We start from the raw sequence: 57,671 nt of genomic DNA, 5'->3' as shown, positions 1-57,671 counted from the left end.
GGTCCAACGGGTGCTGGCAAAACCACAATTGTAAATTTATTAACTCGCTTCTATGATGTGACAAGTGGAAATATTTATTTAGATGGTAAGGATATTCGTGAGTATACAAGGGATAGCTTACGGAAATGCTTTGGTATTGTCCTACAAGACACCTATTTGTTTTCAGGAACTATTAAGGACAATATCAAATATGGAAAACCAAATGCGACGGATGCTGAGGTTCAAGAAGCAGCAAAAATGGCAAATGCAGATGTGTTTATTCGTAGATTGCCAAAAGGTTATGACACCATGCTTTCCGAAAATGGTGGTAACTTGAGTCAAGGACAACGGCAGCTACTTGCGATTGCCCGTGTTATTCTAGCTAAACCAGCATTACTTATTTTGGATGAGGCAACAAGTAGCATAGATACTCGAACTGAGCTACATATTCAAGATGCATTATTAAAAGTGATGGACGGAAGAACAAGCTTCATCATCGCCCATCGTTTGAATACAATTCGTGAAGCTGATACGATTATGGTAGTTGATCATGGGGAAATTGTTGAAAAAGGAAGTCATGATGAGTTAATCGATAAGCAAGGGATATACTATCGTATGTTTTTTAATCAGTTTAAAAATATTGAAGGTGTATAGAATCGAGGGGTAAACCATGTATTTAACGATAAAGGAAACATCTGAATATTTATCACTGCCAGAGACCTCTATTGAAAAATTAATTATGCAGGGTAAGATTCGTTTTGTTCATGATGGTGAACAATATCTATTATATAAAGACCAATTTAAAACCCATATAGAGCAAATGGAAAAATATAAGAAAAGGGTCGAAGAATGGTACAATGATCCCATTCCTGAAGATCCCGATGTAAAGGATGAGGATTAATCAATGAAAAAAATTTATCCACATATAACCATTGAGAATTGCAAAGAAGCAATTGAATTTTATGCTGAAGTACTGGATGGTCAAATTAAGAATACTAAACTTGCTGATGGAATTGAAATGTTTAAGGGTCATGAAGGTAAATATATACATGCAGAATTACATTTCCCTAATGGATTTGTTATTTACTTTAATGATGTATTTGGCCATACACCGATCAAAGGAAACAACATTGAGATTGGTTTAGATCTTGAAAGTGAAAACGAAATCAATAAAATTTACGGTGCCCTTTCAAAAGATGGAAAAGTAGGCATGGAGCTTCAGACTACATTTTGGAACGCCACTTATGGGAAGGTAACAGATAAATTTGGGATTACGTGGGAATTGAATTACCAAAAGGAATAAAGAGTGGGGTCTCCTCCACCCTTTACCCTTTTTGAATTACTTATGGTACTAATCCGATACAATGGATATTTAAAATAAAATGGTATGATTCCCTAAAAATTCTATGCAAAAATCAATTATTTCCACTCAATAACTACATTCCTAAAACATACTCTACTCTTATTATTCTTACCATTCACTTTTTTGTAACAAAAGTATAATTCGTAAATTTTAGAATAAAAGCTTACATTTCAAAAATGTTAAAACTGTTACTTAAGCCACTGTTTCTGTATCGAAAATGAAAGTAAAATGAAATTCATTGTAAATATTCATTTGTTAGAATACTAGAATACAGTAAGTATACATATTCAAAAGGTTTTCATAGTTTAGTAAAAGGGTAGTATATTTTAAGGACTATTCGCATTAAATGATTATGTAAATATGTCATATCGGGGGATTTATAAAATGACCTTAGAAGAGGTATTAATTGAAAAACAATATTATAAATATACATTCATGAAGGAGGGAGTAATCGATCCTCCTGTACGAGTATTAGGAGAGGCTTATGTTATAGAGAACCAGAAGGAATTTTCTGATCTGTCCTTTATTCGTTATGCACAAGGTGAGGTTTACTTTCACAATAAAGATTTTGAATCAGCAATTTTTAAATGGGAAAATATTAATAATGAATTAGAGCCATGGGCGAAAAAAAATATGGCAGATGCCTACTTTGAACTTGGGCTATTTTCTGCTGCTGAAGATTTATACCATTCAATTACTTCAGACTCCCAAGTCCTCACTACAGAGTTATCTCTCAAACTTTTTAACGTATATAATGTTCAAGGAAAAATGGATAAAGCTGTTGAAACAATTAAGGAAGCAGTTGCTTATAATCCAGATCATTTAGATGTTGCAACGATTGCACGAGAGTTTTTTGAAGAAAACGAGGATTGGAACAATGCAGTAGAATTAGCAGTAAATTCTGCAAGTAGCACAGTATCAATGGATTGGTTTGAGATATTAAAGAGATATAGTGATGAAGGCAAAACAAAACAATTTCCACCAAGTTATTTCAGTAAAGTGTTAACAGTCCTATATATAGAAAATCAATATCTATTTGAGAAATTAGTTTCCTCTTTATGGAGAAGTTATCAGACAGAAGCAAAGGATGTCTATATAGATTGGATCAAAGAGATCAATTTGCTTCTTATCAATATGGAAGATAGTAGTTCAAATGTATGGAGCGAACTATCCCAACTGTACTTTGACACGTATTCTGGTTTATTAAATGGGGAGCTCCTTGTTAAAGAACTGAGTACAATTATTCCGTATCATTTAGAAAATTGGCTGAAAATAGCGGATTCTTCAAAACAATTAGTGGCTTCGGCATCAGTATTAGCGTGGGAAGAAATATTTCCATCAACCTTTAATCAAGATGTTATACGTAACGCCGAAACTTTAATTATTCAATCAACAGGGGACATCGATGTATTAGAGGAAAGTTTAAAACTATTCCAGTCCATTTTACATTGGGCAGAATTGCAAGATATGCAGGTGGATTATTCTTTAAAATGGATGGTCCGTGAGCTATTAGATTTGGGAGTCCATCACCTTCTTGTCACCGGTTCTACAGAAAGTGGAAAAACGGATTGGGTTAATTCAATACTAGGAGGTCAAATCCTAGGTACACCTTCTGCTTCAGTCATCATGTATAAAGATTATGATGATTTGGAGATTGCGGAAATAACAGAAAATGGCATGAACTCTATCGACAGTATATCTGAATTTCATGATGCAATTTCAAAGCGAATGTTAATTGAGTGTAAACGGCCGGCTGATATTCTTAATAAAAATCAAATTACGATTATAGAAGCACCAAGTGTGAAAGAAGAAAGGTCTGTTAAGGAGTTTTTATTAGCTGATACTATAGTAGCGGTACTAAATCCAGATGAATATAATTGGGATGAAATAACGGAGCTGCAAAATCAAAGCGAAAATGTACCCATTCATTTTGTGATTAGCCAGTCAGAGAATCTTTATAATGAGCAAAAGATAACACTCCTAAAGGAGGAACTCCATTCTAGATATCCATATGCAAAGGTGTTTATCAATAAAAATAGTAATCAGCAGTATGAATTGGATCAATTTATACAAAATATTACTAAAGAGATTTATGTGGAAGAAGCACGAACATTAAAAATTCTAGGTTCTATTCGATTATTGATGTCAACTATTTTAGGAAAACGTGTGGAAATGGAGAATGCTTTAAATGATTCTATAAAATGGGACGAAGATATGATAGCAAAATTAGGTGGCGCTATTCATCAACTCCAAGATTTAGAAAGTGAAAAAATTAAAAGCATTACTGGTTCCTATCAATTTATTAAAAATGAAATTAAACAAGAATTATCTGAATCCATTCCTAAAATACTTAAAGGCTGTTCAAGTCTTATTAATGAGAGCAGTGATTTCCGAAAGCTTCATTTAGAGTTAAATGAAGAAATGAACTCTCGAATTCAAGGTCACTTATACAGTAAGGTAATGCCATATTTCTATACATCCATCCGAAGCTGGATTGCAAATGCAGAAGAAGAATTTTATCAAAGTAGAATTTTTCTAGAAGAGATGCGAAATGGCTTTAATACCTTATATGGAAAAGACCAATTACAGTTACACACAGATAGCAAAATCATTGATGATTGGCGACGTGATGCAGAGAGAATGAAGAATGGGATACGAATGGAAAAGGTTAATATTCTATTAAGACATACGCCTAGCCAAGTTTTGTTGAAAAGTGCGGGTAAATTATTAGGCTCCCTTACACAAAATAAATCTATGCTAAGTAGCCGATATAAAAAGTTTATAGAAAACGAGGACTATCAAGCGATAGTGGATTTAGTAACTGAGAAGTTCCTCGTACAATTTGAATTATTTGAAACAGCAATAGAAAGAGATGTTAGTATGTTTTTCCAAGAACCTCTGTCAGAGCTTGAAAAAACAGTCCAGCAAACATTAATTTCTCGAAAAGAAAATGAAAATAGATTAAATAAAATGAAGTCTAACCCTGAATTTTTCCAAGACCCACTAACTTTATTTAAAGTGAAATTAAGACAATATGAATGGATTGTAGATGTGAACAAGGAAATAAGTTTAGTAAGATAAACAATTTTTACTGTAGCTAGGATGTATAAATCCTAGCTTTTTTTAAGCTCTTTTCTTAAGTCATTGAGAAAAGAGCTACGAACTGTAAAAGGCCACAGAACTATTTATTAGGAGTAAAAGCCATCAGTAAGGCTTTTACAAAACAATGAAAATAGCTATTTAGACAATAGATATATGAAATAAGAGCAGTTTCCTCATTTTAATAGTTGTGATCACTATATAGGAGTTCACTGTATAGAGACATTTGTATTCCCTGAGTAGAAAAACTCTTGCTAATTTCTCTAGAAAGAGGGATAATAAAAACTAAAATTTATCAGAAAATTTACTACAACGGGAGATGTGGATATGAAGGTTGTTAAGTTTGGAGGATCATCTTTAGCGACAGGTGAACAAGTAAAGAAGGTTTTTGATATTGTCATGTCAGATCCAATGAGAAAAATAGTTGTTGTTTCTGCCCCGGGAAAAAGGTATCCAGAGGATGAAAAAATTACGGATTTGTTAATCTCTTGTGGAAAGTACTATTTAAAAAATAGAACATTAGGTCATGCTTTCAAAAAAATAGTTGAGAGATATACAATCATTGCAAATGACTTGAATCTCTCAAGAGAATTAATCGACCAAATTAAGGAAGAGTTTGTTCGCGTGTTAAATCAGGATTTTAGTAATCCTATCATATATTTGGAAGCTGTAAAGGCTAGTGGAGAAGATGTTAATGCGAAGCTTGTGGCTGCCTATTTCCAACAATGTGGTGTTGAAGCTTCATATATGAATCCCAGGGATGCAGGGCTTTTGGTTAGCAATGAACCAGGGAATGCACAGGTTTTACCTGAGAGCTATAATAATCTAGCTAACTTAAGAAATCATCCAGGTATTATAATTTTTCCAGGATTTTTTGGGTTTAACAAAAATGGAGAGGCACTAACTTTTTCAAGAAGTGGTTCCGATATAACAGGATCTGTATTAGCAAATGGGGTTAAATCAACTATTTATGAGAACTTTACTGATGTTGATGCTGTGTATTCAGTCAACCCAATGATTATAGAACACCCAAAAGAAATTCGGGAGATTACTTATCGAGAAATGCGGGAACTATCCTATGCTGGATTTTGTGTTCTTCATGATGAAGCGTTAATTCCTGCATATCGGGCAGGAATCCCCGTACATATTAAAAATACGAATAATCCATCTGCACCAGGTACAAAAATTGTATTCGAAAGGGTACAAAAAAATGGACCTGTTGTAGGAATTGCAAGTGATAATGGATTTTGTAGTATATATGTAAGTAAATATTTAATGAATAGGGAAGTTGGATTTGGAAGAAGGCTTCTTCATATTTTAGAAAAATTTAACCTTTCCTACGAGCATTCTCCTTCTGGAATTGATGATATTTCAATTATTTTACGAGAAAGCCAATTAAATAAGGAAATGGAAAAGGAGATAATCAATTATATAAAATATGATTTGGATGCTGATGAAGTTAAGATGGAGCATGGCCTTGCATTAATTATGATTGTGGGTGAAGGCATGCGAAGGTTTGTAGGAACAGCAGCAAGAGCATCTAAAGCTTTAGCAGAAAACAATATTAATATTGAAATGATTAATCAAGGATCATCGGAAGTTAGTATGATGTTTGGTGTAAAGGAAATGGACGAAGTAAAAGCAGTTCAAGCATTATATCAGGAATTCTTTGCGAAAGTTCTTATTTAAAGTTGTGACCTTTTCGAGAAAAAACCTCAGTCCTAGAAATATGGTAAAATAATACTAGTATGTATGTTTTTTTTAATGAGGGGATCGAATTGGGGCAAAATATATGAAAGAGTTAAATCAACTATCTAATCTTAAATGGTATAAGATCATTGTATTATTTATTATTTGTATGATGGCTTCAGGTATAATCATTTCACCAGCACCGATCTTTAGCATCAAGAAAATGATCCAGCTTTTATTTACAGTGACGATTTCAATTGTCTTTTTTATCTATCCAAAAAAAGAGACATTTATGTTTAAGGGAATATTAATTTATTTAATCGCTGGATATTTTTATAGTTTATTTTTGCTTTATCCTGAAACAACGTTAAATTTTGTATTTATTACAGTATTGCCATGCATTGCTATTGCCTTTTTTCATAAAAAAATTTATTACTCGATTGGAACTGTAAATCTTATCGGCGGGTATGGAATATTTGCTTATATATATTTTATTGATCAAGGGGAAAGATTTCCTTACTTTTTAGAAGATTATTGGGGGAACATTATCAACTTTACTGCATGTCAATTTATTTTCTTTTTTGTCTTTTTTATCACTAACAGTAGAACTGAAAAATTAAAGCTTTATTATGAGCAAATTCAAAGAACAGAAAGATTAAAAAATACAGGACAATTAGCAGCAGCTGTTGCCCATGAAATTCGCAACCCAATCACTGTGGTTAAAGGATTTTTACAGTTCTATGAAGAAGATCAATTAATACCAATGAAATCAAAACAGCATTTTCAATTAATGTTGGATGAGCTAGACTTAGCCGAAAAAGTAATTTCGGATTTTCTATCACTTGCAAAGCCAAATACTGAGAAAACCCCTGTTTCCAATGTAAATGATACAGTACATAGTGTAGTTGAGTTGTTGTCGTCTTACGCTTCAGCGAATAATATTATTTTTTCATTATCCATTCATGACAACATAAATGTTCATTGCAGTAAAGTAGAAATGAAGCAATTACTTGTAAATTTCATTAAAAACGCAATAGAAGCAACGGATAAGAAAGATGGAATCATTAAAATTTCTACTGAACTTCATGAATCTAAACTACATTTACTCATCGAGGATAATGGGATTGGAATGGATAATGAAGAAATGGAAAAAATAGGAACTCCATTTTATTCTTTAAAAAGCAATGGGACTGGATTGGGACTAATGATTTGTTATAACATTATAGAGAATTATAACGGTTCCATTAAATTTAGTAGTGAGAAGGGAAAGGGAACAAAAGTAACTATCCAATTTCAAATTGCTAGGTAATGGAATGCATTGAAAAAAATAAACTGCACTGAGTGCTAATTAAGCTTAAATATATATATAAATCTGATGATTCTAATAGAATCATCAGATTTTTTAATGATACGTATTAATGAAAGCTAATTTAGTTTATGATAAATTCCTCTTGGAAATCAGTAATTATTTTTGAAATTAAATGAACCAATTCTTCACTATATTTTTTTCTTAGTGTGAATGAAATCTCCATTTGAAAGGTTTGAAAAAGATCTTTGTATCCCTCATATTCTTGTCCGTCACCTAAACGATGATAGGCGATTGATCGGTCTCCAATAAATTTCCTATCGAAGATTACATTTACTTCAGGTAAATACTCCTTTAATCCATTCGTGATGGAACGCTCGAACCAATGCTTCATTTCTTTTGAACAGGATTTTCCGTTGAGTGTGCCAATCTCTATAGCAAAAGGACCATAATGAGCATCCTTCATCCCGTGGATAGATAGATGAAGGTAGGGCTTTACTATTTGACCACTGCTAATATCCAATATAGTTAAATATTCGAGAATATCTTTAATGGTTTCCCGATATTCAATGATGGCTTCAATATTTTCAACAGAAGGACTACGATTTAAATCAGCATATTTTCTTGATACTGTACTAATTATGCCTGCACATCCGATTTTTTCTACTATATTTTCAACTAATTTATCAGGGGTATTGAGCAAGATGTGGAAAAAATGACATGTATAATTATATTAGAAGGGGCGACGGTCAGTGGAGAATTGGTCCATTCCGATGAACATAAAGGAGTTGAATACTTTTCGCTTGATGAAGCTCTTAACAAAATGGAAATACAAAAATATAAGGAAAGGCTTAAACATTGTGTAATGGAGGAGAATATTCCTTTTATCCTTTGACAAAAGTAAAAATAGTTTTTTAATTGAAGTAAATGTATAGGTAATATGAATGTTTGTATATAGTCGGTATAGGTTGCATGAGAAACGTCACTTAGAACATATTGTAGAATACAAAAAAACTGGTGTTACCTGAAAAAAGGATCTGTACATAAGGCAGAATGCCATTGTACAGATCCTTTTTTTATTCTTAGTGAAATGACTGTTTAATATCCTTTCTCATAATTAACTAAATTTGTATTTGGAACACCCTTTTGTAAATAATGTTTTAAGTTGGGGATAAATATATCCTCAATCACTCTGGATTCATAATGCTCGGTTGAACCTGCAGTATGTGGTGTAATAATGACATTTTCGAAATTCCAAAGTGGACTATTTTCTAATAAAGGCTCTTTTTCGAAAACATCTAATCCTGCTCCAGCAATTTGTTTTGTTTCAAGTGCGTGAATGAGATCATCTTCGTTTACAATTTCTCCTCGCCCAATATTAATAAAAATGGCGGTGTCTTTCATTAATTGAAACTGATCCTTACTAAACATATAATAAGTTTCACTCGTTAGAGGAGCTGTCACCACGATATAATCACAAAGTGGAAGAACAGAATTAATATGCATCATATTATATACTTTATCAAAATCCTCTTCTGATTTGTCTGACTGACGAATCCCAATCACTTTCATATTAAATGCTTTAGCAATCTTCGCTGTTTCCTTCCCTATTGCTCCAACTCCCACAATACCTATTGTTTTCCCATGTATTTCTAAACTTAAATTTTCATGATGCCATTTTTTAATTTGTTGGTTTTTAATATATGTATGGATTTTCCTCGTTAGTGCTAACATGAGGGAAAAGATTGTTTCAGAAATTGGATAAGCATGGACGCCGCTTGCAGTCGTTAATAGAATGTCTCTTTCTTTCATATGATGCAATGGAAGGCTATCTACGCCTGCACTCCAGCTTTGTAGCCAACGAAGCGAAGAATTCTGTTCTAGGCAATTTTCTTTTATTTCCTTTTTCCAACCAACAATAACTTCTGCATGATTTAAATGTTCCTTCCAAGTCTCTGGGTCTTTCCCTGAAATAATTTCCCACTCTGGAATAAGAGCCTTTATCTTTGCTTGTAGCTCTTGATGGATATTCTGTGTAATCACCAATTTTCTCTTTGACACGTTTCTCCCTCTTTTCTATTGTTCGAATACTTTAATTATACATAAAAAAAATGGGCATTTAGAAAGTAAGAACTTGATTATTCTTTTATAGTAGATAACAGTTTTCGTTTCGTCGTTTACAGTTAAGCAAGAAGCTTAGAAAGCTTACAAAAAAAACATCAAGCGCTTTTTAACACTTGATGTTTTATAAATTATTTTAGGATTTTAACTTTTACGCTTTTTCGTCCCCATTGAATGGCTTTTTGTTTTGAAGAAAAGAAGACATCAATTTTTTTACCTTTCATAGCTCCACCAGTATCGCCAGCAATTGCATTTCCATATCCTTCAACATAAACTTTTGTTCCAAGTGGAATCACTTTAGGATCAACAGAAATTACTTTCATATTAGGATTCTTTTTTAAATTTATGCCAGTTGCTGTAATTCCACTGCAACCCTTACAGCTTCCTGTATATGCAGTAGCTGTAACAGTGAATTCCTTAACTACTTTACTACTAGTAGAAGCAGCAGTCGTAGCTATCTCCTTCGTATTACTAGGAGCAATTACTAATTTTTGATTGGGAAGAATTTTATCTGATTTGAGATGATTCCATTGCTTTAATTGGTTAACCGTTACTTTATTTTGTTGAGCAATTTTCCACAATGAATCTCCGCTTTTTACTGTATATGTATTTGTGCTTGCAAATCCCGCACTTGATATTCCGACACTTAAGCATAGTGCTGTACTGATAGATATAATAAACTTTTTCAAAGAAGTCGACCCCTTTACTCTGTTTGTCATGTTAAAACAATAACATGGAAATATAACAGTTATGTTTCAGAGGTGTACTAATTCTATTACATCTTTTTTCAGATGCTATTTTCAGAGTTACATGTATAGAAGGATCCATTAATAGTTAAGTATTTTTTAAGATTTCATCTATATTCTAAAATCACTGAAGATAAATGGAGGAGGGAAAAAGTTGATTAAACATGCAAAGGGCAGAAGTGAATTAAAATATGCTGTTACAAAAGCGGACTGTCATTTATTAAGAAGAAATCTTCAATTTGTTATGCAGCCAGATCCACATGTAATGAAGGATGGGAAATATTTAATCCGTAGTGTGTATTTTGATAACCTCGAAAACAAAGCACTCAATCAAAAAAAAGAAGGTTTGAAGCATCGTGATAAGTATCGTGCTAGGCTTTACAATTATAAAACTGATTTTATTCAGCTCGAAAAGAAAAGTAAGCAAAATGACATAACTTATAAGGAAAAATGCCAAATGACGGCAATGGAATATGAGCGAGTCCGGTTAGGTGATATCAAGTGGATGGAAAATAATTCAAGGAAGCTCATTCGAGAATTATATGTCCAGATGACCTTATATCAAATAAAACCAACGACTGTTGTAGATTACGAAAGAGAAGTGTTTACCTATGAATATGGCAATGTAAGAGTTACGTTTGATAGTGAAGTAAGGACAAGCTTAAGAAATATTGATTTTTTAAACCCTGAATTACCGATGGTTCCTGCTTTGGATCCAAATATTGTTATTCTTGAGGTGAAATATGATGAGTTTTTACCTGACATTATCAAACAATTATTACAGATTGGCGATACGATGAGGACATCGTCTTCCAAATACCAACTAAGTAGAAATTATGTTTAAGGAGGACAACATAAATGAATACAACAACAAAAACAACTTTTAATGATATATTCAAATCTAGCTTTTTGGAGAATACAAGTAGCTTCTCTATTATCGATTCTCTTATTGGAATTATTGTCGCTTTTGCAGTAGGTTTATTTATTTATATGGTTTATAAAAAGACATTCTCAGGGGTGTTATACTCCCATAGTTTTAATATTTCACTAATTATTATGACGATGGCAACGGCTCTTATTATTATGGGGATTTCTACGAATATTATTTTATCACTTGGTATGGTTGGTGCTTTATCGATTGTCCGTTTTCGAACACCAATTAAAGATCCAATGGATCTTGTATACCTTTTTTGGGCTGTTGCGTCTGGAATTCTTTGCGGAGCAGGACTAATTCCACTAGCTATTATAGGTGCACTAGCAATTGGATTGGTACTGATATTCTATGTGAACCGATTAACCGTTGAAAATCCTTACCTATTAATTGTGAAGTATACCAATGAAGGCATTGAAAAGAATATTGAAGAAATAGTCTCAAAGCAGGCGAAAAAATATACTGTAAAATCAAAATCAGTAATGGGGCAAGATCTAATAGAAATTACCTATGAAGTAAGATTAAAGAAAGAAAAAGATGCTCAATTTATTAATAGTATTAAGCGATTAGACAGTGTGAATTCAACTGTCATGTTAAGTTATGATGGGAATTTTACTGCATAAAGAACTTTTCGCTATAGAAATAAAAATAAAATAGTGAAAGGAGCAATGCGATTTGAAAAATAAATATATCCTCGGATCGGTTTTATTTTTACTTCTGCTTTTTATTATTATTATGTTCGTACTTCCGAATAGTAAAATCGAAAAAACTGCGATGAATAACGAATTTATGACAAAGGTTTTTGATAAGAGTAAAGTAACAACTGTAGATATAGTTATGAATGATCAGGATTTACAAGACATTTTGGACAATCCACTTGAAGAAGAAATGGTGAAAGCATCCGTAGTTATTAATGGTAAAAAGATGAATAATGTCGGTATTCGTACAAAAGGTAATATGACATTACGATCTGTAGCGAATATAGAAGATTCTAATCGATATAGTTTCAAAATTGATTTTGATAAATATGAAGATCAGAGTCTATATGGTCTTCGGAAGTTAAATTTAAATAATGGGTATTCAGATTCCACGCAAATAAGAGAGTATATGTCCTATGCTCTTATGGAAGAAATGGGAGTCCCTACACCACAATATTCCTATATGTATGTCACTATCAACGGAGAAGAATACGGTTTATATTTAGGGGTTGAAGCTATTGAAGAGCCGTTTTTACAAAATCATTTTGCAAATGGTACAGGTGATTTATATAAGCCGGATGGAGTTGGAAGTGACTTAAATTGGATTAGTGATGACATTGATGATTATTCAGGATTGGATTTAAAGACAAATACCGAGAGCTCTGATCAATCTGCAATGATGAAAATGCTAAAGGAAATAAACACCAATAAAAACATTGAGGGTTCGATAAATATTGATGAAATGCTTAGGTATTTCGCAGCAAGTACAGCTCTTGTAAATTTAGACAGTTATCAAGGAACAATGAAGCATAATTATTACTTATATGAGGAAGATGGTAAATTCTCAATTTTGCCATGGGACTTGAACATGGCTTTTGCTGGCTATCCAGTTGGTAATAGACCTACAGGGCAAAGGGGTAACAATGAAAAAAATATAGATACTGCTCAAAATGCCAATGAAGGGGATCCTGCAAATAATAAGAATCAAGGGCCCGGTAATATGGGAGGTATGGGTACTAATTTAATGAGTGAAGAGAATATTAATTTCAGTATTTCATCTCCAGTCTCAGGAGTGACATTAGAGGATCGTCCATTATTAAATGCCTTACTCTCCAATGATCAAAATCGAAAAACGTTTAATAACTATTTAAAGGAAATAGCTAATGGTTTTTTCTCAGAGAAAAATATGAATGAAATGACGAGTAAACTATCAGCATTATTGAAACCATATATTGAAAAAGACCCTACAAAGTTCTATACTGTTGAACAATTTGAAGAAGGAATATCCGGGGAGAATAGTTTAGTTGCATTCGCAGCAAAACGGGCTGAATCAATACTTGCTCAGATTTCAGGAGAACTAGTTGTAGAGACAAATTCATCGCTAGCTAAGGGGTCAACAAAAATTGAAAATAGCGCCCAAAATTCAAATAAGATTGAAGAGAATCAGCAAAAGGATAATGAAGACCAATCTGTGAAAAATGGTGCCCAACCAAATATGGGAAATGGTAAAGTAAATGGAAACATGCAACCACCGAATATGGAAAATGGCGAAGAAAATGGAAACATACAACCACCAAATATGGGGAATGGAAATATTGGTCCAATTGAAAGAGGGGATAGGAACAATAGGAATCATTCATTAGACACTGCAACTTTTTCGAAGGAAACCATAGCTATATATTTAATCTTCTTTTTGCTACTAATTGGTGGAATGATCTTTGTCTTTAGATTTAAAAGAAGAAAATAATTATCCATTTTATATGTATGAAATCTAGAAGGCCTTTTCCAGCAATCAATATAGTTGGATATTTTATAAAATAGTATTACAATGGGGCTGTCTTACAAATGGGCAGCTCCGTTTGTATTGGACTAATTTATTTTTTTCAGCCATTTGTAAATACTAATATAGTCTGTTAATAGAGTTTATATTGAATAAAAGGAGAATACGTATGAAGGCAATTATTGTAGATGAACTAACGAATCGTATGTCTGTTGGAGAATGGGAAGACCCTAAAGTCGGTACAAATGAATTATTAATCGATATAAAAGCAACGGCTATTAATCGTGCAGATGTTTTACAAAAGTATGGAAAATATCCTGTTCCACCAGGGGTAACACCAATAATGGGCCTTGAAATGTCTGGTATTGTAGAAGAGGTAGGTTCATCAGTAAGAGGTTGGAATAAAGGGGATCGTGTATGTGCATTATTACCTGGTGGGGGATATGCTGAGAAGGTTACCATCCCTGCTGATATGGCAATCAAGATTCCAGATGATTTTTCATTTGAAGAGGCTGCAGCAATTCCAGAAGTGTTTTTAACTGCCTATTTAAATCTTTTTGAGCTTGGTCAACTAGAAAAAAATCAAACAGTATTAATTCATGCAGGAGCTAGTGGTGTTGGAACTGCAGCAATTCAGTTAGCACGCGAAGCTGGTGCTACCATTATTATGGTTTAGAAAACCCCTGGCTATGCCGGGGGTTCCAGAGAGCTTATAGCGTGGTAATAAAAAAACCTCACTTCAGGGTAAGATAAAGTTGGTTTCCCGACCACTTCATCTCACCATAGAAGGAGGTATGCCCTGTGAAGGACATGAATAGTTTAGCACACACAACATGGAATTGTAAGTATCACATAGTTTTTGCCCCAAAGTACAGAAGGCAGATTATTTATGGAAAATATAAAAAGAGCATTGGGCAAATCATACGAGATTTATGTGAACGGAAAGGTGTAATAATTCATGAAGCAAATGCCTGTCCAGATCACATTCATATGTTAGTCAGTATTCCACCTAAATTAAGTGTATCTCAATTCATGGGTTATTTAAAAGGAAAAAGTAGCCTCATGATATTTGATCGACATGCCAATTTGAAGTATCGATACGGAAATCGGAAATTCTGGTGTAGGGGCTTCTATGTTGATACAGTAGGCAGAAATAAGAAACAAATACAAGAATACATTAGAAATCAGCTAAAGGAAGACTATATGGGTGATCAATTAACATTATTCGAGGAATATGACCCATTTACAGGAGAGAAAAATAAGAAGAAATAAAGAAATTCTTTAGAATTAGTGAGTGAATGTGGTGCAGGCGGGAAACCCTCTCAGTGGGCCTTTTAGGCCAAGGCCGGTAACATAGGCTTTCAGCCGCAGAGCAAACCACCAGTTCACACTGGTGGTTTTGATTGTTACAGCAGGAAGTGAGGAGAAGCTTAGCCTTTGTAAAGAACTAGGGGCTCACTATACAATTAATTATAAAAAGGACAATTTTGCAGAAAAAGTAAGTGATATAACAGAAGGAAAAGGTGTGGATTTAATATTAGACTTTATTGGTGCATCATATTTTGAAAAAAATATTGAGTCCTTAAAAATTGAGGGTCGATTAATTTTAATTGGAACATTAGGTGGAAGTCGGCTAGAAATAGATTTAATGTCATTAATGATCAAACGGATAAAAGTATTTGGCAGTACATTACGTTCACAAACACCTGCTCAAAAAGAGAGCTTAACGAAAAAATTTGTTGAATTTGCTATGCCCCTTCTAACAAATAAACGTATCTCACCTGTCATCGATTGTGTATTCCAGCTTCACGAAGTAAATGAAGCCCATGAAAAAATGGAGAGAAACGAAAATAAGGGTAAGATTATATTAAAGATCAATTAATATATATCAGTTCAGAAGGAAAATAAAAGGGGTCTGACCCCATCATACGATATTTATTACGAAAATGATGAAATTCGCTCTAAATACTGTATGTTAAGTGGTGTCAGACTCCTTAATAGACAACCTTTTTATGCTTTTTGAACATTTGTTGCTTGTGGTCCACGTGCGCCTTCTTCGATTTCAAAGGTTACAGTTTGTCCTTCTTCGAGGGTTTTGAACCCTTCCCCTTGAATTGCTGAGAAGTGAACGAATACATCGTCCTGTCCCTCTACCTCGATAAAACCAAATCCTTTTTCTGCATTGAACCACTTAACTTTACCAGTTACCATTTATATACCTCCAAAATTCGGATATTTACTAATCTCGTTCAAACATCAATAGTTTTCATACGTAAAGTGAAATATCCATAAATAAGTAAATACACAATATATTTTTGGCACAAATACTCAAAGTATACATAAAAAAATAAAAAATAATTGCTGAAGGGAAAATAAATGAAATATTAGACAATTGCCAAAGAATATTATATAATCACAAATACGTCTTTGAACTTTCAAAAGGATAGAGAAGTCATGAATTAGTTGAGAATTCATGGCTTTTTCCTGTCTATAATGTGTTAAATGAAGAAAAAAAGGGAGGGAAGGGAATGTCTAAGGCACATCCTGATTATGAAAATGAAACGGAAAGACTCGATTTTACAAAAAAGTATATGAATGTTGTCATCCAAGCGTCAGAATCTAATGAAGAAACATTTAGGGAAAACCTAAAGCAATCATTAGAAGGCATGGATATAAAGGATAGTAGTTTTAGCTATATGACCATGTTGACGAATTCGAATCTCTTGCAACGTACAGGAGACGAGTTAAAAAGGCTAAAAAAGTTTAGAAACAAGCCTTATTTTGCAAGAATCAATTTTCTACAGGAGAATGTGAGCCAGGAAGAACATTTATATCTGGGAAAAGTCTCATTATTCGATAAAGAAACGCAGCAGCCGATTATTGTGGACTGGAGATCACCTATTGCCAACTTATATTATGATGGCCGATTGGGAGAGGTATCGTATGAGTCTGAAGGTGATACGTACCATGGTTTTTTATCATTAAAACGACAATTTATTATCGAAAATGGCGAATTGCAGGAAATTCGAGATATCGATTTAACGACAACAGATGAATTATTGCAAATGTCTCTATCAGAAAGTGCAAGCAATCGTTTAACAGAAATTGTATCGACCATACAAGAAGAACAAAATAATATTATTCGTGCAGATTTAAATAGACCGATAATTGTTCAAGGAGCGGCAGGAAGTGGAAAAACAACGATTGCGCTTCACCGTATTTCTTATTTCATTTATACCTTTGCAGAAAAGTTTACAGCTGATCAATTGATGATCTTAGCACCGAACCGCTTATTTATCGACTACATCTCAGAAGTCCTTCCTGAACTTGGTGTTGAAAATATTTTACAAACAACCTTTGTTGATTATGTACGTTCCTGTATTGGAAAAAAAATCAAACTAGTTCCTCCAGACGATAAGCTACTTCGTTTTATTAACCAAGAAATAGATAATCCCGAATTGGTAAAATGGATGTCGGAATTTAAAGGCTCTTTATTATTTAGAGACATTATTGATCGATATCTAGAAGACATACTTAAAACACTACTTCCAACTGAAGATTTTTATGTATCAAAGTTTCGTCTATATCATGCGATGAATTTAAGACAGTTAATAGAATACGAATATCGGTACCTACCTTTCTATCAAAGAATTGACAAAGTTAAGCGTGTATTACAAAACCATGTCCGCACTGAAAAGAAAAGGATGATTGATAAAGTTATTAAATTTTACGATGGTAAATTAGAAAAAGCACTTTATAGTAAAGTGAACTCTGAAAAGAGAAAAGCATACATATCAAAAGCTTTAGATAAAAAGGAGGAAGCGTTGAATGACATTAAGAAAGAAGCTAGGGTCGCTGTCAATCGATATATAAAAAAGCTACCAAAGCATGATTTGTTTTATTATTTTAAGCAGCTTCTTACCAATAAGGAAATATTCAAAAAATATGCCGATGGTTTACTTGATGAGGATAAAATTGAGTTTTTCATTCATTATCAAATGAAATTAATGTCTAATGGCATGTTTGAAATAGAAGATTTGGCATCCTTGCTATATTTACAGGGAAAAATATTTGGAATTGATCAGCAGTTACGTGTGAAGAACATCGTTATAGATGAAGCGCAAGATTATAGTTATTTTCAATTATTTGCGTTAAAAACTGTATTAGAAACTGATATGTTTACAATTGTTGGGGATCTAGCGCAAGGTATTCATTCGTATCGAGGTATTAAAGATTGGAGCATCGTTCAAAATGAGATTTTTCCAAGAGCGAGCTATAAAACCCTTCAAAAAAGCTATCGGACAACTGTTGAAATTATGGAAGCAGCTAATCAAATTCTAAAGTTACTGAAGTTAGAACTACCAATTGTAGAACCTGTAGTGAGACATGGACAAAAGCCTTCATTCCATACAATTTCAACAAAAATCGATGCCATTCAATTAATGGAACAAGAGATTAATCAATTGTATAAAAGAGGTATGAAAACTGTGGCAATAATAGGAAAAACGAATAAAGAATGTCAGGAATTAGCTAAGCTATTTAAAAAGCACTCGTCCCTTTCGATTCAAGTTTTAAAAGAAAATCAAGAAATCCATAAAGATGAAATTGTCATTGTCAGCTCAAATTTATCAAAAGGTTTAGAGTTTGATGCAGTTCTCATCTGCTCTTTAGATGATTCATTTCTGGATTCTGAAATTGATATAAAATTATTATATGTGTCGATGACTAGGCCACTGCATCATTTGTCTTTATATGGAAAGGATTTAGCTTGCTTCTTACTAGATCAAGTGAATGAAGATGTAATCATCAAATTATGAGGGAAACGTGTTGTTGGAAACCTTCTTTCTAACAGCACGCCTTTAGTATTCTATCTAAAACTCTCCTAAAAATATTTGGCTGTAAAAGTGAAATTATGTCACTTTAAATGAAGGAAAATTGCGAAAATTGTCGTATTACTAACGTTAATATGACAGAATCGGGGAGTAATACTTATATGGAAAAATTGATTTTACATGTGCTTTTTATTTTATTGCCTGTACATATTTATAGTGTTTTTCTTGAGAATAGAAAGGCAGGTCAATCTCCATATATTTTAGGTATAGTAAATAGTTTATGTGCAATTTTAACGATGTCATTTTCAATCTCTGCATTTAGTTTGTATTGGGATTTACGTTATATCCCTTTAGTTATCTCTATTTTTTATTATGGTCCCATTTCTGGCTTTATTGTATTTCTCACCATTTTAATTGAACGAATGATTATAGGTGGTGAGGGTGTCTGGATAGCCTATATATGCCTTATCGTAGCCGTACTATTTCCTATGTATATTAGAAAGAAATTTAACCACAGTTCAAGAAGAAAAAAGATTTTCCTAGCTACAATATCTGGAATCCTAATTGCTATAGGTCAATTAGTCATTACATACACTTACCTTTATTTTCATTATGGACAACAACTAAATGGAATAAAATTATTTTTTATTGTTCTTGTTTATGGTGTAATACAAACCTTTGGGATATTAATTTCTACTTTATTACATGAAAAAATACTAGAAAAGAAGCTGTTGCAACAAGAGATCATTCGAGCGGAAAAACTGAATACTATGGGGGAAATGGCCGCATCCATTGCCCATGAAATTCGTAATCCATTAACAGTAGTAAAGGGATTTCTCCAATTAATGCAAAAACAGGAAAAAAACGATAACCTTCAATACCTTACTCTCATTTTAAGTGAATTAGCTAGGGCAGAGCTAATTATTAATGATTATTTAAATTTTGCTAAACCTCAGTATAAAAAGGTAGAAGAAATTCAGTTGGGGGATACCCTATTTCATGTTGTCACCTTAATTGAATCTCTAGCCCTTAAAAATGGAGTAAAGTTGGAATTTTATGGGGAAAAGAACCCGATAATTCTAGCAGATCGAAACCATCTTATTCAAGCGTTTATCAATCTTATTAAAAATGCAATTGAAGCAACTCCGAATAAAGGGAGTGTTGTTGTAAAAATAGATGAAGACAATGATTATATCTATATTAAGATTTTAGATACTGGTAAAGGGATGTCAAAAGAACAATTATCTAAAATTGGAACCTTATACTATACAACAAAGGACAAGGGGACGGGGATTGGAACAACTGTATCGTTAAAATTTATTGAGGAAATGAAGGGGAAGGTTACCTATCAGAGTACCCCAAATGTAGGAACTGAGGTAACAATCCTTTTTCCACGGATCAAAAAATAGGATTCTATTGTGGGACTTTAAATGTCTGTGCCAGACACTTCTCACCACTTTCAATGACCATATTTTCCGAGTACTCTAGTTGCATTTCTTTGAAAAGAGATTTCCAAAATTGGATGGCATTTTGATTCTTTTCCAATTGAACAACGTAATAGGTTCCTGGATAAGCAGAAATTAGTTTCTTTACGGCTTGTCCAGCAAAACCTCTTTCTCGATATTGGGTGAAAATAAATATATCATTAACGCAATAATCGATAGTCTCGCTTTTTTCTGTCTTAACAAATAGGAGGAAACCGACCACCATTTCATCAAATTTAATAAAATATGGAACAAGATTTGATTTAGTGAAAAAGTAAGTCAAACTGTCGTATTCAAATATTCCTTGATCATTTGTTTTAAGCTGATTCGTATATTTAGACAAATCATCTAAATAAAAATGGAGCATATTTTCCAAAATACTCTTTTCTTCGAGCTTAACCTCAACCAATTCAATTGACATATGTAAAATCTCCTTTCTACGACGATTAAGAAAGTGAAAAAAATGAATACAACTCTTAGTTGTTTCTCCACTGTTCTATCCCTCTGCCACTATTGCTGTCTCAGTTAATTAAGACACCTATGCTTTTCTTATTGTAAAAGAAAATAAACGAAAAGAGAATAGGTGAACCATTCCCAGTCCTAATTTTAAATAATAGACTATTAGGTTATAGTTGAAATTTACAGAAATGGTTGTTTAACGGGTTTCCGAAAAATATAAGACACGTATATATACAATATAAATTACCCTAATAGATAAAGTGATCTATAATCAGCGAGGAACAAAGACTCCAGCTGATTACTAGGTAAACTAATCGGGCAGTACGGACAGTTATTCTACCTGATTTCTACTAGGTTGAAAATCTACTGACGTTTATGCAAGGGAGGAAAATAAGGAGGATAAAAATAGAAAAAAGTAATCTTAATAAGGAAAATTCTGCCCCTATCTCTCTTCCTTATTCATTAAAAGGAAAGAATGTAACCATATATAGAGGTGGGCCAGAGTCTAAGACAGGAAGGCTGATTGATGTACAATCTGATTATATTGCACTAGGTACAGAGAATGGGGTTATTTATTATCAGGCTGAACATATTAAAAGCATTAGTGAGGATCCAATCTTTAATTCAATGCAATCTAATTTAATGCAAAAGGAAAAAATTATATATTATCAGAGCAAGAATTTTGTAGGTATTATGAATAATTTAAAATCCAAACTAGTACAAATTAACCAGGGAGGACCGGAATCAAAAAAAGGTTTATTATTGGATGTCAAGAGTGATTATGCTGTGGTCAGTACTAATGATGATGGAATTGTATATTACAACATTCAACATATAAAGAGTATTATGACTCCTCAAAATAACAATTCACAAATTGGAGATGAAGTAACTAATTTAGCTCGTCAAGAATATATTGGAGCTCCAGAATTTAATCAACTATTTACGCAAATGACACATGGATGGGTTTCGATTAATCGTCATGGACCAGAAGCTCTTGAAGGTATCTTAGTTGAAAATACTGATGGATATTTCACCCTTATAAATAATAAAGAAATATACCGAATTCATCCTCTTCATGTAAGGAGTATTAGTTTTGGTCCAAAAGGATTCTTAAAGAAATTAAACAATAAAGAGGATGATAATGCCGAAAATAGTGATGATAGTCAAATGGAAAAAGGGAAAAATAGCAATAAAACCAATGCAAATAAAGAGGTGGAAGTGGATAGTTCTGGGGAAGAAAATCAACAATTACAAATTAAAGATTTGGTTGAAACATTAAATATTCCTTCCGTTGCAGGATTATTTATACAACAGGTAGTTTTAAAGGGAATGGCTAAAGCTTTAAAGATATTTTAATATATTATTTCACGAGTTGGCAAACCAGGGTGCATTGGTTTTTGACTAGTGCACCAATCTATTGAAAGGAGGATGTAGAGTTGTCAGGAATTAACCAATTAATTAATCAAGAGGTTGAGGTTGAAATTTCAGGAAAGAATCTCATATCAGGCTTATTACTTGATAAGGGACTGGATATAATTGTGATCTATACTGGCAATAAATTTTTATATATTCCACTACTACACATTCAGCACTTAAAGGAAAAAGTAGTAAAAGAAATAGTAAGCGAACCACCAGAATCCTTACTCATGATAAATGAACCGGAACCGATTTCCTATAGAAAAATATTAAATCATGCAAAAGGACAGTTCATAGAATTATTTGTTACGGGGAACAAATCGATTCACGGATATATTACTAGTGTTTTAAATGACTACATTGTTTTTTATTCCCCAGTGTACAAAATTATTTTTATATCGATGCAGCATATAAAATGGTTCACCCCGTATTCAAATCAACTAACACCATATACTTTAGGCAGTAAAGATTTGCCAATTGTTCCTGCAAGTATTCCTTTAGCAAGATCTTTTGATGAACAATTAAAAAAATATGAAGGGCAATTAATAGTCCTGGATTTAGGAGATAATCCAGAGAAAATTGGATTATTAAAAAATGTCTCAAATAACATAATTGAACTTATAACTGCTAATGGCCAAGCTATTTATTGGAAATTTACTCATATTAAAACAGCAAATCTACCATAAGGGGACAGACGTCTTTAATAGATAACCTCAATATGTTGATTAAAAATGCAAGATTGCTTTCCTTATTTGTCATATAAACTTCTAGTAGTGTATGATAAAGTGAACTTTGTGTTGATTTATAAGAAAGGCTGTTTTTATAGTTTGTTGCTTTTGTAAATGTCCAACTGCCGGTTATTACACCAAAAAAGGATGCAACGATTTTCATGGAGCTTACAGCTCTTTTCAGTAAAAAGAAAGGTGTAGCAGTCTTCATCAGCCGATAGTTATTCGTTAAAACTTTAGTTAAATAGCAACAATATTTAAGAAAAGAGCCATAAGAAAAAATGAAAATAGAACTAAAGGAGAGCAATATGACAAGTAATTGGCCATTTTTATCAACTTTAAAACCAAACTTTCAAGATACATGGAAGACTGCAGGATTTGATCAGCCTACAGCCATCCAAAAGGAAACTGCTGAGATAATAATGGAAGGCAAGGATGTTATTGCTAGTTCACCGACTGGAACAGGGAAAACATTAGCCTATGTTCTTCCATTATTAGAAAAGCTAAATACCGATAATAAAAATATACAAACAATTATTCTTGCCCCATCTAGGGAACTAGTGATGCAAATCCTTCAAGAAATTCAAAATTGGGCCTCTGGAAGTGGGATACTGGCAGCATCATTTATTGGTGGTGCAAATGTAAAACGCCAATTAGAGAAGCTAAAAAAGAAGCCGCATATCATTGTAGGAACACCTGGGCGAATTTTTGAATTAATAAAACAAAAAAAAATAAAAATGCATGAAGTAAAGACGATCGTTTTTGATGAAGGCGATCAACTCCTTACTTCAGAAAATATGCAAACAATTACTGGGATTATTAAAGCGACATTAAGTGAAAGGCAACTTCTACTTTTCTCGGCAACACTTCAGGAGCAAACAATCCATTCTGCGCAGATGCTGATGAAAGAACCAGAAATAATAAATATTAAGACTTCCGAAAATAAAGCGAAAGTTGAACATATTTATTTTGTATGTGAAGAAAGAGATAAAATGGAGATATTAGCAAAACTAAATAGAGTAGAATCTATGCAAGCTCTTGTATTTTTTAACGATATTGGAAAGCTAAATGTTATAGCAGAAAAAATGAAATATAAAGGTCACTTGGTTGGAGAATTACATAGTGAATTGAAAAAAGAAGCAAGAGCGAAAGCAATTAGTCAATTACAGTCTGGTGAGTATTCTCTACTTTTTACTACTGAAGTAGCGGCAAGAGGGTTAGATATTGCCAATCTTCCATATGTAATCCATTTTGATTTACCGGACAATACCTCCCAATATACTCATCGTTCAGGTAGAACAGGAAGATTAGGTCAGGAATCAGGAACGGTTATTTCTATTGTTACATTACGAGAAGAACGAACGCTAAAACAGTTTTGTCGAGAACTTGAAGTCCCTGTCAATCAAAAATATTTGTATGCTGGAAACATCGTTGATCAGCGAGGTTAATGGATACATTTGAAATAGGCATCTACACATTTTTTGTCAGTAGATGCTTTTTTATTATTCAGTACCTTGCATTAATCAGTAGTATCGATTATTATATAGTTAATACTAGTGAACAATGTACAGTAGCTGATATTAATTTATAGGAGGTGGATTTTTTGAATGTCCAGTTTAAAAAGGGTGTTTTAGAACTATGTGTTCTAATATTAATTTCTAAAAAGGATCAATATGGCTATGAGTTAGCTCAAAATATATCCAGTAAAATAGAAGTTGCAGAAGGGACTCTGTATCCTTTACTTAGAAGGTTAACAAAGGATGATCTTTTAACCACTTATTTATTAGAATCCACTGAAGGACCACCAAGAAAGTACTATTCAATTACAACAAAAGGCCTTGAATATATGTTTGATTTAATTAGTCAATGGAGGCAATTTTCTGAGGCAGTCAATCAATTTATAACGGAGGGTATGGCGAATGGGGAGAAATGAATTTATAAGAAGTTTAGAAAGCTATCTATCGAAAGTTCCTGAACGTGATCGAAAAGATATGCTTTATGATTTTGAAGAGCATTTTACAATCGGGATTGAAAATGGAAAAACGGAGGAAGAAGTTGTTTCAGAGCTAGGGGATCCACAAATGATTGCCAAGGATTTAATAGCAGAGTATCGGATAAGTGCAGCAGAAAAGGATCGATCTGTTCCAAATATTACACGTGCGATGATTGCAACGATTAGTTTAAGTTTTTTTAATATTGTTTTTTTATTGGGGCCTGTTCTAGGGCTTATTGGGGTGTATATTGGATTGTGTGTGACTGCAATTGTGATGACGGTTGCTCCTTTATTAGTCGTTTCATGGGGGATATTTACAGGATTTGATTTATTTTTACTGCAATTTTTTGCATCGATTGTGTTATGTGCGATCGGGTTACTATTAAGTATTGCAATGATCAATATAGGAAAGTTATTTTATTCCGTTATTCTTCGCTATATAAAATTTAATGTAAAGATAATTAAAGGGGGAAAGGCATAATGAAAAAAATGATTTTAGGGGCAATCATTTTATTGATAATCGGTATTATTGGCACGACAGCAAGTTTATTTGCAAATAAGGATTCTTTGTTTCATCCGAAAGAGTGGAGTGAAAAGAAGTCAATTAGTGGTAAAAACATAAAAGAAATTCAAATTGATTCTGGATCTGTGGATGTCATATTAGAACCGTCAAATAGTGATGATGTTCAAGTTGATTTATTAGGAAAAGAAACGATAAGAAAAAAAGGACAGTATAAATTAAAAGTAGACAATGATGGGGACCGTATTAATATTAAGGTTAAGGAAAAAATTCGATTGGGAGCTACATTTTATAGCAGTATAAAATTATATGTAAAAATTCCTGAGAAGATGTATCAATCATTAGACGTAAAATCTTCATCAGGAGAATTAAATGTAAAGGATTTTTCTGCTGAAAATGCAACTTTTAAAGCAGCATCTGGTGATGTAAATGTTAAAAATGGTAAGGTGAATAATAAACTGGTTATTGAATCAACTAGTGGTACAATCAAAGCAGCAAATAATCAGGCAGAAGATCTATTCTTGAAGGCGACGAGCGGGGATATTACAAATGACGATGTAAAAGTTGCCAATCAATTATCTGTTCAAGTTTCAAGTGGTGAAATTAATGTAAATAACAATGAGGCAAAAAAAGTAAAGCTAAAATCTACTTCTGGGGATATCAATGTGGATCAGCTTTTAGCAAAGGAATCAGAAATCAATGCCACATCTGGAAGCATCGTTGTTGATGATATTAGTGGAACTATTATTGGAAATGCCACTTCTGGTGATATAGAGATTGGACCTAATAAACACGTTGGTAATATGAATTTAGAATCAACAAGTGGTACAGTTGAAGTTAGAACAAAGCAACAGACATATCCTTTTGCCATTGATTTTAATGGCGGATCAGGTAGTGGAAAAATTCAAGTTTCTGGAGCAACTTATACTGAAAAAAACGAACATGAAATAAAAGGCAAAATTGGTGACGGTTCAATTCAATTAAAGGTAAAAACGACATCGGGAGATTTTGTTTTAAAATAAGGATCTTTTCTCAAACATTGTTGCTATTTAAGTAAAGTTATAACTAATAAATATCGACCGAGGACCGCTACACATTTCATTTTCCTAAAATAACAATCAAAATAAGGAGGGAATGAATAATGGAAAATCCATTATTCATTCCCTCCTGTGCTTTATAATTAGTCATTAGTTTTATAGTGTTTACAGATCAAAACACCTTTTTTGGTGTTTCCAGATCAAAACACCTTTTTTTTGTTTACAGATCAAAACACCTTTTTTTGGTGTTTACAGATCAAAACACCTTTTTTTGGTGTTTACAGATCAAAACACCTTTTTTTGGTGTTTACAGATCAAAACACCTTAGTAGTCCAGTTTTCGCAGTTCCATACATCTGTTACGACATCTTGGTAGAATTCCGGTTCATGGCAAATAAGAAGAACACTGCCTTTGTAGTCTTGGAGGGCACGTTTTAATTCATCCTTCGCATCGACATCTAAATGGTTTGTCGGCTCATCAAGTACTAGGATATTTGTTTCTTTGTTAATTAATTTACATAGACGAACCTTTGCCTTTTCCCCGCCACTAAGTACCTCAACTTTGCTTTCAATATGCTTCGTCGTTAATCCACATTTTGCTAATGCAGCTCGAACTTCATATTGTGTAAAGGAAGGGAATTCATTCCACACTTCTTCAATACAAGTATTATAATTTGCCTGTTTAACTTCTTGTTCAAAATATCCTGTTAATTGATAATCCCCACGCTCAACTAAACCAGATAGAGGTTTAATTTCTCCTAGTATACTTTTCAACAATGTTGTTTTTCCAATACCATTAGCACCAACTAGAGCAATCTTTTGGCCACGTTCCATTTGAAGGTTCAATGGTCTTGAAAGTGGTTCATCATAACCAATAACTAAGTCCTTTGCTTCAAAAATCATTTTTCCGGATGTACGTCCCTCTTTAAAGCGGAACTCTGGCTTTGGCTTTTCTGCAGCCAATTCAATAACTTCCATTTTATCTAGCTTTTTCTGACGTGACATTGCCATATTTCTGGTTGAAACTCTCGCCTTATTTCTTGCTACAAAATCTTTTAGTTCAGAAATTTCTTGTTGCTGCTTTTTATAGGCAGATTCTAATTGTTGTTTCTTCATTTCATATACTTTCATGAAATCATCATAGTCACCAACATATCGATTTAATTCTTGATTTTCCATATGGTAAATTAAATTAATAACACTATTTAAGAATGGAATATCATGTGAAATTAAAATAAAAGCATTTTCATAGTTTTGTAAATAGCGCTTTAGCCATTCAATATGTTGCTCATCTAGATAGTTAGTAGGCTCATCAAGAAGCAAGATATCTGGTTTTTCAAGAAGTAGTTTTGCGAGAAGCACTTTTGTCCGTTGTCCACCACTCAAATCCTGAACATCTCGATCAAGTCCGATGTCATCAAGTCCAAGCCCTCTTGCAATTTCTTCAATTTTGGCATCAATAATATAGAAATCATTGTTAGTTAAAATATCCTGAATGGTTCCCACTTCTTCTAGCATTTTCTCTAATTCTTCCGGTGTGGCTTCACCCATCTTTTCATAGAGTCCATTCATTTCTGTTTCAAGGTCGAATAAATATTGAAATGCACCTTTTAAAGCATCTTTCATGGTCATTCCTTTTTTTAGGACCGCATGCTGGTCTAAGTAACCGACACGGACTTTTTTCGCCCACTCAACCTTTCCTTCATCGGGCTGTAGCTTTCTTGTAATGATATTCATAAACGTAGATTTACCTTCACCGTTGGCTCCAACTAACCCGATATGTTCCCCTTTTAACAAACGAAATGACACATTATTAAAAATAGCACGATCACCAAAACCGTGACTCAAATCTTTTACTGTTAAAATACTCATCTATATACACCTTTTTCAATCAGTTTCTTATTGCACATATAAAAATTATAACTAATAAAGGAGTAGGATTGAAAGCTATTTTTTTAGGGATGGACCTAGAAAATATTGTCGCATCGATAGAGTGTTAATAAGAGTTAAAGGAAGAATTATTTGAGTTCGTTGCAGATGGTTAAAGGTGTCTATGCCTTTGTTAGAAAAATAGGCTTTTAAAAATAGCAATAATATTTTAGGAAAGAGCCCAATAAAAAATAAAAAGAGCATAAAAACAATAGAGAACATTCTAATGGTTTTATGCTTTCTTTAGATAGAAAATGAAAATCATTACATTGTTTTTAATAAAAGTGGCTGATTGTTTGAATTTTGGTTCATCTCAGTTGTGGAAAAATAGAAATTTAATTTTCCTTCATAAACTAGTTGAAAAGGCGAGGTTGCTTTTAAATCACTTGGAGTAACGAAGGCTAAAGGCTTATTAATGAGAACGACACCCGAATCTTTTAACACTGATGCAACAAATTGAGAGCAGAAATAGGCATTTTTTCTCTCAATTTCTATATTAAATAGGACTCCAATAAGTCCAATAAGATTATATTTATAGTTTTGCTTATTATTTTCAAAATTTATGATTTTTCTTCTCATTTCTTGGTATTGCTTTTCAGAAACCGTACAACTATAAATAGCACATTTAGCATGTTTAAAAAGACCCGTACGAATATTTTCTTTTACAAACCCTCCAATAAAAGGGTTTCTCATATTTTTTCTGCCAAAGCTATATACCTCAACCAGATTATCATCAAAGGCTAATGAAGCGTGGTTGAGTGGTTCTTGAGTAAAAAGCTTTATCATTCTTGTAAACATTGTACCAGTATCGGTTAGTAATAAATAAATTTTACGTTGCTCCACACAATTTTCCTCCTATGTAGAATTGAAATATAGGAAGGGAACATCTTGCTTTAAAGACTCTTTTAAATTGTAAGAACTTCATGATTTTTCCCCTTTATTGGTATCTTATCTCATTTATTCCAGATAGAATACGAACTATCGCAGTAATTATCTTTAAGACCTAAGACTGAGTTATTTAATTAATTTTCGTAGTATGATTTGTCATTGAAGTCATCGTATAGAGCAAACCTATTTCCATCAATCAACATGTAGATAGTGGTATGAGAAAGCTCCTTACTCAATCTAAATAGAAGAGTATATTTATCCTATTTTTATAAATATTGATTCTTTTAGATAAGATTAACACAATTAACAATGAAAGGTAATTTCTTTTTCGTTTCATTTTTATTAAAAAATTTTAAAGATATATTTAAGGAAAACTTAAGAAACAGTTTCTTTTATTTTAAAGATGGATCTTTATAATGAGAAAAAAGATTACAAATACTAAGGAGAGAATCTTAGGGTATGGATAGAATAATAGATCGTGAACAACAGAAAAATATAGATATAGAAAACTTTGTTATCACACATGGTAAAGCACTTTTAAATTATATATATTCGCTAATGAAACATTGGGAAATAGCAGAGGATATATATCAAGAAACTCTTATAGCTGCATATATTGGATATGATTCCTTTGAACACCGTTCATCGTTTAAAAACTGGTTATTTAAAATAGCTTTAAATAAATGTAAGGATGAATGGAAAAGACAGAAAGTAAAGTACCGATACTTAGAAGAAAAAATGGATGTAATTGAACAAAATGAAGTACAGGATGAAACAGAAAAAATGGTACTAGAGAAAGTTTTACATGAAAATTTAATAAAGAAAATTAATGAACTTCCGAGCCGATACCAACAGTCCTTACTACTATATTATTTTTATGATTGTAGTATGAAAGATATATCACAACGAACGTCTATGCCATTATCAACGGTAAAGACTCATCTTAAAAGAGGAAAGGAACGATTACGAAGAAAAGTAGTGGGAATATACTAAAGAAATTAGGTTGAGTTCTCAGACGATATAACATTTGAAAACTCTGTATGATGCTTGTTGCAAGTCTAGTTAGATTAATCATAAAAAGAGTGATGAATTTGAGAAAAAGCAGAAAACAACAGAAAAAAATTAAAAATGAACACTATACATTTTGGGATTTTGTTTTAGATCTATTATCTTGGATACCAGAAATAATTATCTGGCCTTTTCGAATAGCGTTTAGATTGATTAGACATATTATTGACGGCTTTTAATACCATTGTTAATTCATTTTTTTGTATGACACTAATAATTTATGCAAAATTGGTGAAATAAGTTGAAAGTATCTAAAATTTTTTTAGAGAATATGAACTTTTGCAGAAAGAGCTTCATATAATAAAAGTAAGGCTGGTGTAAAACGATTGTAATTTCCCACTTTAGAAATTTTTTTGTTTGAAAATGAAACTTTTTCTTAACTATTGCGTCTATATAAATAAGAAATTCAACTATTATTCAATGAAGCTGTATTAAAAAAAAGCAGCGTATATCGCTGCTTTATCAACTATAATCTCTTCGCTCCGACATATCTTGTTTTCCAATAAGAGCTGTTTAATTTGTCTATTTTAACACCTTTATCCACGGAGTGAATGATCTGATTATCGCCTATATAAATTGATACATGAGAAATTCCTGAGCCGCTTGTGTTGAAAAATACTAGATCACCAGGTTTAAGTTCTGATTTACTAACTTTTTCCCCCTTATTATATATGGCTGCAGAAGAATGGGGTAAAGTAATTCCCATTTTATTGAAAGAATAATAGACGAAACCTGAGCAGTCAAATCCACTTGGCGTAACGCCACCCCATTTGTATGGTGTTCCAATATGTTTTTTCGCTTCTTTAATAAGATCATCTGGAGAAAATTCTGCAGCGCTTGCAGATTGGAATGGTAAAATTAGTAAAATTGCTAGGGCGATTGTTATAACAATGGATCCGATACGTTTCATTAATTTGGCCACCTCAGTCGTTTTTTGTCTACTATTGATAATATAACAGATAATTGTCGAAATATTTTTTACAGTTATTTTAAACAAATATTACAGAAATGTTACAAAGGTAAACCTATAGCATGAGGTTTCTTCCGTTTATTGGAAAAAAATAAGGCTATTCGTTGTTGGAAGAGTGGAACTTTGGATTATGAAATCTTTTTTTATATAATGAAAAGGGACTATGTACTTTTTTTGAAAGGAAAGATCAAATGATTGTAAAAAATGAGAAGGATTTAGAAGCTTTAAAAAAAATCGGTAAAATTGTAGCTGAGATACGCGATGAATTAAAATCATTAACGAAGCCTGGTGTAACAACAAAGGAATTAGATGAAAGAGCAGGTCAATTATTTGAAAGCCATGGTGCAATTTCTGGACCAAAAGGTGAATATGACTTTCCTGGTTATACATGTATTAGTGTAAATGATGAAGTGGCACATGGTATCCCAAGTGATCGAATGATAATGGATGGAGATTTGGTTAACATTGATGTTTCAGGATCTTGGAATGGCTACTATGCAGATACAGGTATTTCGTTTGTGGTCGGAGAATCAAGTCCTGAATTAGAAGAGCTATGTGATTGTGCTCAACGGGCATTTCAAAAAGGACTTGCAAAAATTAAGGCTGGTTCAAAGCAAAATCAAATTGGTAAGGCAGTAATGAATGAGGCAAAAAGAAGTGGTTTTAATGTCATCCTAAATTTAACAGGTCATGGGGTTGGACGAGCACTTCATGAAAAGCCTGATTATATTATGAACTATTACGAGCCTTGGGATAATGATTTATTAAAGGATGGAATGGTAATAGCTTTTGAACCCTTTATCTCTACTGGTGCTGAGGAAGTAGTTGAGATGGATGATGGGTGGACATTCAAAACTCCAGATGGAAGCTTGGTTGCTCAGGTTGAGCATACTGTTATCGTCACGAAAGAAAAACCAATAATATTGACCTTATAGTCAAATAAGTTCAATTATTTTCTGTAACCTAGAAAGAAAAAAAGGAGCTGCATTTGGAAATGCTAGCTCCTTTTTTGCGTTATTTTGCTGATATAGAAAAATGCCGGATTTTTACTGTTCTATGTAGGCGCATTGCAAATAAACCTGCACAGATAGACAGGATAATATCTTTTGGAAGTGGTGCAGCCATCCATAGCCATGCAATTTTATAAGTAAAACCGTCTGGAGCTGATGCCCATAATTGATAAGCAAAGTACATCCAATTTGTACCAATAATATAGTTGACCACTATTCCAATAAGTGATGCTGTTATGAACATAAGAAATGTTGGTTTCTTCTCAATAATCTTGCCAACTATGTAACTTGTAAAAATAAATGAAACAATAAACCCGAAAGTTGGGCTGACTATATCTCCTATTCCACCACTGAATCTTGCAAAAACAGGTGCACCAGCAAGCCCTACAATAGTATAAACAATCATTGATATTGCTCCTAGCCGGCTTCCAAGGGTCGCTCCAGCAAGAATGGCAAAAAAGGTTTGTAATGTAATAGGAACCCCACCTATTACCATAAATGGAACAATAGAAGTGATATTCGCTCCAATCATCATAAATGCTGTAAATAAACCAATATAACAAATATCAATGGCTCGAAATTTCATTAGTTCATCCCCTTTTTATCTACTATAAAAAAGAATAATGAAAGGGAGGAAATATGTCAACTAGAACATTGTATAGGTTTACAAAGTAGAGGGGCTAATAAAATTTGTCTCCGGTTTATTGAAATTATTTTTTGAAATTCTTTATATATTAAAGGTGGGGGACGCCTTATAAAGAGATTTTAAAAAAGGATTAAATATTCTCAGTACTTGTCTCATATCATAAATTAGGATGAGTTTTTACTAGATAGGAGAGACAGTATGACTTCTTTTTTTAAAGGGACATTTTTGTTGGTAGTTGTAGCATTTATTGGTGAATGTGTTGAGTTTTTTATAAATATGGTTTTGGCAAAAGAACTAGGTGAAGTAGGCATGGGTTTATATATGTCTATATTACCGGTTATCTTTTTTATTGTTGTATTAGCAAGTATGGAATTACCTGTTTCCATTTCAAAGTTTATTGCTGAAAAAGAAGACAAGTATCATTTAAGTATGCTCCAGCATGCGATCCGATTTACGGTGTTATTTACAATCGTCCTAGTTATTTTAGCACTTGCCATTTTGCCAATACTTCCCGTATTTAATCACTATCATCCATATATACGTGGACTAGTAATTGTGTTGATTCCACTTGTATCCTTTTCCTCAGTAGCTAGGGGCTACTTTATGGGAGTGCAACATATGGGAAAGATTGCAATAGCAAATTTTTTGAGAAGAATTGTTCAATTAACTTTACTTGTCATTGTATATAATTTATTTCAATTCGAATTAGACAAGGCTATTTTGATTGCTCTTTGTACATTAATCGGAAGTGAACTGATTGTTTTCGTTTATTTAATCCATACCTTCTTTTTACAATTTAAGTTAATAAAATATAAAAGCGCTGTAAGACTTACGGGTAAATCTGTGCGGAAAAGTCTCATGTCGGTTTCACTACCGACTACTGGAATGAGAATCACTCACTCTATTTCCCATGCGATCCAACCTTTTCTGATAAAAGCAGCTTTAATGAAAGCTGGATTTTCAGGAACAATGGCGATTGAGCATTTCGGATTATTAACAGGGGTGGCTTTTAGTATCGGTTTTTTTCCAGCCTTCATTGCTCATTCTCTTTCTACTGTATTAATTCCAACTGTATCTGAGGCATATGCGAAAAGGGATTTTGCTAAGCTAAGAAGCCTGTTGCAGCAGGTTATATTGATGACATTTGTTTATGGAATACCAGCTGTCATTATTTTTCACATTTTTGCAGAGCCACTTACCCATATGTTTTTTGATTCAGATATTGCCCCTATGTACCTAAAACTTCTCTGGCCATATTTTTTATTTCACTTTTTCGCTATTCCTATGCAAGCTTTTTTAATAGGAATTGGTTTAATTAAAGATACGCTTCTTCATTTTGTTTGGTCTACGGTTGTGATGTTTATAATGATGATTATTCTTGGATCTCAACAGGAATTTAATATGATTGGTATTATACTTGGGATGAATACAGGAGCTTTACTTGTTATGCTCATGCATTATGTAACAATATGTAAAAAAATTGGTGTATCATTATTTTTTAGAAAACCTGTAAAACAATCCTTTTAATAAACTTTTAAAAGCAATCTAGGACTTTTATAATATATATGGAAACGCATTCAAATAAACGTTAAAATTAATATAATTATCTGATTAGAATAATGAAGCCAAACGATTACAGAGACAGGAGGTGAACAGATTGAGCAGAAAAGATGAAATTTTAGCCTTTCTTAAAAATTCTAATGAGAGCTTCTCCGCCCAACAAATTGCCGATGAACTCAATCTCGATCGGGCCAATGTTAGTAGGTATTTAAATGAACTTTATAAGGAAAAAAGTATAGAAAAGCAAAGTGGAAAACCTATTCTATACCGTGTTGTTAACAAAGGAAAGCGACAAAACTATCCTTTTCGACAATTAATTGGTGCAAATGGAAGTTTAAAAATAGCTGTTCAGCAAGCTCAAGCGGCTATATTATATCCACCTAGAGGATTACACACTTTAATTCTTGGAAAAACAGGAACGGGTAAATCATTATTTGCCGAATGCATGTATGAGTATGCAGTTGAGTCAAATATTTTAGAGAATCCTGCGCCTTTTATTACGTTTAATTGTGCAGATTATTCACAGAATCCCCAGCTTTTATATGGACATATTTTTGGAGTGAAAAAAGGTGCATATACTGGGGCGGATTCAGACCGACCCGGATTACTTGAAAAATGTGATGGTGGTATATTGTTTCTCGATGAGATACACCGACTGCCACATGAAGGACAAGAAATGCTATTTACCTTTATCGATAAAGGGGAGTTTAGAAGATTAGGAGAAAGTGATCAGTTGCGTAAAGCTTCGGTACAAATTATTGGAGCCACAACCGAGAATCCTGAATCTTTTTTACTGGAGACTTTTACTAGAAGAATTCCTATGTCCATTACCTTGCCATCTTTAGATGATCGAAATTTAGAGGAAAGGTTTCAATTGATTGAACATTTTCTAATCCTTGAGTCCAAACGATTAAATGAAACCATTTATGTGGATCGAAGAGCTTTGAGTGCCTTATTAATTTACCATGCATCTGCGAATATCGGTCAGCTACAGCGTGATTTGAAGTTATCCTGTGCAAAAGCATTTCTCAATTATAAGTCCAATCAAATTCAATATTTAAATATTACACAGATGGACTTACCTATCCATGTTCAAAAAGGTTTGCTTGATACTAAAGATTTCCGTGAAAAAATGGATCGCTTAATTGGAAGTGATCAGGAGATTTTTAAATTTCATGATCAAGAGTCAGATAGTGAATTGAGAGATGAGGATGAAAATTTTTATGATGTAATTGAAAGTAAATTGCATCAATTACATCAAGATGGACGAAGCGATGCGGATATTAAAAAGGAGCTCCTTGTCGATATTGACCAATACTTCAATCGGTATTTAGATAAGCTTCCTGAGGTTGGAGTCAATGAAGTTGTAGATGAACAAATTTGGGAGATAACTGAAAAAATATACAGATTTGCCGAGGGTGAATTAGTTAGAAGTTTCAGCAATAAAATGAAATTTGCCTTTGCTTTACATTTACAAGGGTCTATTGAACGGATTAAACAATTCCAGACTGTATTTCATCCAAATTTAAATGAAATAAGAAAGAAATACTCGAAGGAATTTAAAGTTTCTATTGAGATTGCTCAAATGATTGAAAATGAATTAAATGTTGAAATTCCACTTGATGAAATTGGCTTTATTACAATGTTCCTTGCTGCCGATATTGAGGAAAATATGCATCAACAAGGACAGAATGTAGGAATAATTGTAATGATGCACGGAAAATCTACTGCATCAAGTATGTTACAAACTGTACAGGATTTATTAGGTGTTCAGCAAGGGAAAGCCTTAGATATGCCATTATCAATGGAAGTTAGGGATATGTATGAACGAGTAAAAAATACTGTCATCGAGTTGAATCCAACAAAGGGAGTATTATTTCTAGTTGATATGGGATCGTTATCTTCTTTTGGGAACATGATTTTTGAAGAAACAGGTGTGAAAACAAAAACAATATCAATGACAAGTACACCGATTGTGATGGAGGCTGTGCGCAAAGCTTCATTGGGAAGAAGCCTAGAGGATATTTACCAAAGCTGTCAACAATTATTCGATTATAAATTTAGTACATCTAAATCTCGGGAAAAACCTTTAAAAAAGGCGATTATTACTGCTTGTTTTACTGGTGAAGGTGTTGCATTGAAATTGAAAACTAGATTAGTTGATCTAGTAAAAGGAAAAAATATCGAAATTCTATCTATTCAATTTCTCAATCGCCATGCGTTCACGGAAAAAGTCGGACAGATCTCTGAACAATATGATATTTTAGCAATCGTAGGTACTGTTCATTTTCAGTATGATGATATTCCTTATTTTTCTGCCATCGATGTGTTTCATAAAAATAAATTTAAAGAAATAGAAAAATTAATTGAGGATGAAGAACCATACCAGAAAATGGCCCAGTCTCTTGAAGGGCATATTTCCACTATCCCACATGTTCAGCAGTTAATTCAGCGACTTAGGAAATTAGTAAACGAAATAGAACGTAAATTAAAGATTACCCTTGAAGATGGGGTAGATAAAGGAATCATTATCCATCTTATTTTTTTAATTGAAAACATGAAATTAAAGCAAGCCGTTCGTCAATTTGATGATTTTTCTGGTTTTAGAAAAAAATATGCTAGAGAAATGAGCGTAGTAAAAGAAACGTTAAGGGATCTCGAAAAAGAGTTTGATTTTATATTATCGGAATCAGAAACAGCTTATTTATGTCAGATGTTTATTGAAAATAGGAAATCATAAAGTGTGTAATTAAAAACACAAGTGTGTAATCATCATTACATATTTGTGTTTTTCTTTTTGGCGATAGAATAAGGAGTTTCGTCAAATTTAAGTTGGCACAGTTTTTGCATATTAATTAAATATAGGAGGTAAAACACTCATTAAGGTTCTATAGATTTATTATTCAAAAAGGCTGTTTTCGTATAATTTGTTGCTTTTGTAAAAAAACAACTGCCGGATATTGCACCTAATAAAGGATTTAGCGGTCCGATGGAATTTGCCGCTCCTTTCTCGGTGATTAACTTTACTTAATTAGCAACTATTTTTGAGAAAAGAGCCTTCATAAATGAAAGCGCTATTAGATTTAGGGGGAAAAAACAACATGAAAAAAATTATGTTAGTTTGCTCAGCTGGAATGTCTACCAGTCTACTTGTAACAAAAATGGAAAAAGCAGCAGTAGAAAAAGGGGAAGAAATACAAATATTTGCAGTGGCAGAGGCAGAAGCGAAGAATCATTTTGAAGAGATTGATGTTTTACTTCTGGGACCACAAGTACGATTTTTAAAGGGGAAACTTGAAAAGCAGCTTGATGGAAAAGGAATACCAGTTCAAGTGATTGATAGCATTGACTATGGAACAATGAACGGGGATGCAGTGCTTACTAAAGCCCTACAATTATTATAGGTAGGGGATAAGGGGGAGAAATGGATGAATAATCTTATTCAGTTCTTAGAGAAATATTTTGTTCCTGTTGCAGGACGGATTGGCGCACAAAGACATTTAGTTGCTATACGTGATGGATTCGTTGCTATTATGCCGTTGATGATTTTAGGATCGTTTGCAACATTATTTAATAACTTGCCAATTAAAGCCTATCAGAACTTCATGAAGTCTATTTTTGGGGAAAACTGGACCATGTTTGGTGGAGTTTTATGGCAAGGTACTTTTGCAATTGTTTCAATACTAGTCGCGTTTACAATCGCTTATAATTTAGCTAAGTCATATGATAAGGATGGACTTTCCTCGGGGGTTGTATCTGTAGCTGCCTTACTATCAATTATGGCGACAACAAAGGATGGTGGATTACCACTATCATGGGCAGGGGCATTAGGACTTTTTGTCGCTATTTTTGTCGCATTAGTTTCAACAGAGATTTTTACTAGACTTTTAGGGAATCCTAAATTAGTTATTAAAATGCCAGATGGAGTACCTCCAGCAGTATCGAAATCATTTGCCGCATTATTTCCTGCAATGATCACATTAACGATTTTTGGACTTTTGAAAGTGATAACTGTAAAGCTAGGAATGCCTGATATACACCAAGCATTATATGATGCTCTTCAAGCACCTATTTCAAAAATGGCAAATACATTATGGTCGGCAATATTAGTTGCTGTTATTATTCATGTTTTATGGTTCTTTGGCTTACACGGATCCAATATTATAGAGCCATTGATGCAAGCGGTTTATTTGCCAGCGATTAATGATAATATTGCTGCATTTAAAGCAGGAACAGAAATAACAAATATTGTTACGAAATCATTCTTTGACGGCTTTGTTCTTTTAGGTGGATCAGGTACTACAATTGGATTGCTACTAGCTATAATCTGGGTAGGGCGTAAACAAAAGCAATATTATAACTTATCTAAGTTATCTGTAGCCCCTGGGCTTTTTAACATCAATGAACCAGTTGTATTTGGATTACCAATTGTATTAAATCCGATTTTATTTATTCCGTTTATTTTAACACCTATTCTATTAACGATTATTAGTTATGTATCAATTGCCACAGGACTTGTTCCGAAAACTGTTGTATTTCTTCCTTGGACGACACCACCAATCATTGGAGGAATCATAACCTCAGCTTCCTGGAAAGGTGGAGTTTTGGCAGCATTTAATCTATTGGTATCTATCATTATTTATATCCCATTTGTGAAAATGGCTGAACGAGCATTCTTGAAAAGTGAAAAGCAAAAAAACCAAGCAGAGCCCATCCAACAAGCGAAATAGACAGCAAAGGAGATCATATAATGAATGTAGAACAAATTGTAATGACGATCATTACGCATAGTGGGAATGCAAAAAGTGATGCTGTCGAGGCAATTCAAGCAGCAAAAGCAAAGAATATTAGTACGGCCTATGAGCTTATTACAAAAGCAGAGAAGGAATTATTAGAGGCACACCATGTGCAAACATCATTAATTCAAAATGAAGCAAGAGGGAATCGTGCCGAGGTAACTTTACTTCTTGTCCATGCTCAGGATCATTTAATGAACGCCATTACATTTAAGGATCTTGCAAAAGAGTTTGTTGAGCTATATGAGTCTATGAATCAATAAATAGTGTCGAACGTGGAAGTGAGGGTAGAGTGATACCCTCTCTTCTTTTCTATAAATGATTAGAAAGTAGAAAGTATTAAATACGAAAGGGGAATTGATAATGAGACAATTAGGAATATCCATTTACCCACAATATGGAACGGAAAAGGAACAATTTGATTATTTAGAACGAGCTAGTTCCCATGGTTTTTCAAGACTCTTTACCTGTTTAATGTCAGTTAGCGAAGAAAAAGATGTTAAACAAATGAAAAACTTATTAAGTAGGGCACAAAAACTTGGTTATGAAGTGATTGCTGATGTTAGTCCAAGTGTTTTTCAAGATTTGCAGCTTTCTTATAAGGATTTAGGATACTTTAAGGAACTTGGTCTTTCAGGTTTACGTCTTGATTTAGGTTTTTCTGGTTTAGAGGAAAGCATCATGTCGATGAACGAGTATGGCTTAAAGATTGAATTGAATGTGAGTCAAGGAACAAAATACTTAGAGCAAATCCTTTCGTACTCACCGAATAAGCATGCATTGATTGGCTGTCATAATTTTTATCCTAGAAAATACACGGGCTTATCACGCGAGCATTTTCTAAAATGCTCAAAGCAATATAAAGAGCATGGAATTCGAACAGCAGCTATGATATCCTCTTCACATGCAAATTATGGGCCATGGCCAGTCCAAGAAGGACTCCCAACATTAGAGGAACATCGTTATTTGCCGATTATCGTACAAGCGAAGGATTTGTTTAATACTGGCGTCATTGATGATTTAATTATTGGAAATGCTTTTGCATCGGAGGAAGAATTAAGTCAGCTCGGTCGTTTAAATCGTTATCTTCTAGAGCTAAGCATACAGTTTAAATCAGGCATATCACAGGTAGAAAGGAAAATCGCACTGGAACGAACACATATTAATCGTGGAGATGTTTCTGCCTATGTGATTCGCTCAACAGAGAGTAGAATAGAGTTTAAAAAGGAAGCATTTCCTGCACATCATACAGAATTAATTAAACGTGGTCATGTAACAATTGATAATGACCAATACGAAAGATATAAAGGGGAATTACATATTGCTTTAAAAGAAATGGAGAATGAAGGGAAGTCAAATATTATTGGAAATATTGCTGAAGAAGAGCTGTTTCTTTTGAATAAAATCGAGCCTTGGCAAAAGTTTAAGTTAGTTGAAAAAAAATCATAAGAACTGGGAGCTATCTGTGTGAGATAGCTCCTTTTAGTTTTTCGTGATTTGACAGAAGGATAAAGAAATAAATATAATGAATTCTGATTAGACTAAATAATCTAAAAATATTAAAAAGGAGGTTTCATCGATTAATTAAAAAACGGGGGAGGAAAAGAATGGAGAATTCAATTTATTCATTGTTACCACCGCTAATTGCTATTTTAATGGTTATTTTAACTCGAAAGGTATTATTGTCATTAGGAATTGGAATTGTAACAGCGGCACTGTTGTTAGCAGAAGGCAATATTTTAAATACATTATCAACATTATTGGAAGCGCTAAAAGCTATTTTTTGGGTAGATGGTCAATTAAATACATGGAATATTTTTATAGAATTATTTGTTATTATCCTTGGTGTTATAACTGCTTTTATTACAATAATTGGTGGTGCACGCGCTTTTGGTGAATGGGCAATGAAACGTGTAAAAACAAGAGCTGGTGCTCAAATGATGGCTGCGATTTTTGGCGTAGTTATTTTTATTGATGATTACTTTAATGCCCTTGCAGTTGGGCAAGTATCTAGACCAATTACCGATTTACATCGCGTTTCGAGAGCAAAGCTCGCCTATATTATTGACTCTACCTCTGCACCAGTTTGTGTCATTGCTCCTATTTCAAGTTGGGGTGCCTATATTATTGGGATTATTGGCTCTGTTTTAACCGCACACAGCATTTCAGATATTGCTCCTTTAACTGCATTTTTAAAAATGATTCCGATGAATCTCTATGTATGGTCAGCTTTAGCGCTTGTTTTTATTATTGCCCTTCGGGGAATAGAATTTGGTCCAATGAAAAAACATGAAGATCGTGCAATGAATACAGGGCAAGTATTTGATCCAAATAAAACTGCTCCTGGAGAAATGAAGGAAGTAATTCCAATTAGCGATAAAGGAACAGTTGGTAGTCTAATTTGGCCATTAATTACATTGATCATCTCCACTGTTATTATGATGCTTTGGACAGGATCTTCAGCATCAAATGGAAGTAACAATTTAATGACGATCTTTGAAAATGCAGATGTTGCTAAATCCCTTTTTTTTGGAGGAATAGTTGGGTTAGTTATTACTCTTGGATACTTTTTTAATCACAGCTTTAAGAAAAAGACTGTCGAGTCTAAGCTCTTCTTTATAGGGTTAAAAGAAGGAGTAAAATCTATGGTTCCAGCGATTTTAATACTAATTTTTGCATGGATTATCGTCGATTTAATTGGCCAATTAGAAACGGGAAAATACTTAGCCGGTTTAGTAAAAAGCATGAATATGAATGTAACCTTTTTACCTTTTATCATGTTCATCATTGCTGGATTAATCGCTTTTGCGACTGGAACCTCCTGGGGGTCATTCGGAATTCTATTGCCGATTGCGGGTGAAATCTCTGCTGTTACAGATGTATCCATCATACTACCTACAATGGCTGCTGTCTTAGCTGGCGCCGTATTTGGTGACCACTGTTCACCGATTTCGGATACAACAATTCTTTCATCGACAGGTGCAGGGAGTGATCATATGGATCACGTTATGACTCAGTTACCTTATGCATTAACTTCTGCAGGAATAGCTGGCTTTGGTTATCTAGTTATTGGGCTAACAAGTAGTACCATTGCAGGTCTTGCAACCGTGTTGGTGCTGCTCATTCTATTTGCGTTTTTTATGAAAAAGGGTGAGGATTTTACAGTAAATGGAGATGGAATGTCTTCTAAAACATAAGAATCCCATTAAAAACTGACTCAAGAGTATGAGTCAGTTTTTCTTTTTTGAGGAGCAATATGAGGGTACTAGTATAAAAGGACCACAATTTAGAAAATTCAAAATAAATATTGATAAAATGTAAACGCTATCATATAATGAACCTTGTAATATATGAAACTGTATTTCATATAATGAAATGTAGTGAATTGTATATGGAAAGAGGGGAATGAAATGTCTTCGTTTGTCTCCAAAAGGGTTCAAGGGTTACCACCTTATTTGTTCTCGGTCATTGATGAAAAAAAGAAACGATTGCAGGAAGAAGGGGTGGACGTTATTGATTTAGGAATCGGTGCACCTGATCTACCAACACCAAATTTTATTGTAGACCGATTAATAAAGGAGTTACAAGATCCAAGTAATTTTAAATACTCTGGATACGCAGGTTGCCAAGAATTCCGAGAGGCAGTAGCTTCCTTCTATAAACAACATTATGAGGTGGATCTGGATCCTACTACCGAAATTCTTACTCTCGTTGGTTCGAAGGAAGGAATAGCTCATGTTATTCCAGCAATGATCGATCCGGGAGATGCAGCACTTATTCCTGATCCTGGATATCCTGTTTATCGAACGGCCACGTATCTTGCCGGAGGGCAGTGTATAGATTTACCACTTGATGCGCAAGACCATTACCGCCCTATCTTTTCACAATTGCCTCCATCTGTTTATGAAAAGGCAAAGCTTATGTTTTTGAACTACCCAGGAAATCCTACAGCTGCAACTGTTGAATTAGATGTGTTTGAAGAAGCAGTTGCCTTCGCAAAAAAACACCAAATCGGTGTCATTCATGATTCTGCTTATGGTTTAGTTACGTTTGATCAATTTAAAGCCCCAAGTATATTACAAGTTGAAGGTGCAAAAGAAATAGCAATAGAATTTGGCTCTCTGTCCAAAAGTTTTAATATGACTGGCTGGCGCATTGGGTACGCGGTGGGAAATTCGGAAATTATTCGTGCGTTATCAAATGTAAAGAGTAATATAGACACCAGTCAATTTTTACCGATTCAAAAAGCAGCAGCTGAAGCATTAACAAGTGATTATCATGCGGTCGAACAAAATAATTCGATTTATAATGAGCGGTTGGAAAAAATGCTTGAAGCATTAAAAAGTATTGGAATTCATGTGGAAAAGCCGAGAGGATCATTCTTTATTTGGGCTCCAGTACCGAGTGGTTTTTCTTCCAGTCAATTTGCTGAGATGGTATTGGAGAAAGCGGGTGTCATTATTACACCGGGAAATTCATTTGGGCCATCTGGTGAAGGTTATTTTCGTATCTCCTTATCCGTTCCAACTGAGCGTCTTGATGAAGCAGTCAAAAGAATAAAATCCTTGAACCTTGAGGTGACAGAACATGCCCCAAACCATTAAAAAGAAAGTAATGGGAGCTGCACAAGCAATCATCGAATGTATGAAAATCGAAGAAATAACAAAGGTGTTTTGTGTACCAGGAGAAAGCTATTTGCCAATATTAGATGCAATATACGACGAACCAACCATAGATTTAATTTCTACGAGGCATGAAGGTGGAGCCTCATTTATGGCGGAGGGGTTTGCAAAAGCAACGAGAAAACCCGGAGTGGTGATGGCAACCCGTGGGGTAGGTGGGGCAAATTTAGCAATTGGTGTTCATACAGCATATCAGGATTCGACTCCTATGGTAGTATTCTTAGGTCAGGTTCACAGTAAATTTCGTGGTCGTGAAGGATTTCAAGAGGTAGACTTGGATCAGTTTTTTGGTCATATTGCCAAGTGGACTGTCGAAATTAATGATGCTGAAAGAATCCCTGAATTGGTACAGCGAGCATTTCGAATAGCTCAAACGGGAAGACCAGGACCAGTTGTCGTTTCTTTACCTGAAGATATATTAAAGGAAAATTGTGAAATGGCTTTTGGTTCAAAGGTAAATGTGCCAAAACCTGTTCCAGCTAAGACTGAGTTAGCTCAAATTGAACATATCTTAAATAATGCACGGAAACCACTTATTATTGCCGGGGGTGGCATTATTCATTCGAAAGGTGAGCAAGAGCTCATCGACTTCGCGGAAAAATATTATTTACCAGTTGTAGCCGCTTTTAGGAGACATGATGTTTTTCCTAATAATCATCCTCTATATGTCGGCCATTTAGGTTTAGGAACTGCTAAAGGAATACTTCAAACCGTAAATGAAGCGGATGTAATTCTTGCTATAGGTACACGTCTATCCGAAGTCACAACTCAAGATTATACATTACTCTCCTCAGAACAAACATTAATTCATATTGATATCAGTGCAGATATGCTTGGGAATGTTTATCCTCCAGAAGTAGGGATCGTAGCAGATGCAAAAAATGCATTATTTGCTTTACAAGGCATCCAGGTGCAACCTACATGGCAAAAATGGGTGGATAAATGCCACCAGATTTATATTGAAACAACTTTAATAAGGAATAATGGCAAAAGTGAAAAACTAACTAATTTTGATGTCATACAATTATTACAGGAAAATCTTCCGGAGAACGCTATTATTACGAATGATGCGGGTAATTTTGCAGGATGGCTACATTCGTATTATCAGTTTCATAGGGAGGGGACCTATATTGGTCCAACTTCAGGAGCAATGGGGTACGGTTTACCAGCAGCCATTGGTGTTAAGCTAGCACATCCAGATCGTACAGTCGTCTCTTTATCTGGGGATGGCGGGATGATGATGACTGTCCAGGAATTAGAAACAGCCTCACGTTACAATATACCGGTCATTAGTCTCGTATTTAATAATCGCATGTATGGAACCATTCGTATGCATCAAGAAATTCACTATCCAACTAAAGTTAGTGGAACTGATCTAGGGGATATAGATTTTAGTGGATTAGCCCATTCTTTGAATGCAAATGGTGTAAAAGCTAGGACAAAAGAGGAATTTAAAAAAGCCTTACAAGAAGCGATGTCTTCATCTAAGCCTACTGTAATCGAAATTGATATGGACAGGGGACAAATCTCTACGACAAAAACGATAAAAGATATACGTGAAAATTTATAAGGAAAAAGGAGATAGGAATATGTTAAATACAGTCATTAGTGGAGAAAGAGTAGTTAATTATATCAATGGGGAGTGGACCGTTCCAACTGAAGAAAAATATACATCAATTGTTAATCCGGCTACAGGAAAATCCATTGGGGAAATTTTACTTTCATCAAAAGAAGAGGTTGATCTTGCAGTAGAAGCAGCAAAAAAGGCGCAAAAAAAGTGGGCATTAGTACCAGCTCCGCAGAGAGCTGAGATTTTATATCGTGTTGGCCTAATTATGAAGGACAAAAAGGAAGAATTATCACGAATATTGACGCAAGAAATGGGAAAGGTCATTGAAGAAGCACGGGGAGAAGTTCAAGAAGGAATAGATATGGCCTTTTATATGGCGGGGGAAGGAAGAAGGTTATTCGGAAATACAACTCCATCTGAATTAAAAGATAAATTTGCGATGAGCATTCGCGTTCCTGTTGGGATTGTTGGTATTATTACTCCTTGGAATTTCCCAATTGCTATTGCAACATGGAAGTCATTTCCTGCAATTGTCGGAGGAAATGCAGTCATTTGGAAGCCCGCAACGGAAACACCGCTAATGGCTAGAGAACTAGTAAAGATATTTGAGGAAGCAGGCCTGCCAAAAGGAGTGATAAATCTTGTTTGTGGCTCAGGTTCCCAAGTGGGGAATGCGATGGTTGAGCATCCAGATATTGATGTCATTTCTTTTACAGGATCCAATGAGGTAGGGCGCACGATTGCAGAAACATGTGGAAGAATGTTAAAGCGAGTATCCCTAGAAATGGGTGGAAAAAATGCCGTTATTGTAATGGATGATGCAGATTTAACTTTAGCTGTAGAAGGAATTTTATGGAGCGCATTTGGAACAAGTGGTCAAAGATGTACAGCATGTAGTCGCGTTATTGTTCATGAGAATGTAAAAGAGAAACTTGAAGAGCAGCTGTTAGTAGCAATGGGAAAACTAACACTTGGAAATGGTTTAGATGAAAGTGTGAAGATAGGTCCAGTCATTAATGGAAGTGCACTTCAGAAGATCCATGAATATGTTGGAATCGGAAAGGATGAAGGGGCAAAGCTTTTAGCAGGTGGTTCAATAGTCAAGGAGGATAGACTTGGAAATGGCTATTATTATGAGCCAACCTTATTTACGGATGTGACACCAGATATGAGAATTGCACAGGAAGAAATTTTCGGACCTGTAGTGTCAATCATTCCAGTCAAAAGCTTTGAGGAAGCAATTGAAGTGAACAATAGCGTTACATATGGATTATCAAGTTCTATTTTTACTAGAGATGTGAATCGAGTGTTCGCTGCACAAAGAGATTTAGACACTGGAATTGTATATGTTAATGCAGGAACGACTGGTGCTGAGATACATTTACCATTTGGCGGAACGAAAGGTACAGGAAATGGCCATCGTGATTCAGGAGTGCAAGCACTAGATGTATTTACAGAATGGAAGAGTGTATATGTGGATTATAGTGGGAAGCTTCAACGTGCCCAAATAGATGTGGAGTAATTGAATCTTTTTGATCAACAAATTTGAAACAATCAAGGGAGGAATTTTCATGAAAATCGCTGTTTTAGGTGCTGGACTTATGGGAAAGGAAGCAACTAGAGATTTGGTGAATAGTGCAGGTGTGGAGAAAGTTACATTAGCGGATGTGGATGTGAAAAGAGCTGAGGCTGTATGCCAGCAGCTACAATCTACGAAACTATCATCTGCCTACTTAGATGCAACTAACCAAGATCAACTGGCAAATTTTATCCGTGATTATGATGTCGTTATTAATGCCCTTTTTTATACTTTCAATGAAAAAGTGGCTAGAGCAGCGATTGATGTGGGGGTAAACTGTGTAGATTTAGGAGGGCATATTGGGCACGCGACAGATCATGTTTTGGCAATGCATGAGGATGCAAAAAATGCAAATGTGACGTTGATTCCTGATTTAGGTGTAGCACCTGGAATGATTAATATTCTTACAGGTTATGGTGCTAGTCAGCTGGATGAGGTTAAATCGATTAAAATTTATGTAGGTGGTATTCCTGTCGTACCTGAACCACCACTTGAGTATAATCATGTATTTTCTATGGAAGGGGTATTCGATCACTATACTGATCCATCTTTAGTTATAAGAAACGGAATCAAACAAGAGGTTCCTTCTTTATCTGAGATTGAAACAATTCATTTTGAAAGATTTGGTCCACTAGAAGCATTTCATACAGCAGGTGGAACATCGACATTATCCCTGTCCTATCCAGATGTAGAGACACTTGAATATAAAACGATACGGTATCAGGGGCATGCAGAAAAGTTTAAATTACTAGTTGATCTAAATCTAACAAGAAGTGATTATGAAGTAGAAGTAAACGGTCAAAAAATCAAGCCCCGGGATGTCTTATTAAAAGCATTAGATCCGATAGTTGAGCTAGGTGAGAAAGATGATGCTGTACTTCTTAGAGTGATTGTTGAAGGAAATAAAAATGGTGCAAAGAAAAAGCTAGAATATGAATTGATCACCTATAAAGATCGTGTGAATCAAGTAACCGCCATGGCTCGGGCAACTGCAAATACGATATCTGTTGTAGCCCAAATGATTGGTAGTGGACTTATTTCTCAAAAAGGTGTTTACCCACCAGAAAAAATTGTTCCTGGAAGGACTTATATTGAAGAAATGGCAAAGCGCGATGTTAATATAGTGGATAAAAGTTCGCAATCTCGTTCTAATGTTAATGTATAATCCTGTTTCTCTCCCTCTAATAAATAGGGGGAGTATTTTATAGCTTGAAAAGGAGTAGAACAAAGTGAATCAAAGTATTATTAAGGCATTAAGCCTTCTGGACTTTTTCTCAGAGGAAAGACCTGAATTGAGCTTAAAGGAAATAACTGAACTTGTTCAATTACCAAAGCCAACGGTCTATCGTTTATTGTCATCATTAGAATATTGTGGTTTTCTAACGAAAACAAGGGATTCTGACTATGATAAGCGTTACAGACTTGGATTAAAGCTAATGGAGTTAGGACAATTGGTTTCAGATCAATTGGAATTAAGGAAGATTTCTCTCCCTTTTATGAAAGAATTGGCCAATGAGATAAATGAGGTTGTCCACTTGGTCATTGTCCATCAGGATGAGGCTGTTTATATTGAAAAAGTGGAAAGTACCCATGCATTACGGTTATATACAAGAATTGGAAAGAGATCGCCTCTTTATCTTGGTTCCGGCCCCAAATTACTATTAGCCTATTTATCAGATGAAAAGAGAAAAGCAATAATAGAGAAGACGACTTTGCAAGATTTAAAAAAAGATCTTTTGAGTAAAGATCGGTTAATGATGGAAATAGAAGAAATCCAAAGAAATGGTTTCTCTGTTAGTTATGGAGAACAGGATGAGGGAACAATCGGAATTTCATTTCCTATATATAATTATTACGGTGAAGTAATCGCTTCTCTTGCGGTAAGTGGCCCTTATTATCGCTTTGAGGGTAGGAATTTAGAGAATATTAAAGACAAGACAAGGATTATTTCTAAAAAAATTTCCTCCGAGTTAGGGCATCGTTCATGTTCGATTTAAGTGCTATCTTTTATCAATGATAATTGCTATATTAGTGTTATTGTTTAATTTGGAAGAAGGTTTACAGAAGTGCTGAAAACAATGTTATCAAATATAGCAATTATATTATTTATGCATCTATGTCTCCAGCCTTTGTATTTTGCAAATAAAAAGCAAGGGAAAAGGAATGCAGTATTACATGTTTTTATTGTCGCATTTACAGTTATTAGTTTATTTTATTTTCCTATATTGATAGAAGAGAAATTTCGATTTGATTTAAGGGCCATTCCCATTTCCTTTATATCTGTTATGCATGGAGTGAATTTTGTGATTCCAGTTGTTATTATAGCAAGTGTATGGAGATTTATATTAGGTGGGGCGGGGGCATTTCCAGGTATTATTTTTTCAATTATCATACCAGCAATATTGAGTTTGATTATCCGTCGCTTTTTTCATTGGAAAAAATTTGGAGTAATGAAGGTGCTATTTTTTTCTACTATCATTTGGGCAGCTTGTGATCTTCCATTTCTATTTTTTGTCGATTTAAATATAAACTTTTATATGATGCGTTATGTGACATTTCAATTAAGTGTATTAATATTATTTGCTTTCACTAAACTATCTTATCATCATCTTCATTTACTTAATCAATTTAAGTTTAATGCAGAACATGATTCATTAACAAAATTGTTTAATATGAAAAGGTTTTATGAGGAAATAAAAGCAATTAAGCCTTTAAACAGTGAGGGTGGATATATTGCTATGATTGATATTGATCATTTTAAAAAGATCAATGACACATATGGTCATCAAACTGGAGATTTAGTTTTAAGAGATTTTGCAAAAATTTTATTGAAACATAGACAGCAAAGGGCTGTAGTAGCCCGTTACGGTGGGGAAGAGTTCATTTTTTTTAAACAGACAGATACGCTAAAAGAAGCTCTCCAAACATTTGAAGAGGTTAGAAAAGATGTTGAAACCTCCCAGTTCTATAGAAAAACTGGGGAGCTTATAGGTCAAGTTACTATTTCAATTGGAGTGGCGTCATTTCCAGCCAATTCAAAACTAGAGTATGCAGTAAAGATAGCCGATGAACAGCTATATAAAGCAAAAATGAATGGAAGGAATCAAGTGGTATGTTCGATGAAATAATCTTTTACATACCCAACTAGATATAGAGAACCAGTAACTAATACGATTCCGGTGCGTTGTGTTTGGTGAAATACATAATCAAACACATCAGCTATGTTGTTAAGAAAAATATAATTTGTTTTTCCAATTGAGCGAAGCGTGTGATGAATATCTTCGCTGCTGCTATTTCTCTCCAAAAATGGATGTGGCGTAAACACATAGATTGCAATAGGAATTTCAATGGAACGAAGCATTGTACTAATCTCTTTATTGGAGGAGATAGACATAATAACAATCGAAATCGGCATGTTTAATGAATCGATGTTTTCTTTCAAGGTTCTTAACTCTAGTGAATTATGGGCACCATCAAACAAGAATTGTTGTCCTTCTATTTCTAGGAGCTCCATTCTACATGAAGATTGGACATGTCTTAAGGCTTGCATAATTTTTTCTTTATCAAATGAATAGCCCATCTCTATTAATGCTTCACTAACCGCTAGTGCATTACTAGCATTTTGAATCTGATGGGTACCAAGCATTTGTAATTGTTGTTTTTCTATTAAAAAATAATTTCCTTTATAATAGAATATACTTCCATTTTCATCAGATTGCTTCATTATAAATCCATACTCACGATTGATAAAATGGAATTTTGTTTCATCCAGTGCTTCAAGCTTTAATAAATAGTTCCTTGCTTGAACATTATTCATTCCACAAATAGCATATTGGGTGGATTCTTTAATAATACAGGATTTATCGATAATAATATCCTCAATTGTTGCTCCTAATAAATGAGAATGATCCATCGTAATCTCCGTAAAAACGGCAATAAGTGGATCAATCACATTGGATGGATCTGTTTTTCCTCCTACTCCATTTTCAAATACAATTAGTTGAAGTCCTTGTTGCTTAAAATAAAGCAGTGCGATCACTATCATAACATGCATATGAGCAACATATTGCTCAAATTCATAATTGCTAAGCTTATTTTCAACTACTTCTACTAAGGTAATAAAATCCTCACGGTCAATCCTTTTTCCATTATGTGAAAATCGTTCTTCATAATGGGTGAGATGAGGTCCAGTAAAAAGTCCATGCGGATAGGAATGCTGTGTAAGGATAGCTGAAATAAATTGTGCAGTGCTACCTTTCCCGCAGGAGCCAGTGATTTGAATAAACTGAAATTCAGTTAGATGAATGGAAAATAGTTCGAGTAAATCTCTCATAATTTGGTGGTGGAATCCATTTTTTCGATTCATTGTTCGACCATTAAATTTTGAAAGAAAGCTAAGAGCGTGATTGTACCGTGAATTCACCATAGTATGAAACTCCTGTTTTTTACGATAGTCATGATAAAATTTTACCATAAGTGTATTAAATCTCAAGAAAATACAAACCGAAAAAAATAGGTTGTCTAAAAAGCTTATTAGACAACCCTATTGTCGGGTTCCTTTGGTAATGGATCGACTCTATTGGCATCTTCAAGATCTAATGCTTGTAAAATTCCGTAAATAAATGTCCATCCAGAGAAACCTATTATTGTGATAAGAACACCGAATGTAATCACATAATCCAACATAATCCTCATCCCCTTTTAATAAAAGGTATGCAGGTCATTGGATGAAATTTCATGATTTTTTCGCTAAATTTTCATTAATTTAAGTTCTAGTCTTCCATTCCTTTTTCAAGAGACCGAATAATAGCATATCATACGTCTTTCCGTGGCGCTGTAGAAACTCTCGATAGATTCCTTCCTGTTGGAATCCTAGCTTCTTATATAAGGAAAGAGCAGGTACATTGTAATCAAATACAGTGAGCTGTACACGGTCTAGATTTAGCTCGTAAAAGGCGAAATCTAATGCAAGCTTCATGCTTTCATAACCATATCCCTTCCCACGATGATCTTTTCCGCCAATTGCAATAGCAATCCAGCATACTCGATTATTCCATAGAATTCCGTCGAGTTCGATGTATCCAATCAGTGCATTAGTATGTATATTTCTTATAGCAAATAGGTATTGGGTGTTAGAATCAGAAAACTCATCAAACCATTTTGTTAATTGTGATTTTGAACGGGGAGTGGCAGGCATTGCATCAAATAAATGGGAAAATTCTGTATCGTCAAACCATGGCAGGATCGTCTCTAAATCGCTTTCATGAAGTGTAGTTAATTTAACTTGTTCTCCTGTGAATACATCCATAATAACCCTCCCACTTTTTTTACGTATAAAATTCGACAAAAGGAGAGAAAATCCTGCAACCATTTTTGATGTAAATTATTTTGTATTATTTTGTTCATTTAAAAGTTGGTCTACTTTTTTCTCAATTCTTTCTAATTGCTTAGCTTTTATGTCTGATGAGCGGCGAATGGATCTGACAATGTAGATACATAAAAATACTAAGAATATCCAAAAAATGATAGGAAATAAACCTGAGATAAATTGTATTTCCATAAATATTATCACCACCATTGTTGGAAAATTTAATCCATTTTGAACGGATTATTCGGTTTTACTTCGGATTTTTCTTTTTTCAAAATATATCCATATGTAATAAATTGTCCAGGCTAACACTAATATTAGGAAAGAGTAATTTTTATATCTTTCTGGAAGATAAAGTATGCCTAGTATGGACAGAAATAGTGCGGGTATGATTAAGGTAATATACTTTTTTTTATGCATAATGAATTTCCCCTTTATCTATATTTACGAACGAATGAATAGTAAGTTTCAAATTTGATGGAATATTGTGAAGTTAAATCGTATGGTAGATTAGCTGTTAATGATTAAAATTAGAGGATACGAAACAGGGTGTGCAAGGGAGGGGCACAAAAGAAATGCACAGGATAATTTGTAGTTAAAAAAGGGTATCTAGATGCTTTAAAATCAACAAGATACCCCATTAATGAACATGATTTTATTGGTGGGAAGAACACAAAGAACTTGATATGACAATAATACACATCTATTTTTTTAGTTTCCTTTTATCTAGCAAGTATGTATAAATCGATATACTTACTTTTATTACTCTAAATTTTATATTGTTTATTTTCTAAGACGATAATTTTCTCATGAGTCGGAGTAAGAGCGGTTCGTTTGGTATTTTCCACTAATTCATGAATTTGATCCACACATTTTTGGGCTCCCATTACTAATAATGGAACCCCGATAGGATTTAATTTTAGTCCTTTCGCGAGAAATCCTCCTAAGGACATAGAAAAAGGGACAGTAGGTGACGTATTAGAAAAAATAATCCGTTCCTCCACTTTGAAATGTTTCAATAGAAGAATTCCGAAATTTAAAAGTGAAGGAATGACAAGATTTTGCGATTTTCTACCTAATGTATAAACAGAGTTTCCTTCCGCATCTTTTCCATGGAATATAAACGTACCGAAATCTTTATTGCTTAGTTTGTTAAAATAAGGAACTGATAAAATTTCCTCTTTTGATAGAGATGTGAATGGTGGTTTAAGAATTTGCAAATGAATAGCTGCAGCCAGTGAAGTGGTATGGGTTCCACCGTAGTCGTTATAAATATATATCATAAAATCTTCCTTTCAAGAAATTCAAAAGTGAGTTAACTACAAATAATTCTGTATTTAATAGGTAGGATATTTCTCAAAGTTAGAAACATATAGGTACAAATGAACCTTGAAAGTTAGTTTGCATATTATTTTTGTTCTTATTCTGCAAACGATTGTACTACATTAGATGTTACAATTCTTATCATTGGTTCAGAGACAAAAAAAAACAAAGGTTTCAAAATTACTGAAACCCTTGTCTTTCTTGAGTTTTTATTAACGGCCCCGAGAGGACTCGAACCTCCGACGCATGGTTTAGGAAACCAACGCTCTATCCGCTGAGCTACGGAGCCATAATAAATTATTTTTCATTTAACGACACTAATATTATATATGAATTATCCTATTTTGAAAAGTTAGAGACTCAAAAGGAATAGAAAAGCAAAGGCATTGTAGGCTTTTAGCTGCCTTTGCTTTTTAGTTTATGATGAAAGGTTTAATAAGCTAGGCTGAATAACCCTTTGATATGAGATAAGTAACGAATATTACTTGCTTCCTTCATTAAAGATGCTGGAAGACCTTTTAATGGTGTTTGATTTCCACCGATAATAGCAACTGCATCTTTTCGACCAAGACTTGCAAGTGTTCCAGAATCTACTGGAGAGAATTCTTCTAATTTCTTATCTGCTATTAAAGCAAAGACATTGTATCCAACAAGTTCACCCATTTGCCAAGCATTTTGTGCAGTTGGAGCATATGGACGCCCATTTGGAGCCATTAATACAGCACTGTCACCTACAACAAATACATCAGGATGAGAAACAGATTGAAGATATTCATTGACTGTTGCACGGCCACGATTCACTTCAAGACCTGATTCACCAACTAGTGGATTTCCTTGTACCCCACCAGTCCAAACAAATGTATTAGTAACAATCTTTTGACCATCTTTTAAATCAACCGTATTGCCTTCAACATTTGTTACAGGAAGACCAGTTAAGAATTTAACGCCACGTTTTTCTAAGCTTGTTGTAGCACGCTCGATTAAGTGGTCTGGTAAAACTGGTAAAATTTTAGGACCAGCTTCTACAAGCATAATTTTAAGTTCTTTTGGATCAATTCCATATTTTTTAGCTACACCTGGAATAGTGTCAACAATTTCACCGACTAATTCTACTCCAGTTAAGCCACCGCCACCAATAAGGATTGTAGCGTCAGCTTCATTTTTTGTTTTTGCGTATTCTTGAATACGTCCTTCAATATGACGGAAAATTTTGTTCGCATCATTGGTTGATTTTAATACCATACTGTTTTCTTCTAATCCTGGAATTCCGAAATAAGAAGTAACACTACCTAGGCCGACAACAAGTACATCATATTTAAGTGCAGTGCTATCTGCAAGATGTATTTCTTTTTTGTCTACTGAGAAAGAAGTGACCTTTGAAATTTTAAGATCAATATCTTTACCTTTGAATAGTTTTTCTAATGGCATTGCAATCGCTTGTTCAGAAATATTTCCTGCAGCTAAGCGATGAAGCTCAGTGATGATTTGGTGTGTTGGGTACTGATTAATAACTGTAACAGTAGCTTCTGACTTATCTAAATATTTACGAATATTTAAGGCTGATAGAAGGCCACCATACCCAGCACCTAAAATGACGATATGTTTTGACATAGTTTATCCTCCATCCTATAAAGAAATTATCGTTGTTTACTACGTTGTTCAGACACTTGAAGAAATGCACTTAGGAAACGGAATAGTTTTTGTGCTTGTGGGTCTTTTAGCATTCTAAGTAGACCAAATAATCCGATTACTTCACCATTGTTCTCTTCAGCAAGATCTTTTGCTTCGATAGCTGTTTGAGCAATGCTTTTTACACTTGTTTTGATTGGTTCTACAATCTCAGAAATTGCTCCAACTGTATCATTCTTTAGTACTTCATCTGTAGAAACAGATTTTGCAAAATCATAGGACTTCGTTAAGATAGTAACGAGTTCTGTTAGTTTTGGCAATTGTTCAACTAATACAGTTAATGATTCCTGAACTTCAGGCTTTAATAACTGATCAAGCACATCAAGTTGTTGCTGGCTAGGAACAGGTTTTTGTACATTAAGCTCAGCGTTTGTTTGATTGTTAGTATCTGACATTTTCAATTCTCCTTTTCTTTAGGCATCACTACTAGGCTACTCCACTTCTAAATACTTGTCCATTAATTAGTGTGGATTTTTTATAAAAATATATATAAATTTCTTCCTATATTGTATCAATAAAATCACAAGAGGAAAATATTTCGTTTACAACTGGAAAACCCCTCATTTTAAATACATAAAATAGATTTTTTTCAATCAAATTGATCACTGAGCATTTTCTATTTTCCCCCTTTGAAAAATGACTTACGCTCGTCTTTTTTTTAATTTTTCTTCATATGAATGAATAAGACAAAAGTGAGGTGATTAATTGATCCAATTGGAGGGCATTATCCCGGCGATAAGAGGTATGAAGGGGTTTGATAAAATCTTGAAGAGTGAAAAGAAGCATATTGTTTTTTTAGAAACTCGCCTTTCACTACTTCTACATGCAGTAAAGCATGCAAAACAAATGGATAAGCAGGTACTCGTACATGTCGACTTAATTCAAGGATTAAAAGCGGATGAATATGGATTAGATTTTCTCATTAGAGATATGAAGGTAGATGGGATTATATCCACTAGAGGGAGCGCGATTAGTTATGCTAAAAGAAATAATGTAACTTCTATTCAAAGAGTGTTTGCATTAGACAGTCATGCTCTAGAAAATAGTATTAAAATGATAAATACGTTAAAGCCAGATTATATTGAAATCCTACCTGGTATTGTGCCGTTTATCTTAGAAGAGGTATATGAAAAAACGGGGATACCAATTATTGCAGGAGGGTTAATAAGGACAAAACAAGATATTGAATACGCATTTAGTAAGGGAGCTAGGGCAATCACAACCTCAATGCCATTATTATGGGAATTATAAAAATTTTTAATAAACCGGGTTGACTTTCTTGATATTCCGCATTAACCTGTAACTAACAAGTTAATAGGTGGATGGAGATACGGAGACCCATTTTCAATAGCTGTTTATCCTTGGATAAATAGTATATTGATTTTGGGTCTTTTTTGATGTCCCAATCATTGACTTGTAGAAATTGACTCTTACTTAAAGGGAGATGGGATGATGTCTGAATTTCTTGCCGAATTGATTGGAACGATGATTCTTATTATCTTTGGTGGTGGTGTTGTCGGCGGGGTAGTCCTTAAAAAGACAAAAGCTGAAGGCGCAGGATGGATCGTTATAGCGATTGGCTGGGGTCTTGCAGTGACAATGGGTGTCTATGCAGTAGGAAGTATTTCTGGAGCACATTTAAATCCTGCTGTTACAATTGGATTTGCTTCCATTGGTGAGTTTCCGTGGGATAAAGTGCCTCTATATATTCTGGCACAATTAATTGGAGGTTTCATCGGTGGTGTAATTGTCTTTTTTCAATATCTCCCACATTGGAAAGAAACAAAAGATCCAGGGGATCAGCTTGCAGTTTTTTCAACGGGTCCTGCCATTCGAAGTACTCTTTCGAATTTGGTAAGTGAAATGATTGGTACATTTGTCCTTATTATGGGGTTATTATTTATTGGTGCGAATGAATTTACGGAAGGGTTAAATCCTGCCATTGTTGGTTTATTAATCGTAGCGATTGGTTTATCATTAGGGGCAACAACAGGTTACGCAATTAATCCTGCACGTGATCTCGGACCAAGGCTTGCCCATGCGATATTACCGATTATTGGGAAAGGAAGCTCTGACTGGGGATATGCCTGGATTCCAATCATTGGCCCCATCCTTGGAGGAACTTATGGAGCATTATTTTATAAAGCTATCTTTATAGGAAAGTTTACAATTGCATTCTGGATTGTTAGCGTTGTCATTGTCATAATATTTATCGGTGCACTAATGAATGAATTAAAAAATAGAAATCTTTCAAAAAACAAGTTGTGAGGGGGAAAATACATGAATCGATATATACTAGCTCTTGACCAAGGAACAACAAGCTCACGTGCGATTCTATTTAATCATGAAGGAGAAATTATTGAAACGGCTCAGAGGGAGTTTGAACAATTTTTTCCAAAACCGGGCTGGGTTG

The 57,671-nt window shown here is 34.0% G+C and carries 54 protein-coding genes and 1 tRNA gene (2 of these 55 only partly in view); 39 read left to right on the top strand and 16 right to left on the bottom strand.

The features are described 5' to 3' along the window. From MHI39_RS22750 to MHI39_RS22725, 6 genes are all read left to right on the top strand, one after another. On the top strand, window positions 1-633 hold the 3' portion of the coding sequence (locus MHI39_RS22750) for an ABC transporter ATP-binding protein (RefSeq protein WP_259548095.1). The gene continues 1,212 nt to the left of window position 1, outside the view; only the last 633 of its 1,845 coding nucleotides appear in the window; its start codon lies off the left edge, out of view; its stop codon occupies window positions 631-633. 16 nt (window positions 634-649) lie between these two features. Next, entirely contained in the window at window positions 650-880 is a 231-nt protein-coding gene (locus MHI39_RS22745; RefSeq protein WP_058003155.1) for an excisionase family DNA-binding protein, read from the top strand. A gap of 3 nt (window positions 881-883) precedes the next feature. Further along, window positions 884-1,282 carry a VOC family protein gene (locus MHI39_RS22740; RefSeq protein ID WP_058003154.1) on the top strand — a complete coding sequence of 133 codons (399 nt, stop codon included), beginning with the start codon at window positions 884-886 and terminating at the stop codon, window positions 1,280-1,282. 444 nt (window positions 1,283-1,726) lie between these two features. Beyond that, on the top strand, window positions 1,727-4,423 hold the full coding sequence (locus MHI39_RS22735) for a GTP-binding protein (protein WP_259548094.1): 2,697 nt from the start codon (window positions 1,727-1,729) through the stop codon (window positions 4,421-4,423). A 345-nt stretch (window positions 4,424-4,768) separates the two neighbouring features. Further along, complete coding sequence (locus tag MHI39_RS22730) at window positions 4,769-6,130, top strand: aspartate kinase (RefSeq protein ID WP_180211388.1); 1,362 nt, start codon at window positions 4,769-4,771, stop codon at window positions 6,128-6,130. Between the two features lie 103 nt (window positions 6,131-6,233). After that, window positions 6,234-7,439: an ATP-binding protein gene (locus MHI39_RS22725; RefSeq protein ID WP_259548083.1), complete on the top strand. Its 1,206-nt coding sequence runs from the start codon at window positions 6,234-6,236 to the stop codon at window positions 7,437-7,439. Between the two features lie 121 nt (window positions 7,440-7,560). On the opposite strand, the gene MHI39_RS22720 is transcribed toward MHI39_RS22725, so the two are convergent. Next, window positions 7,561-8,139, bottom strand: a complete 579-nt coding sequence (locus MHI39_RS22720; protein ID WP_259548081.1) for a hypothetical protein — start codon at window positions 8,137-8,139, stop codon at window positions 7,561-7,563. A gap of 3 nt (window positions 8,140-8,142) precedes the next feature. Between MHI39_RS22720 and MHI39_RS22715 the strand changes: the two genes are divergently transcribed. Next, window positions 8,143-8,331, top strand: coding sequence for a hypothetical protein (locus tag MHI39_RS22715; RefSeq protein ID WP_342540280.1), 189 nt, complete (start codon window positions 8,143-8,145; stop codon window positions 8,329-8,331). 203 nt (window positions 8,332-8,534) lie between these two features. On the opposite strand, the gene MHI39_RS22710 is transcribed toward MHI39_RS22715, so the two are convergent. Beyond that, the gene (locus MHI39_RS22710; protein WP_342540279.1) at window positions 8,535-9,497 is read right to left on the bottom strand and encodes a D-2-hydroxyacid dehydrogenase; all 963 of its coding nucleotides are present in this window, start codon (window positions 9,495-9,497) and stop codon (window positions 8,535-8,537) included. Between the two features lie 191 nt (window positions 9,498-9,688). Next, window positions 9,689-10,246 carry a 3D domain-containing protein gene (locus MHI39_RS22705; RefSeq protein ID WP_259548077.1) on the bottom strand — a complete coding sequence of 186 codons (558 nt, stop codon included), beginning with the start codon at window positions 10,244-10,246 and terminating at the stop codon, window positions 9,689-9,691. A 211-nt stretch (window positions 10,247-10,457) separates the two neighbouring features. On the opposite strand from MHI39_RS22705, the gene MHI39_RS22700 reads away from it, so the two are divergent. The 6 genes from MHI39_RS22700 to MHI39_RS22675 all read left to right on the top strand — a co-directional run bounded on the left by MHI39_RS22700 (window position 10,458) and on the right by MHI39_RS22675 (window position 15,594). Then, complete coding sequence (locus MHI39_RS22700; protein WP_342540278.1) at window positions 10,458-11,147, top strand: polyphosphate polymerase domain-containing protein; 690 nt, start codon at window positions 10,458-10,460, stop codon at window positions 11,145-11,147. Window positions 11,148-11,161: 14 nt separating this feature from the next. After that, window positions 11,162-11,857 carry a DUF4956 domain-containing protein gene (locus MHI39_RS22695; RefSeq protein ID WP_058003141.1) on the top strand — a complete coding sequence of 232 codons (696 nt, stop codon included), beginning with the start codon at window positions 11,162-11,164 and terminating at the stop codon, window positions 11,855-11,857. 52 nt (window positions 11,858-11,909) lie between these two features. After that, window positions 11,910-13,679, top strand: a complete 1,770-nt coding sequence (locus MHI39_RS22690) for a CotH kinase family protein (protein WP_259548070.1) — start codon at window positions 11,910-11,912, stop codon at window positions 13,677-13,679. Between the two features lie 202 nt (window positions 13,680-13,881). Beyond that, window positions 13,882-14,388, top strand: a complete 507-nt coding sequence (locus MHI39_RS22685) for an alcohol dehydrogenase catalytic domain-containing protein (protein WP_342540277.1) — start codon at window positions 13,882-13,884, stop codon at window positions 14,386-14,388. Between the two features lie 134 nt (window positions 14,389-14,522). Continuing rightward, a complete protein-coding gene (gene tnpA, locus MHI39_RS22680; RefSeq protein WP_058006971.1) occupies window positions 14,523-14,984 on the top strand; it encodes an IS200/IS605 family transposase in 462 nt (153 codons plus the stop codon). 127 nt (window positions 14,985-15,111) lie between these two features. Further along, window positions 15,112-15,594: a zinc-binding dehydrogenase gene (locus MHI39_RS22675; RefSeq protein WP_342540276.1), complete on the top strand. Its 483-nt coding sequence runs from the start codon at window positions 15,112-15,114 to the stop codon at window positions 15,592-15,594. Window positions 15,595-15,722: 128 nt separating this feature from the next. On the opposite strand, the gene MHI39_RS22670 is transcribed toward MHI39_RS22675, so the two are convergent. Then, complete coding sequence (locus MHI39_RS22670) at window positions 15,723-15,923, bottom strand: cold-shock protein (protein ID WP_058003138.1); 201 nt, start codon at window positions 15,921-15,923, stop codon at window positions 15,723-15,725. Between the two features lie 317 nt (window positions 15,924-16,240). Here MHI39_RS22670 and helD point away from each other — a divergent pair, with 317 nt between their 5' ends. Together helD and MHI39_RS22660 are read left to right on the top strand one after the other, a co-directional pair. Beyond that, complete coding sequence (gene helD / locus MHI39_RS22665) at window positions 16,241-18,529, top strand: RNA polymerase recycling motor HelD (RefSeq protein WP_342540275.1); 2,289 nt, start codon at window positions 16,241-16,243, stop codon at window positions 18,527-18,529. 176 nt (window positions 18,530-18,705) lie between these two features. After that, window positions 18,706-19,953 (top strand): ECF transporter S component, encoded by a 1,248-nt coding sequence (locus MHI39_RS22660; protein ID WP_342540274.1) that lies wholly within the window; start codon window positions 18,706-18,708, stop codon window positions 19,951-19,953. A gap of 4 nt (window positions 19,954-19,957) precedes the next feature. Here the strand turns inward: MHI39_RS22660 and MHI39_RS22655 are convergent, their stop codons facing one another. Continuing rightward, window positions 19,958-20,449 carry a GNAT family N-acetyltransferase gene (locus tag MHI39_RS22655; RefSeq protein WP_251339018.1) on the bottom strand — a complete coding sequence of 164 codons (492 nt, stop codon included), beginning with the start codon at window positions 20,447-20,449 and terminating at the stop codon, window positions 19,958-19,960. A 665-nt stretch (window positions 20,450-21,114) separates the two neighbouring features. On the opposite strand from MHI39_RS22655, the gene MHI39_RS22650 reads away from it, so the two are divergent. The 6 genes from MHI39_RS22650 (at window position 21,115) to MHI39_RS22625 (ending at window position 26,166) form a co-directional block, all read left to right on the top strand. Further along, on the top strand, window positions 21,115-21,843 hold the full coding sequence (locus MHI39_RS22650; RefSeq protein ID WP_342540273.1) for a hypothetical protein: 729 nt from the start codon (window positions 21,115-21,117) through the stop codon (window positions 21,841-21,843). Window positions 21,844-21,923: 80 nt separating this feature from the next. Then, a complete protein-coding gene (locus tag MHI39_RS22645; protein WP_058003133.1) occupies window positions 21,924-22,589 on the top strand; it encodes a DUF2642 domain-containing protein in 666 nt (221 codons plus the stop codon). 350 nt (window positions 22,590-22,939) lie between these two features. Further along, window positions 22,940-24,079 carry a DEAD/DEAH box helicase gene (locus MHI39_RS22640; RefSeq protein WP_342540272.1) on the top strand — a complete coding sequence of 380 codons (1,140 nt, stop codon included), beginning with the start codon at window positions 22,940-22,942 and terminating at the stop codon, window positions 24,077-24,079. A gap of 155 nt (window positions 24,080-24,234) precedes the next feature. Continuing rightward, entirely contained in the window at window positions 24,235-24,564 is a 330-nt protein-coding gene (locus tag MHI39_RS22635) for a PadR family transcriptional regulator (RefSeq protein ID WP_058003131.1), read from the top strand. After that, window positions 24,551-25,105: a DUF1700 domain-containing protein gene (locus tag MHI39_RS22630; protein WP_259548060.1), complete on the top strand. Its 555-nt coding sequence runs from the start codon at window positions 24,551-24,553 to the stop codon at window positions 25,103-25,105. Before MHI39_RS22635 ends, MHI39_RS22630 begins: the two co-directional genes overlap by 14 nt. Next, entirely contained in the window at window positions 25,105-26,166 is a 1,062-nt protein-coding gene (locus tag MHI39_RS22625; RefSeq protein WP_259548059.1) for a DUF4097 family beta strand repeat-containing protein, read from the top strand. The genes MHI39_RS22630 and MHI39_RS22625 overlap by 1 nt, the downstream gene beginning before the upstream one ends. 329 nt (window positions 26,167-26,495) lie before the next feature. On the opposite strand, the gene MHI39_RS22620 is transcribed toward MHI39_RS22625, so the two are convergent. Both MHI39_RS22620 and MHI39_RS22615 read right to left on the bottom strand, forming a co-directional pair. Next, window positions 26,496-28,052, bottom strand: a complete 1,557-nt coding sequence (locus MHI39_RS22620; RefSeq protein WP_251339012.1) for an ABC-F family ATP-binding cassette domain-containing protein — start codon at window positions 28,050-28,052, stop codon at window positions 26,496-26,498. A gap of 321 nt (window positions 28,053-28,373) precedes the next feature. Continuing rightward, window positions 28,374-28,952, bottom strand: a complete 579-nt coding sequence (locus MHI39_RS22615) for a hypothetical protein (RefSeq protein WP_139358065.1) — start codon at window positions 28,950-28,952, stop codon at window positions 28,374-28,376. A 504-nt stretch (window positions 28,953-29,456) separates the two neighbouring features. Here MHI39_RS22615 and MHI39_RS22610 point away from each other — a divergent pair. Then, entirely contained in the window at window positions 29,457-29,990 is a 534-nt protein-coding gene (locus tag MHI39_RS22610) for an RNA polymerase sigma factor (protein ID WP_259548050.1), read from the top strand. Window positions 29,991-30,531: 541 nt separating this feature from the next. On the opposite strand, the gene MHI39_RS22605 is transcribed toward MHI39_RS22610, so the two are convergent. Further along, the gene (locus tag MHI39_RS22605; protein WP_251339010.1) at window positions 30,532-30,975 is read right to left on the bottom strand and encodes a C40 family peptidase; all 444 of its coding nucleotides are present in this window, start codon (window positions 30,973-30,975) and stop codon (window positions 30,532-30,534) included. Between the two features lie 251 nt (window positions 30,976-31,226). Here MHI39_RS22605 and map point away from each other — a divergent pair, with 251 nt between their 5' ends. Continuing rightward, the gene (map, locus tag MHI39_RS22600; protein ID WP_251339009.1) at window positions 31,227-31,970 is read left to right on the top strand and encodes a type I methionyl aminopeptidase; all 744 of its coding nucleotides are present in this window, start codon (window positions 31,227-31,229) and stop codon (window positions 31,968-31,970) included. A gap of 79 nt (window positions 31,971-32,049) precedes the next feature. On the opposite strand, the gene MHI39_RS22595 is transcribed toward map, so the two are convergent. Beyond that, window positions 32,050-32,631 carry a biotin transporter BioY gene (locus MHI39_RS22595; protein ID WP_259548039.1) on the bottom strand — a complete coding sequence of 194 codons (582 nt, stop codon included), beginning with the start codon at window positions 32,629-32,631 and terminating at the stop codon, window positions 32,050-32,052. Between the two features lie 258 nt (window positions 32,632-32,889). Between MHI39_RS22595 and MHI39_RS22590 the strand changes: the two genes are divergently transcribed. The 13 genes from MHI39_RS22590 (at window position 32,890) to MHI39_RS22530 (ending at window position 50,006) form a co-directional block, all read left to right on the top strand. Next, window positions 32,890-34,218 (top strand): polysaccharide biosynthesis protein, encoded by a 1,329-nt coding sequence (locus tag MHI39_RS22590; protein WP_251339007.1) that lies wholly within the window; start codon window positions 32,890-32,892, stop codon window positions 34,216-34,218. A gap of 130 nt (window positions 34,219-34,348) precedes the next feature. Continuing rightward, window positions 34,349-36,991: a sigma-54-dependent transcriptional regulator gene (locus tag MHI39_RS22585; RefSeq protein WP_259548033.1), complete on the top strand. Its 2,643-nt coding sequence runs from the start codon at window positions 34,349-34,351 to the stop codon at window positions 36,989-36,991. 361 nt (window positions 36,992-37,352) lie between these two features. Next, the gene (locus MHI39_RS22580; protein WP_058003121.1) at window positions 37,353-37,655 is read left to right on the top strand and encodes a PTS sugar transporter subunit IIB; all 303 of its coding nucleotides are present in this window, start codon (window positions 37,353-37,355) and stop codon (window positions 37,653-37,655) included. Window positions 37,656-37,679: 24 nt separating this feature from the next. Beyond that, the gene (locus MHI39_RS22575) at window positions 37,680-38,981 is read left to right on the top strand and encodes a PTS sugar transporter subunit IIC (protein WP_058003120.1); all 1,302 of its coding nucleotides are present in this window, start codon (window positions 37,680-37,682) and stop codon (window positions 38,979-38,981) included. 20 nt (window positions 38,982-39,001) lie between these two features. Further along, on the top strand, window positions 39,002-39,310 hold the full coding sequence (locus tag MHI39_RS22570; RefSeq protein WP_058003119.1) for a PTS lactose/cellobiose transporter subunit IIA: 309 nt from the start codon (window positions 39,002-39,004) through the stop codon (window positions 39,308-39,310). Between the two features lie 100 nt (window positions 39,311-39,410). Further along, complete coding sequence (locus tag MHI39_RS22565; RefSeq protein ID WP_342540271.1) at window positions 39,411-40,496, top strand: MupG family TIM beta-alpha barrel fold protein; 1,086 nt, start codon at window positions 39,411-39,413, stop codon at window positions 40,494-40,496. 158 nt (window positions 40,497-40,654) lie between these two features. Then, the gene (locus tag MHI39_RS22560) at window positions 40,655-42,244 is read left to right on the top strand and encodes a Na+/H+ antiporter NhaC family protein (RefSeq protein WP_259548025.1); all 1,590 of its coding nucleotides are present in this window, start codon (window positions 40,655-40,657) and stop codon (window positions 42,242-42,244) included. Window positions 42,245-42,457: 213 nt separating this feature from the next. Continuing rightward, a complete protein-coding gene (locus tag MHI39_RS22555) occupies window positions 42,458-43,651 on the top strand; it encodes an LL-diaminopimelate aminotransferase (protein ID WP_259548024.1) in 1,194 nt (397 codons plus the stop codon). Continuing rightward, window positions 43,635-45,299: a thiamine pyrophosphate-binding protein gene (locus MHI39_RS22550; RefSeq protein WP_342540270.1), complete on the top strand. Its 1,665-nt coding sequence runs from the start codon at window positions 43,635-43,637 to the stop codon at window positions 45,297-45,299. The genes MHI39_RS22555 and MHI39_RS22550 overlap by 17 nt, the downstream gene beginning before the upstream one ends. Window positions 45,300-45,318: 19 nt before the next feature. Next, entirely contained in the window at window positions 45,319-46,821 is a 1,503-nt protein-coding gene (locus tag MHI39_RS22545; RefSeq protein ID WP_259548017.1) for an aldehyde dehydrogenase family protein, read from the top strand. A 49-nt stretch (window positions 46,822-46,870) separates the two neighbouring features. After that, the gene (locus tag MHI39_RS22540) at window positions 46,871-48,043 is read left to right on the top strand and encodes a saccharopine dehydrogenase C-terminal domain-containing protein (RefSeq protein ID WP_259548013.1); all 1,173 of its coding nucleotides are present in this window, start codon (window positions 46,871-46,873) and stop codon (window positions 48,041-48,043) included. Between the two features lie 64 nt (window positions 48,044-48,107). Beyond that, window positions 48,108-48,875, top strand: a complete 768-nt coding sequence (locus MHI39_RS22535; protein WP_259548011.1) for an IclR family transcriptional regulator — start codon at window positions 48,108-48,110, stop codon at window positions 48,873-48,875. A gap of 69 nt (window positions 48,876-48,944) precedes the next feature. Further along, window positions 48,945-50,006: a GGDEF domain-containing protein gene (locus MHI39_RS22530; protein WP_259548008.1), complete on the top strand. Its 1,062-nt coding sequence runs from the start codon at window positions 48,945-48,947 to the stop codon at window positions 50,004-50,006. On the opposite strand, the gene MHI39_RS22525 is transcribed toward MHI39_RS22530, so the two are convergent. From MHI39_RS22525 to MHI39_RS22495, 7 genes are all read right to left on the bottom strand, one after another. Continuing rightward, the gene (locus MHI39_RS22525) at window positions 49,982-51,304 is read right to left on the bottom strand and encodes a Mur ligase family protein (protein WP_259548007.1); all 1,323 of its coding nucleotides are present in this window, start codon (window positions 51,302-51,304) and stop codon (window positions 49,982-49,984) included. The genes MHI39_RS22530 and MHI39_RS22525 overlap by 25 nt on opposite strands. 107 nt (window positions 51,305-51,411) lie before the next feature. Further along, window positions 51,412-51,564: a hypothetical protein gene (locus MHI39_RS22520; RefSeq protein WP_251338994.1), complete on the bottom strand. Its 153-nt coding sequence runs from the start codon at window positions 51,562-51,564 to the stop codon at window positions 51,412-51,414. Between the two features lie 79 nt (window positions 51,565-51,643). Then, a complete protein-coding gene (locus tag MHI39_RS22515; RefSeq protein ID WP_259548006.1) occupies window positions 51,644-52,186 on the bottom strand; it encodes a GNAT family protein in 543 nt (180 codons plus the stop codon). Window positions 52,187-53,013: 827 nt separating this feature from the next. Then, entirely contained in the window at window positions 53,014-53,529 is a 516-nt protein-coding gene (locus MHI39_RS22510) for a DUF3189 family protein (RefSeq protein ID WP_342540269.1), read from the bottom strand. Window positions 53,530-53,785: 256 nt separating this feature from the next. Then, window positions 53,786-53,858 (bottom strand) — tRNA-Arg (locus MHI39_RS22505). A 143-nt stretch (window positions 53,859-54,001) separates the two neighbouring features. Continuing rightward, window positions 54,002-55,180 (bottom strand): NAD(P)/FAD-dependent oxidoreductase, encoded by a 1,179-nt coding sequence (locus MHI39_RS22500; protein ID WP_058003040.1) that lies wholly within the window; start codon window positions 55,178-55,180, stop codon window positions 54,002-54,004. 26 nt (window positions 55,181-55,206) lie between these two features. Continuing rightward, window positions 55,207-55,653, bottom strand: a complete 447-nt coding sequence (locus MHI39_RS22495) for a DUF1641 domain-containing protein (protein WP_058003039.1) — start codon at window positions 55,651-55,653, stop codon at window positions 55,207-55,209. 310 nt (window positions 55,654-55,963) lie between these two features. On the opposite strand from MHI39_RS22495, the gene MHI39_RS22490 reads away from it, so the two are divergent. The 3 genes from MHI39_RS22490 to glpK form a co-directional block, all read left to right on the top strand. Next, entirely contained in the window at window positions 55,964-56,509 is a 546-nt protein-coding gene (locus MHI39_RS22490) for a glycerol-3-phosphate responsive antiterminator (RefSeq protein WP_342540268.1), read from the top strand. Window positions 56,510-56,710: 201 nt separating this feature from the next. Further along, a complete protein-coding gene (locus MHI39_RS22485; protein ID WP_058003037.1) occupies window positions 56,711-57,526 on the top strand; it encodes an MIP/aquaporin family protein in 816 nt (271 codons plus the stop codon). A 12-nt stretch (window positions 57,527-57,538) separates the two neighbouring features. Then, window positions 57,539-57,671: the 5' portion of a glycerol kinase GlpK gene (glpK, locus tag MHI39_RS22480; protein ID WP_058003036.1), read on the top strand. 1,361 nt of this gene lie beyond the right edge of the window; 133 of the gene's 1,494 nt are visible here — the first part of the coding sequence; the start codon lies at window positions 57,539-57,541; its stop codon lies beyond the right edge, outside the window.

Source organism: Heyndrickxia sp. FSL K6-6286, assembly GCF_038630395.1.
In the GTDB taxonomy this organism is placed as follows: Bacteria; Bacillota; Bacilli; order Bacillales; family Bacillaceae_C; genus Heyndrickxia; species Heyndrickxia oleronia.
Note: the sequence above shows the minus strand (reverse complement) of the source record. Positions and strands in the feature narration are given on the sequence as shown.

Coding starts and splice junctions, on each gene's coding strand:
- MHI39_RS22500 (WP_058003040.1), bottom strand. CDS start 55,180: ATGTCAAAACATATCGTCATTTTAGGTGCTGGGTATGGTGGCCTTCTA.
- map (WP_251339009.1), top strand. CDS start 31,227: ATGATTGTAAAAAATGAGAAGGATTTAGAAGCTTTAAAAAAAATCGGT.
- MHI39_RS22570 (WP_058003119.1), top strand. CDS start 39,002: ATGAATGTAGAACAAATTGTAATGACGATCATTACGCATAGTGGGAAT.
- MHI39_RS22630 (WP_259548060.1), top strand. CDS start 24,551: ATGGGGAGAAATGAATTTATAAGAAGTTTAGAAAGCTATCTATCGAAA.
- MHI39_RS22590 (WP_251339007.1), top strand. CDS start 32,890: ATGACTTCTTTTTTTAAAGGGACATTTTTGTTGGTAGTTGTAGCATTT.
- MHI39_RS22575 (WP_058003120.1), top strand. CDS start 37,680: ATGAATAATCTTATTCAGTTCTTAGAGAAATATTTTGTTCCTGTTGCA.
- MHI39_RS22685 (WP_342540277.1), top strand. CDS start 13,882: ATGAAGGCAATTATTGTAGATGAACTAACGAATCGTATGTCTGTTGGA.
- MHI39_RS22485 (WP_058003037.1), top strand. CDS start 56,711: ATGTCTGAATTTCTTGCCGAATTGATTGGAACGATGATTCTTATTATC.
- MHI39_RS22525 (WP_259548007.1), bottom strand. CDS start 51,304: ATGGTGAATTCACGGTACAATCACGCTCTTAGCTTTCTTTCAAAATTT.
- MHI39_RS22670 (WP_058003138.1), bottom strand. CDS start 15,923: ATGGTAACTGGTAAAGTTAAGTGGTTCAATGCAGAAAAAGGATTTGGT.
- MHI39_RS22595 (WP_259548039.1), bottom strand. CDS start 32,631: ATGAAATTTCGAGCCATTGATATTTGTTATATTGGTTTATTTACAGCA.
- MHI39_RS22745 (WP_058003155.1), top strand. CDS start 650: ATGTATTTAACGATAAAGGAAACATCTGAATATTTATCACTGCCAGAG.
- MHI39_RS22735 (WP_259548094.1), top strand. CDS start 1,727: ATGACCTTAGAAGAGGTATTAATTGAAAAACAATATTATAAATATACA.
- MHI39_RS22520 (WP_251338994.1), bottom strand. CDS start 51,564: ATGTTGGATTATGTGATTACATTCGGTGTTCTTATCACAATAATAGGT.
- MHI39_RS22725 (WP_259548083.1), top strand. CDS start 6,234: ATGAAAGAGTTAAATCAACTATCTAATCTTAAATGGTATAAGATCATT.
- MHI39_RS22660 (WP_342540274.1), top strand. CDS start 18,706: ATGGAAAAATTGATTTTACATGTGCTTTTTATTTTATTGCCTGTACAT.
- MHI39_RS22560 (WP_259548025.1), top strand. CDS start 40,655: ATGGAGAATTCAATTTATTCATTGTTACCACCGCTAATTGCTATTTTA.
- MHI39_RS22555 (WP_259548024.1), top strand. CDS start 42,458: ATGTCTTCGTTTGTCTCCAAAAGGGTTCAAGGGTTACCACCTTATTTG.
- MHI39_RS22495 (WP_058003039.1), bottom strand. CDS start 55,653: ATGTCAGATACTAACAATCAAACAAACGCTGAGCTTAATGTACAAAAA.
- MHI39_RS22640 (WP_342540272.1), top strand. CDS start 22,940: ATGACAAGTAATTGGCCATTTTTATCAACTTTAAAACCAAACTTTCAA.
- MHI39_RS22545 (WP_259548017.1), top strand. CDS start 45,319: ATGTTAAATACAGTCATTAGTGGAGAAAGAGTAGTTAATTATATCAAT.
- MHI39_RS22565 (WP_342540271.1), top strand. CDS start 39,411: ATGAGACAATTAGGAATATCCATTTACCCACAATATGGAACGGAAAAG.
- MHI39_RS22510 (WP_342540269.1), bottom strand. CDS start 53,529: ATGATATATATTTATAACGACTACGGTGGAACCCATACCACTTCACTG.
- MHI39_RS22730 (WP_180211388.1), top strand. CDS start 4,769: ATGAAGGTTGTTAAGTTTGGAGGATCATCTTTAGCGACAGGTGAACAA.
- MHI39_RS22655 (WP_251339018.1), bottom strand. CDS start 20,449: ATGTCAATTGAATTGGTTGAGGTTAAGCTCGAAGAAAAGAGTATTTTG.
- MHI39_RS22695 (WP_058003141.1), top strand. CDS start 11,162: ATGAATACAACAACAAAAACAACTTTTAATGATATATTCAAATCTAGC.
- MHI39_RS22650 (WP_342540273.1), top strand. CDS start 21,115: ATGCAATCTAATTTAATGCAAAAGGAAAAAATTATATATTATCAGAGC.
- MHI39_RS22610 (WP_259548050.1), top strand. CDS start 29,457: ATGGATAGAATAATAGATCGTGAACAACAGAAAAATATAGATATAGAA.
- MHI39_RS22515 (WP_259548006.1), bottom strand. CDS start 52,186: ATGGATGTATTCACAGGAGAACAAGTTAAATTAACTACACTTCATGAA.
- MHI39_RS22625 (WP_259548059.1), top strand. CDS start 25,105: ATGAAAAAAATGATTTTAGGGGCAATCATTTTATTGATAATCGGTATT.
- MHI39_RS22540 (WP_259548013.1), top strand. CDS start 46,871: ATGAAAATCGCTGTTTTAGGTGCTGGACTTATGGGAAAGGAAGCAACT.
- MHI39_RS22550 (WP_342540270.1), top strand. CDS start 43,635: ATGCCCCAAACCATTAAAAAGAAAGTAATGGGAGCTGCACAAGCAATC.
- MHI39_RS22605 (WP_251339010.1), bottom strand. CDS start 30,975: ATGAAACGTATCGGATCCATTGTTATAACAATCGCCCTAGCAATTTTA.
- MHI39_RS22580 (WP_058003121.1), top strand. CDS start 37,353: ATGAAAAAAATTATGTTAGTTTGCTCAGCTGGAATGTCTACCAGTCTA.
- MHI39_RS22620 (WP_251339012.1), bottom strand. CDS start 28,052: ATGAGTATTTTAACAGTAAAAGATTTGAGTCACGGTTTTGGTGATCGT.
- MHI39_RS22740 (WP_058003154.1), top strand. CDS start 884: ATGAAAAAAATTTATCCACATATAACCATTGAGAATTGCAAAGAAGCA.
- helD (WP_342540275.1), top strand. CDS start 16,241: ATGTCTAAGGCACATCCTGATTATGAAAATGAAACGGAAAGACTCGAT.
- tnpA (WP_058006971.1), top strand. CDS start 14,523: ATGAATAGTTTAGCACACACAACATGGAATTGTAAGTATCACATAGTT.